The sequence below is a fragment of the Okeania sp. genome, from assembly GCF_035285525.1.
Lineage (GTDB): Bacteria > Cyanobacteriota > Cyanobacteriia > Cyanobacteriales > Microcoleaceae > Trichodesmium.
In genome coordinates, this window is sequence record NZ_JAYKGW010000210.1 from 57,672 (window position 1) to 115,342 (window position 57,671).

Genomic DNA, 57,671 nt, shown 5'->3' on the forward strand with positions numbered 1-57,671 from the left:
TCAACAATTACTCATAATTCTTGATTCTAAAGAAGTAAAACTAACCCGGATAAAATATTATACAACTAATCTTTTACCTGATTGTATTCCCAGTTGAGTATATTCTCTAAAGGTTGTAAATAAAGCGACAATAATTCCATAATTAACTGTCTATCTTCTGGCTCTAGACTTTAATTTACTTTCAACATTTTTAGCAAGTTATAGACTAATTATAACACATTAAAATGTAATAGATTGTCAACAGATAGATTCCTTAATTCTTTAATAGCTTCTTTAATAGAGGTAAATCTATTCCATAATTTTTCTGATTTTGTCGATTAGTTTCTCTTTCTAAACCTGCACAAATATCAAATAATGTTCTTAAACAACTACAAATTTCTCTAGGAGTAACTGGATTATTAAATTGTTAGATGTTCCAGTTGGTTCAAATGTAGTTGTAAATTTTTTCACCTATTCTCATGCATTCATGCTATACTTTCGTAATACTTTAGTAAGCCTTAATCAACACAAGTCGAATTACTTTTTTGCTAATTTTAGCTAAGTTAATATTAATTATTTTTATCTTTAACTTCTCCCTTACTCCCCTGCTCAATCAAATTAGGAAACAGGGGGGGGAAGACGCACCGGACGGGTCGATCAGGTCAACAGACAACAGTTTCAACCATTTTATATGAATAAATTTTCTGGAATTTCAGCATAAAACCTCACTATTTTGAGGAAAATAAGAGCCAATAACTAGGAGAATTACTGAATATCAAAAGCTTCTAAACTTTAGGTATCCTGACTTTTAGCTTTCCATAAGCAAGCCCTACTTAGAGATAGTTTTCATTATCAATTATTAATTATTAATTATCAATTTCCTTATAAATTTTTAAGTTGTGCATCTTGATTAAAAAATTGCCGACATAAACCATAAGTAACTAATAAACTTGTCACCAAATTAGCAAAAGCCAAAAGAAACATAATTAACATTTGATATGCTACAGCATCCAGAGGGTTAACACCACTTAATAACTGACCAGTAACAATTCCTGGAAGAGTCACTATTCCAATTACCATCATTGAATTTAAAGTAGGTATTAATGCAGCCCGAATAGCATCTTTTCTATACTTAATAACAGCTTGTTCTGGTGTTGCTCCTAAACTTAAATAAGTTTCAATTTCTACCGAACTAGAATTAACGCTACTAACAAGTCTTTCGCCAGCGATCGCCGCTGCATTCATGGCATTTCCTAATACAATTCCCACTAAAGGAATTAAATATTGAGGTTCATACCAACTTTCAGGTTTAATTACTAATAAATTTGTATAACTAATGCTTAATGTTGTACTGGTTAAAATTGAACCCCAAACTAAAGGTAATAACCGAGGAATTTTTTGACTAATTCTATTTTTAGCAACCACAGAAGCAACTGTTAACATAACAGCTAAAATAGTAATAACCAACCAAGGTTGTTTACTTGTAAAAACTATTGCTAATATATAGCCAACAAATATCAGTTGGACAATAGTACGAAATGTCGCTATTAATAGTTGCCATTCTAATCCTAATCTTTGCCAAAATGAGAGACCAATAGCAATAGCAATAAGTCCTAAAGCCATAGCTATATCAGTAATTGTTAATGGAATCATATTTATTGTTAAAAATTCAATTTTTACATGAGCAATAATACTAATAAACCTCACCAGAAATATTGGTTTTCAGTGAGGAATTACTAAGCTATATTAAATAAGTAAGCGTTATACCATTTCTCTGTAACAATGTGCTTAATAATTTTTACCCAGACCTGAATTTTTCAACAACTGTTACCTTTTATTAAGCGCCACTTCATAAAGAAATGGTATTAGTAAATAGACTTTATAAATACTAAATATTACTAGTTAATCAGGTGCCATATCTTGAATATTTATGCTCAAAAAACCTTCTGCCTTCTAACTATTTCTACCCTTATACCTTATCTTAATCTGAGGATTTATTCATGCTCCGTTAGCTCTGAATTTTTAGACTGTTCTCGTTCTTGCTTAATATGCTCCACAACCTTTTTAGACAAACTCCGGTGTCGGCGATACCAAGTTGCTCCACCTACTAATAAACCTATTAAACTCAAAGCACCAATAAGTGGTAAAATATCACCTGTTTTTAATGCTTTTAATCCATAACTTCCAAGCATCACAAATGGCAAGACACCAGGAACTGTTCCTATGATTGTCCCCAGTAAATAATCTTTAAAAGTTACGGAAGTTAAACCAGCAACAAAATTAACCAAACCATAGGGAATAATTGGCAATAGACGAATAGCAGCCATATAAAACATTCCACCCTGGCGAATTTCAGCATCCATTGCTTCCCATTTTCCTGCCAGTCTTTTTTTAATAGCTTCCCTTCCCACAGTCCGAGTAAAGATAAATGCAATAATAGCAGCAATAATAGCAGCAATACTTGTCCATATTGTCCCGATCCAAGGACCAAAAATTGCACCTCCGGTTAAGTTTAGAGCTGTAGAAGGAAGTAATAAAATTGTGGAAATACTATAGATAATAATATAGATTATTGGAGCCCAAATTCCTGCTTTTCTTAACCAGGTTTGGATTGATTCTGGAGCTATTCCACCTAAAAAATATACAGCAATACCTGTTGCTACAATACAGATAACAGTAAGTAATAATATTCCCCGCTTGAAATTCATAGAATTAACTGATTAAATTTGAGAATTAAAACCATTAATTATTTATCGTAATTATTCAGCTATTAACAGTCAACAAGAGCGCCAACAATGAATAATTCTTTTGTTAGTTTACAGGAGTATACTTTAGTAATAACTTTTAATTCTCCTTGCCAACTAATTTTTTATTCCCAAATAATTATATAAGTTGATAAATTAGCTGATAGCTAATAACTGACGGCTGAATGCTTAATATTTATCTTTAAATCCATAAGATTCCCGAACTAAATATAAAGGTCTTTTTTTAACTTCATCATGAACTCGACCTAAATATTCTCCCATAACACCCAAAGTGATAAGTTGTACTCCTCCCAAAAATAGAGTCACAACCATTAATGAAGCATATCCTGGAACATCAATTCCCAAAATCAAAGTCTTAACTATTAAATATGCAGCGTAAACAAATCCAATACAAGATATAAATAATCCAATATAACTCCAGATTTTGAGGGGAACTGCACTAAAAGATGTGATACCCTCAAGAGCAAAGTTCCATAATTTCCAGTAATTCCATTTTGTTACCCCCTTGTATCGAGCTGGACGATCATATTCTAGGGAAATTTGTTTAAATCCAACCCAAGCAAATAAACCTTTCATAAACCTATGAGTTTCTGGGAGTTGTTTGATAGCTTCAATCACCTGACGATCCATTAGTCGAAAATCTCCCGTATCTTGGGGAATTTTAATGGGAGTCATCTTTTGAATAACACGATAGAAACTATTAGCAGTCATTTGCTTCAGCCAACTTTCTCCAGATCGGGATTTTCTAGTACCATAAACCACATCATATCCTTCTTGCCATTTAGCCACCATATCCCCAATTAACTCTGGTGGGTCTTGTAGATCGGCATCAATAGGAATTACTGCCTTTCCCATAGCATAGTCCAAACCAGCAGTCATAGCTACTTCTTTACCAAAATTACGGGAAAGGTTAATTACCTTAATTAAAGAATTATGCTGATGGTGTTCAATTAAACAATTGAGAGTATTGTCCCGACTTCCATCATTTACACAGATAATTTCATAAGTCATATTAAGCGGTTTCAGGACTGAGATTAACCGCTCGAATAGGTAATCAAGATTAGGTTCCTCATTATAACAAGGAATAATAATTGATAAATCTATAGTTTTTCCAGGTTGTATATTTTTTAATTCATTACTATAAGTATTCATTTTTTCCGGTTTGAGAAGAGTGACTATGAAAAAATTAAGATTGATTTACTACTTCTGATTAGCAAGATGGAGCTATATTTTATAGTAATCTTATTATAGCATTGCTATAAAATATAACAATCTTAACTGTGACTTTGAGAGATTGTAAATTGTTCAGAAATAATGAATACGCAAAAAAACTGTAAAGGAACAAATTTTATTTAACTTCAGATTCAGGAGCTTTGGAGATAGTATTCATCAAGTATTGTTGTTTTTGGCAGTAAAATGTGAAAATAACTAAGAAAAAAATGCTGATAATACTGATTATTATTCCTAGCAAAAAACTATTAGTTATTTGGTAAATCAACTTGAATTGATATGAACCTGGATTTACTGTTAATAAGATTGTTCCATCCTCAGCCATTTCAATAGGATATAATTTATCATTGAAATATAAATGCCAAGCTGGATAAAAATAAGTCCTCAGTTTAATAGTTGAAGATGTATTTGCTTCAATATCAAATTTTCTTTCATAGCTTGACCATTGTTTAACGTCTATTAAAGCGTCACCATTCACAACAGAAATTTTAGGCTGTCCTATTTTTGGTACAGGGAAGAAAGGTTTTCCTCCTTCAATATAAGGAATTGGAGCATCATGTTTATATTTTTCTCTAATATCAAGCACAAACTCTGCATCCTTGAGTAGAGGACGATACTCTGGTACATCAATCAATTTGTCTGAATAAGGATCAAAAAGAGCTATTTCCATCCATTCTTTGATAGTAACTATTCCTTTAGTCGGCATATTTAAACCCGGATATTTGCGAGTAATTTTCACACCATAATGAAAATTTGTTAGATAAATACTAGCAATAATAACTACAGGGAAAAACCTCCATTTCCATTTCAATTCTAATATACCTTTAATTGCTATAGCAGCTAAAGCAGCTTGTCCAAAATAGAATAAAGGCAATATCCTTGTACTGCGTTGAATCCTTAAAAGTGTTTTACTTTGCAACCAAATAAATTCGGAAAAATTACTAATAAAGAAAAATACTACTAACAGAAAAATTGACCAACCAATAATATTTTTGATCTGAATTTTATTCTTTCGCCAACACCAGCAAGAAATTCCACAAAAAACTAAAACAGCTCCTAAATTTTTGAGAGCTATATCATTAAAATCACTTTTACCTTTAATTAGGTCACTAAGTTGCAACATTAAAAATCCACCTTTAGAACCTAATTGATAATCAATATTAACAAATTGTTTTTCCCAAAGTGCTGGTAGTAAATAAAGAGAAGCCATTCCTAAACCTAAGCTAGCAAAAATAATTACTACTACAATATTTTGCCAGCGCTTATTTAATAATTGATAGCCGATAAAAATTGACCAAGCAATTGTATAAATTAATAGACTAGGAGTATGGGTTAAGGCAACAATAAAGACAAAGAAAGATAAAAATAAGCCATATTTCCATTTTTCTATAGTTTTTTCAGTTAAGTATAAACCAAGGGGAATCCAAGGAATAGCCCATACAGTTGATAGTCCTCCTGAGTTAATACTACCTATTAAAAAGGGAGATAACATATAACATAATGCACCACCAAAACTTGCAAATTTTCCCCATTTTTGATATCCATACAGATAAAATGTTAAACCAGATAAAAATATTGGCAAAGAAAATAGAATATTCATAGTCTGTTGACTACTTAAGCCAATAAATTTAAAAAAAGAACCTACATAATATGGGAAGGGAGGATAAAAAACAAAAGTTGGGCTTCCATAGCCAAAATTTGTTCCAGCTAACCATCGTGGATACCAAATTCCTTCTGCTAAATGTTGATAAAAATGTTGTACCCATGTAATATGCCACCTAACATCTCCTAAGCCAATCAAACCATAGCGGATTTTTTGTAAGTTAATTACTATTGCTACCAATATAAAAATCAAAATAACTAAAGTTTCAAAAAGATAATTCTTGGATTTAAAATAATTATGTATTCTTAATAAATTTATGTTCACTATATCAATCTCTCCTTTACTCAATTTTTAGTCTTTTGAGATAAATACTTCCCTGACATTTTGGTATAGCACTGAGCAAATATCTAAGAACATTTCTCTGTAACAATGAACTTAATAATTCTTACCCACACTAGAATTTTACTGATAGTTTTTATCTTTTATAGGAATTACGCAGTAACGCTATATATAGCTCTTAAAACTATTGCAACCTAGCTTTAAGAGCTATATATATAGTACCTTTGGGTAAGTCCTGTTTTATGACAATGCTTTTTAGTTAGATTGATCAACTACATCGTCACAATCAAAACCCTGTAAGTTTCATGTTGCGGAGCGCAAATGCCATTTGCGCTCCGCAAAGCTCCGTTTTTTGTCGCCCAGCGTTTGATTTCGGCGATAGCCGAAAACTCCCTTACTATGATCTACTGAAATGAAAATCCCTCTCAGCGCAACTTAATGGAAAAATGATATTACCAGCAAAGTTTATTTTTCTAACCAAAAGATATAGTGCTAGATTAGAGTTTGGATAAAAAATAACTCTGTATTCTTCCTACTTAGTTTTTTTTATATATAGGACTAAAGCCATGAACACTAATTGTAATTGTTTCATCTAAAATGGTGCATTAGGAAGACACCGTAGGGACTGGTTTTGCAAGTAGGGACGTTGCATAAGGGCGTCCGTACAACGAGTTTTCGGTTTACTAGATCAACCCACCCCCAGCGATACAAGCCACCGTTTCAGGGGCGGGTTTGTATAAATCCTAGAATAAGTATGAAAATTTCCTGAGAAACGCGCCCCTACCTATTGCACCATTTTAGATGAAACGGCCTATTAGGGTGCGTTTCGCTACGCGACATGTAAAGCGTATTTCGTAACGCACCAATACCCCATATATATATATATATAGCGCCTTTGCTTAAGTCCTGATATATTTATCCTGTGATACTAAATCTGGTTTACATAGAAGGTTTATTAGAAGGGTAAGGCAGAAGGCATAAGGCATAAGGGTTAGAAAGATTTAGAAAACATAGCTTTTCATAACCGGATTTGGTATGATTACCATAATTTTAACTATCTTTCTATTCTCTAATTCATTATTACCATATGACTAATGTTCCCTCCTTAGATCTAACACAACAATATAAAATAATCAGTGAACAATTAAACACTAAAATTCAAGAGGTACTTGCTTCCGGTCGTTACATTGGTGGTTCCATTGTTGATGAATTTGAACAACAATTTGCTAGCTATATAAATGTATCTCATTGCGTATCTTGCAACTCTGGGACTGATGCTTTATTTTTAGCTTTACGAGCTGTAAATATTAGACCTGGTGATGAAGTAATTACCACCCCTTTTACTTTTTTCTCTACTGCTGAAGTCATTAGTGCAGTGGGGGCAACTCCAGTTTTTATTGATATTGACCCCCAGACTTTTAACCTAGATATTCAACAACTTGAATCCGCTATAACTGAAAAAACTAAGGCTATTTTGCCAGTACATCTATTTGGTCAACCAGTCAATATGACCCATTTAATGGCGATCGCTCGTCAGTATAATTTAATAGTCATCGAAGACTGTGCCCAAGCAACTGGAGCAGAATGGTATAACCAAAAAGTCGGAAGTTTTGGCGATATTGGTTGTTTTAGTTTTTTTCCCACTAAAAATTTAGGAGCTTTTGGAGATGGGGGTGCTGTAACCACAAATAACCCAGCGATCGCTGCTCAAGTGCGGATGCTCAAAAATCATGGACAGTCTGCCAAATATTACTATGAACAAATCGGTATTAATAGTCGTCTAGATACCATACAAGCTGCAATTTTGCAAATTAAATTAGGTTATCTAGATAGTTGGAACGAACAACGTCGTAACTTAGCAAATACTTACCATAAACTTCTTGAGGATATAACTGCTATAGTTCCTCCTCAAGAGTTGTCCGGAAGTAGATGTGTTTGGAATCAATACACAATTAAGCTCAAAAGTCAAGAGTTAGAAGCTACAATAAAGTCTCGTTTTTCAAGTTCTCTCCGTGACTGGGTTCGGACTCAATTACAAAATAAAAGAATAGGTTCCGCAATCTATTATCCTATACCTTTACATTTACAGCCTGTTTACAAATCCTTAGCATACCCTCAGTTGCCAACTGTAGAACAAGTTTGTCATCAAGTTTTGTCCTTACCTATGTTTCCTGAACTGTCCACTCCACAACAAGAACAAGTTATATTTGCTTTAAAAGATTGTTTGTCAGAATCTTAAATAAACAGGACTGAAGCCATAGAAACCCAGAAACCCCGTTTCTCCTAGAAGTATTTTGTTAACAGCAATGATTTACCCTAGAAACTCGGTTTCTTTGCGTGAAAGATTATTTGTCAGAATCTTACAGCGGTTTTCATTTTAGTGAACCACAGTAGGGACGTTGCATGCAACGTCCCTACAAGGGTTTGGCTATGCCGATGTGGTTTATCCATTTGAAAATTGCTGTCATAGAGCTAGAAGTTTTTTTTGTCAACCTTTTAATAAAAATTTTGACTTTTTTTAATATTTCTTTAAAGATTGATTGAGAAAACTTGTAGTTTTGTATACTATACTTAACGAAAATAAAGAAAGCTAACATTTTAAGATAGCAGGGATCTAGCTCTATTCAGTTATCAGTCATCAGTACCAAACTCAAAAAAAATAATATTGCTGAAAGCTGACTGCTGAAAGCTGACCGCTTCTTTAAAAAGATAAATAAAAAATATAAAATTTAAGAGGAAATTAAAAGTGGGTCAAAATCACTTTAATTCAACCAGACGGTACGATGCAGAAGCGATCGCCAACTATTACCAACGCCGTCTTTGGTTAGTAATCGGTCGATTGATAATTATAGTCTTTTCTTTTGCCAGCTTTCTCCTGGGAATTTTGTGGGACAAATGGCGATATCACAAAATTGAAGATACCCCCGAAAGAGCAACACAACTACGAAAAATCCTAACTAGCTTAGGACCAACATATATCAAAGTAGGTCAAGCACTATCGACAAGACCAGATTTAATTCGGAAAGACTTCTTAGAAGAACTAATAAAACTACAAGACCAATTACCACCTTTTGATAATAAAACAGCCATCTCAATTATAGAGACAGAGTTAGGCAAAAATATCAACCAAATATATAGCGAAATTTCTCCCAACCCAGTTGCAGCAGCTAGTCTAGGCCAAGTTTATCAGGCACGTCTTCAGACTGGCGAAAATGTCGCAGTAAAAGTTCAACGACCTAATTTACTACCGATCATAACTCTCGACTTATTCTTAATGCGGTGGACAGCAACTTGGTTAGCTCCCTGGTTGCCTCTCAATCTTGGCCATGATTTATCTCTCATTGTAGATGAATTTGGCACAAAACTATTTGAAGAAATCGACTATATAAACGAAGGACGTAATGCCGAAAGATTTGGCACCTATTTCGCAGATGACCCAAGTGTAAAAGTACCATCAATATATTGGCGTTATACTACTACCAATGTTTTGACCCTAGAATGGATTGATGGTCTGAAATTATTAGATACAAAAGAAATTCAAGCAGTAGGTCTTGATACAGATACTCTAATTACAGTGGGTGTAACTAGCGGTTTACGTCAGTTACTAGAATTTGGCTTTTTTCATGCAGACCCTCATCCTGGCAACTTATTTGCCTTAACAGATGGTCGAATGGCCTACATTGACTTTGGTATGATGGATCAACTTGAGCAAGAGACTAAAGAAACCTTGGTTGACTCAGTAATTCATTTGATTAATCAAGATTATCAGGATTTGGCTCAAGATTTTATTAAGTTAGGATTTTTAGCACCAGATGCTGATATTCAACCAATCATACCAGCTCTAGAAATAGTCCTGGGAGATATTATGGGTGAGAAAGTCAAGGATTTTAACTTTAAGACAATTACAGATAAATTCTCGGAATTAATGTATGAGTATCCTTTCCGAGTACCTGCTAAGTTTGCTCTAATTATTCGTTCTTTAGTTACTCAAGAAGGTTTAGCTCTTTCCCTAAATCCAGATTTTAGAATTGTAGATATAGCTTATCCTTATGTAGCAAGAAGATTATTAAAAGGTGAATCCCCTGCATTACGTCGTCGTTTGATTGAGGTATTGTTTAAAGATGGAAAGTTCCAGTGGCAAAGACTAGAAAATTTAATTGGTATAGCTCGAACAGACCAAAATTTTGATATACTGCCTACTGCCCAATTAGGTTTACAATACCTTTTGAGTGAAGAGGGTGAATTTCTGCGAAAACAATTAATACTAGCAATGGTAGAAGATGATCGGATTCACACAGAAGAAGTTAGTCGTCTGTGGGGTTTGATTCAAGATGATTTACAACCAAGTCGATTGTTTAATATGGCTCTGGGTGCCATAACAGAGTTTTCTACAGAAAAAGCTGCTACAATTATACCTTCTGTAATGGCAATGACAAATTCTCAACCAAGAAGTTAGGAGTCATTTCAGTTATCAAAAACAGTCTAGTAGGGTGCGTTTCCCTGCACGACATGAATGCTACCCATTCCTCACCGAAAGCGTAACGCACTTGTGGTTGGGTTTCGTCCCTCAACCCAACCTACATCTACTCGAAATAGGCGATGGCTTACATTTCATTAATGCACCCTACTGCATTGTTTTACCTAAAACTGTGCATGATTATTTGTCATTGGCTTTCGCTACGGGACATGAAAAGCGTAGCTTGGTGAAGCGCAAACGAATGTGTTTCTCTCCGCGACATGAATGCGGAGCATGGCCTCAGGAAAGCAATTTCATGCTAACTTCCTATTGCATCATTTAATATGATACTGGAGTTTTTCATCTAAAATAGTAGGGGAAAAAGATTGTGGTTGGGTTTCGTCCGTCAAGCCAAGCTACATCTACTCAAAATAGGCGATGGGTTACATTTCATTAATGCACCCTACTTGACTAAATAAATAATTGTTATAAATTTAAGGAAGTATTTTTTTGTGTACAATCTACCTCAACCTCCATATCTTTTAATCCTAGTTGGTTTGTTGATCAGTTCATCTTCAGGAGCAGTATTTGCTAAATTAATTAAGCAACTGGTTAAAGATTGGTCAAAAAATCCTGCTACTTGTAACATAACGCATAAGAGAGGACTAACATTACAAATTCCTTATTTAGGTGTTGCTAGTGGTGCATTAATTTTTTTATCATCAAGCTTGCAGTTATTTGGATTTACTAATTTAGTTGCCTATTCTATCTGTTTGCCTTTAACTATAGGAACTGGGTTAGTTGTTTGGATTCAACTTAGTAAAATTTTAGATAAGATGGAACAGGGTGCAAAGGAAGAGAATTAAAATAGATATTACTTCCTAGTTTCAAGAAATAGTAAAGATAATAACATAGCCAAAAATGACTAATACTATAGTTACAGGAGTAGGTGGATTTATTGGGTCTCATTTAGCAGAAACTCTCTTAAATCAAGGTAATCAGGTAATAGGAATAGACCAGTTTAATGATTACTATGACCCTGCTTTGAAGCGTCAGAATATTTCTCAATTTCAAGACCACCCTGATTTTCAACTAATAGAAAGTGATATTCAATCTTTAAATTGGTCAGAGTTACTCCAAGATGTAGATGTAGTTTACCATCAAGCTGCTCAAGCTGGAGTTCGTGCTAGTTGGGGTGAAGGTTTTCGTGCTTATACAGAACGTAATATCAATGCTACTCAAATAATTTTAGAAGCTGCTAAAGATGCTCCTAATTTAAAAAGATTGGTTTATGCTTCTACTTCTTCTGTATATGGTAATGCTGAAACTTTCCCCACTCCAGAAACTATTTGTCCTCAACCAGTATCTCCTTATGGAATTACTAAGTTAGCAGCAGAAAGATTGGGTAAGTTGTATCATCAAAATTTTGGTGTACCATGTGTATATTTACGCTACTTTACAGTCTATGGTCCCCGACAAAGACCTGATATGGCTTTTCATAAATTTTTTAAATGGATTTTGCAAGATGAACCAATTTCTATTTATGGAGATGGTCAGCAAACTAGAGACTTTACCTTTATTAGTGATGCAGTAGCAGCTAACTTAGCAGCAGGTAGAGTACCAGAAGCAGTCGGTGAGGTATTTAATGTAGGTGGAGGTAGTCGGGTAGTATTAGCAGAAGTTATTAATATGATGGAGGAAATAGTAGGCCATCCAATTAAGAGAAATTTTGTGGAAAAAGCTAGGGGAGATGCTCGTCATACCAGTGCTGATGTTTCTAAAGCTAAAGAAATTTTAGGTTATCAACCTCAGGTTTCTTTGAGAGAAGGGTTGCAAAAAGAGTGGGAATGGATTAAGTCTTTATATACCTAAACTTCCCCTTTGACAAAACGCCATAATATCGGCTTTAGAAAAGATAGGTCGAGTTGTTAACCTGAATTTACAGGGTGCAATCTCAATAAATTATTTAATTATCTCATAAATTTAATATTTTTTGATGTGATTCAGTGAGTTTAGATATATGTATGGGTTTAATGAATTTAGAATTCATGATTCAGTATCTCTTCTTTTTTATGAAAGCTTGCATAATGTAAAATGATGATTATTTTTTCTTCTTTCTTCTAAAACTTTTTAGCTTTATTTCCTTGGAATACTCATTCATTTACCAACTCTTCATAAAACCATATTAAGTTTTGCTAACTAATTCCAAGCTCTTACCTACAGTTGATTTTAGTAGAGTTTACATTTCCTTATATAGGGACAATATCTAATGCCAACCTACAGATATTCCTGTTTCTATTACATGTCTTTGAATACTTAACAGCGATCGGAAAATAGATATAGCTTTTATTGATGCGATACATACCAGTGAATTTGTTTTTTCCCAGTTTGAAATTGTTGTTTCTAAACTAGCTCCTAATGGAATTATTATACTAGATGATATCTATTTTTCTGAAGATATGAAGTATGCTTGGAAAACTATTGCACTTAGCGATCGCGTTAAAGCTAGTGCTGTTATTTATAATAGAATTGGTATTGTTGAACATAAGTAGTAAACTAACACATCTCCACTATTTTAAGTCTGTCACACCAGTAATAGACTGAGACACCTTAAATGGTTCTATAGTCGTAGGTTGGGTTGAGGGACGAAACCCAACATTAGTAAGGTGCGTGTTGGGTTTCACTATCGTTCTACAAAGACCTACATTTTAAGGTGTGTCAGTCCACGAAAAAAAAATATTTCCTTATATTCAATCCTCTCGGTTTTAACCAGAGATAATTATCAATTATCCATTAATAAATAAGCTTTGCTGAACCAAAAGTAACATTAAATTTCTCACACCAAACCACAACATTTGGGAAATTTTGCCAATTTATTCCCTCTGGAATGTCATAAAATTGTTCCCCTGTAAAACTTTTTAAATCTCCCAAACGAACATAATTTTCTGCTGTATAACTTTCGGGAACATTTTGTTTATGTAAAAGTAATCTTACTGCTGGACCTTCAATAGCAGAAAAATTTTCCGCTAACCGCACTTGAGTTTTACTTCCTACTTGAATAATTTGTGCTGTACCTTCTGTATCTTCTCCTGGAGTAATAGTTATAAATTCTCCCGAAGCTAAGACCTTATTTGTCTGTGCTAAAGTCGGATAATTGGAGATAGAAGCAACTAAAATTTCTGAGGATAAAGTTTGAGATTTTGAATCTGGGCAAACTTGTTTTTCCCAATCACATTTATATAAATGTTGTTGTTGCCAACTCAAAGGAATTTCAAGTAAATCTCGACTTCCGGTTATTCCTTGTCCTAAAAATATTATAACTGCCAAACAATTTAAAATCGTATGAACTTTCCGCCATTTGTGAGTTCTATCTCTATATATTTCCGGTACAATAGCTAAAGAAAAAATCATCAACATTGAAGCAATTATCCCATAATAAAAATGAGAAACTGCCCATTCATAATCCCTTCGAAAAACACCATCTTGAAAACCTAAAACTACAAGGCCAGTTCCAGTTAAAGTCGCAAATATGCCTCGCCATAATTTAGTCTTAGCTTTATAGAGAAATACGAGAGAAGCGAGGGTAGCAATAAAGATAATTACTATTAATATTGCTAAGATCGTATTTTCAGTTTTAAAATCTTTAAAAATACCTTTAAAATAAATTGAATAAGCAATAGCAACTAAACTTATTCCCACAACAGAACCAGTTAACCAATTACCTATTTTTCGATGTTCTGGTCCGACTACCGGAGGAATTTTACTTTTACCTTCCTCGGCAGTTTGTAACCTGCGTTGGCGAGTTTGCCAAGCGAGGTTTAGTACCATACCAATAATTGGGAATACTACCGCAACAGCTAAAGTTGGATGTATTAATCCTGCAATATCTTTTGGATTCATATTTGACCTTTTAGATATAACTTGACAACTATATTATTTAAGCAGATTAATTGAGAAGTTAAATTATTTTTTGCTGAGAATTGGCTAAAAATTAGATGTTGGGGGATTTTGGCAAGGTTAAAAATAGTTTAAAGGTATGAAATCATATATTTCGGTATTAAAACCAAAGTATTCTTCTAATTGAAAATTAGAGATGATAACTTCCAGAAAAAGAGTAAAGTATGTGAAAAATAAGAATGCAAAATCTGGCTTTAGATTCATTAAGAATTAAACAAATAATGTATCCACTCAATATTATGGGGTACTATTATAGCTGCCAAGACCAACCAAAGGGATTAAGAGAAGAGCGATCATAAATAATAGTTGCAAGAGAAAGAATTATTTCCTATTTGAGCAATGCGATGGCGTACATATTCAAAAAAACTTAATCCCAACTTACGGGTAGTAGAAACCAGGGACATAAAAGTATCCCAAGATGCATTCCCTTCAGTCGTCTGAGTTCCATAACTGATATCGCGTCTCCTGACCATAGTCCTAGCAGATAACTCCGCTGGGTTATTATGTAATGGTAATTCCGGATGCTCTAATACTAACAGCAACTCGGAAACTTTACTGGCAGTTAATCGTTTTTGTTCATCCAACTGCCGATCACCAGTCTGAGTCTCAAAAAGTCGAGAAAATTCAGAGCCTAATCTCTTAGCAGTTGAAGCAGTAATGTGACCACTAATTTTTCTGATTATCGTTTTTGTTTCATACCTCATATTCTACAACACTGTCTTTACTTTTTCTCTTCTTACCCCTATTTATTGAGCGGATACCAAATAATTCTTTTAATAACGTCTGAAAATGAGGGTGATGAAAGTGCTATTCAGTTTGAAGTAGCTATTAATCAAGGAATAGTTGAAATTATAGATTTTGACTCAGAAGCAGAAGCAGAAACATTTATCAACTATACTGCTAGAATTGATGATGGTGAGGCTGCAACTTGCGCGATCGCTGTTTGTCGAGAATGAGCGATCGCTACTGATGATAAAAGAGCAATACCATTTATTCAGCAGGAAGGACTCAATCTTCATATTTTTTCAACCCCAGAAATAATTATAGCAATGCATGAGGATGGTGAGGTACACTTAAGACCTACTGCAGTTCAGCCTTCGTTTGCTGTCACAACCACCGAAGGTTGTGTTACTAAAATTACTAAATAAAATTTTGTACCTCACGCGCGGGGTTGAAATTGCTGTAAACACTGGTCTGAGGAAAGAACAATTCACTTTTCACAACTATCTGAAGCTCTAAATGGAGTTGAAAAAAAAGGAAGATATTCACCTCCGAAAAGCGATCATTTCAGAAGTTGGTGGAAAAATCATTTAGCCATATAGAAATTATGAAACCAAGAATTTTATCCCTCTATTTTCTCATTTATTATTGACTTCCGAGTGATATAAGAAACGGAGTTTGTCATATAGAATCCGGTTAGTAGTGATTGCAACAATAGGAAGTAATCTCAGAGGTCTCGCGAGATTCCTTCCACGAGGGTTTGGAGACCAAACCCCTACCGGATTTGATATCAGTCCAGTACCTAGTCTGGTACTCTGCAAATAGACCTTTTTCAAAGTATTAACATCCCTAGATGAAATAGGAGGAGGTGCTGCCACCTGAGAATAATACATAACATCAGTTTTCTCGGGACTATGACCCCATATCCCCAAAGCATGACCAAACTCGTGACGAGCAGCAGCAGGCAAATATTTACCTACTTGCATCGGGCTCAACCAGATCACAAATTTATGAAATAAAACACCGTTTTCATCTTGATATAACTGATAGCGGGTTTCTGCGGAACGCGCTCTTAAATTTTCTAGTCTTAAGGGAGGTCGCTTGTTAAAAAAATTGATATCAGCAACTTCTGGGTTGTTTACCACTTCCAGAGGTAAATAAACATTCCATTCCCAAATCGCATCTATTACCGTCTTCACCCATTCACGAGATTTAGATTCATTATTATCATCAGATTCAATATAAACTTTAATCGGAAAGTGCGACCAAATTAGATAACCCACATCTTTAACTTCAATTTGATCAAAATAATCACCACTATTATTGGGGTCTTGCCATTGTGTCAAAGTTTCTGGTAGAGGATAATTTTTCAGAGGTGGTAAATCTTGAGGAGTAACTGCGGTAGTTGAAGTTGAAAACAAAAAATAGAAAGCTACCATCCAAATAGCAAAACCGAAAAAAAAGAACCGCCAAGAAACCGATACTATTTTGTTAGTAAACATTATATTTATATTGAGCTTACAGCAATTTCGGAGCCGCGTGAGGTACAAAATTTTATTTAGTAATTTTAGTAACACAACCTTCGGTGGTTATTACAGCAAACGAAGGCTGAACTGTAGTAGGTGTTAAGTGTACCTCACCATCCTCATACATTGCTATAATAAGTTGTTGACTTATTCCAATTCAAGTCCAGTAGGGTATGTTTTTGCGTTTCGCAAAGCTTCGCTCTATATGTCGCGCAGCGAAACGGCTAAGAACCGACATGAAACGCTGCGGGACATGAAAAGGGGCACTTCCGTAACGCATCACTATCAATTCAAAAATCACATAATAATTATCAAGCAATCATGGGGTGGGTTAAGTATTCCTATAAAGGTGGTGCGTTACGCTTCGCTAATGCGCCCTACTGGACTGTAAGCTTTTGTGCTGTATTATTAGTATTAACAGCCGTAGCACAAAAATAAATATGTTAAGGCTAAATGCAATTGATATGCTAAAGCTAAGGCTAGGTCTAATTAAGTCTTGTGGTTGAATCACCCCTATTTTAAAACTGGCATATCCCGACTCAAATTATTCAGTAAATTCAGGATCGATTTGCTGACATTTCTCTATATATTTATTAACATCACTAATCATTTTGCTTCCTACTTCAATAATTTTGTTTTTGTCTTTCGACTACCTAAATAGGACTAAAGCCATGAGGTACCAAAAACAGGGGTTTGAGATTGCTTCCCGACCGTCGTATCGGACGAACATACGTTGCAGTTGCATAAGTCCTGATTGAAATATATCATCTAAGTTTTTAGAGATACCAAATAGTTTCTATAAGCAAAGGTTGGCAGTATTAATTAAAAAATTCAACTACCAACCTTTTAAATCAGGACTTACGCATAATCGAGGAGTTTTGGTCATTTGAGATTGCTATCCTAACGGACTGCTTCGCAAACGCTCCTCGCGAGCAATGACAGAAATACGTTGGGCGTGCCTAAGTCCTATAAATTTTGCTTTGGTTTTAATTAAGGGATTAGTTTACCCTTCAGATGCAGTCTCAGTTTCCACCGCTTCCACATCTTCAGATTCTTCTGTCATTGCCAGAGTTTTTTCCTTCTCTAACTTCAACACCAAAATACCCAAAGGAGGCAAACATAAATCTAAGGAGTTGTGATAATTATGGAAGTACCAATCATCAGTCCACTTACCACCATAATTACCCATATTGCTACCACCATATTTACCAGCATCGCTATTAAATATTTCAGCATAGAATCCTGGTTCAGGTACACCAATGCGATAATGACTATGAGGTTGAGGAGTAAAATTACAAACCGTTACCACAAAATCGTCCCCATCTTTAGCGCGACGAATAAATGACACCACACTATGATTGTTATCACTACAATCTATCCATTGGAATCCTTCTTCGGTGCAATCTTGTTCATACAAAGCAGGATGAGAACGATACAAGTTATTCAAATCCCGGAAAAATCGCTTCATTCCTTGGTGAGCATCATGTTGAAGTAAATGCCATTCTAAATCACCCCAAACATCCCATTCACCCCATTGAGGAAACTCCATTCCCATAAACATTGTTTTCTTACCAGGGTGAGTAAACATATAAGCAAATAACGCCCGAACATTAGCAAACTTCTGCCAATCATCTCCAGGCATTTTACCCAACATATTGCTCTTACAATGTACCACCTCATCGTGAGAGAGAGCCAACATATAGTTCTCACTGTGGTGATACCAAATACTGAAAGTAACATTATTCTGGTGGAACTGACGGAACCAAGGATCCATTTCAAAATAGTCGAGCATATCGTGCATCCAACCCATGTTCCACTTGAGGTTGAAACCTAAACCACCAACATAGGTCGGCCAAGTAACCATTGGCCAAGCAGTCGATTCTTCAGCAATAGAAAGAACTCCTGGATAGTAACTAAAGAGTAAATGATTGAATTGACGGATGAAATCAGCGGCTTCAATGTATTCTACTCCTCCGTACTGATTAGCCATCCATTCACCATCTTCTCTCATATAGTTAAGGTAAACCATCGAAGCAACTGCATCTACCCTAACACCATCAATGTGATATTTGTCAAACCAGAAAAGAGCATTGGAAACTAAGAAGTTACGAACTTCATTACGACCATAGTCAAATACTAAAGTACCCCACTGTTTGTGTTCGCCTTTACGGACGTCTGGATGTTCATAGAGGTGAGTACCATCAAAGAAAGCTAAACCATGTCCATCTTTAGGAAAATGTCCGGGTACCCAGTCTACAATTACCCCTATACCATTTTCATGGCATTTATCGACAAAATACATGAAATCTTGAGCATTACCGTAGCGAGAGGTAGGGGCAAAAAATCCTGTAACTTGATAACCCCAGGAACCATCAAAAGGATGTTCTGCTATGGGCAACATTTCAATGTGGGTATAACCCAAATCTTTAACATAGGAAACTAGACGGTCTGCTAATTCTCGGTAGGTAAGAAAACGAGCATCTTGTTTAAGTTCCGAGACTTGAACTACACGTTCAGTTTCTCCACTAGGTAGTTTAGCTGGTTCGTCAGGACAAGCATGAATCCAAGAACCAAGGTGGCATTCATAGACAGAAATAGGTTGAGTAAGAGGGTCGGTATGACGACGTTTTTCCATCCATTCTTGGTCGTTCCAAGTATAGGAGTCTAGGTCAACTACAATGGAAGCTGTTTTGGGCCTTACTTCCTGTTGGTATCCATAAGGGTCACTTTTTTCGTAGATGTGTCCTTCCCAGTTTTTGACCTCATATTTGTAATGTTCTCCAGGGCCAATATCAGGAATAAATAATTCCCAAACTCCTGAGTGTCCTTTACGCATTTGGTGTTTACGACCGTCCCAATGGTTAAAATCGCCTAAAATTGAGACATTACGAGCATTAGGTGCCCAAAGAGCAAAATAAACTCCTTTTACTCCATCAATTTCAGCGATATGTGCCCCTAATTTTTCATAGATGCGGTGATGGTTTCCTTCCCCAAATAATTGTAGGTCAAAGTCTGTGAGTTTGGGAGAGCGAAAAGCGTAGGGGTCATAGATGACTCGTTCGTGTTCTCCTTCTTTAATTTTAAGTTGATAGTTGGCCAGTTCCGGAGTATCAATGACACATTCAAAGAAATGAGGGTGATGGACTGACTGCATTGAATGTTCTTGGCGGTCTATCGGGGAGATAACTGATACAGCTTCGGCATTGGGTTGGTAAGCTCGGATTACTGTCATGGTTTTACCATCTTGTTCTATTTGATGGGCACCCAGAACTTCAAAGGGGTCGTGATGATGGTTCCAAACTATTTGGTTAACTTGATCGGCAGAAATTGTCATTTTTGATGTTTGTTAAGAGTTAGTTAATAATCCCATAAAATGGGAAGGCTATGATAGTCGATGATGTTCGACTAGATAATTTTTCCAGATATTGGATCTACAGAGTTGATAGTTAAGAGGTAAAACAAAAATTCAACTTTTCTTTTTTACCATCAAAAGTGCTTCTGAAACAATTAATAGTTTTTTCAGAAGTTTTTCGTTTCATTAGATTAACATTATCTTTAGGTTCCAGACAGTGTAAAGTTCTAGGAATAGCTATTGCTCCAAGGCTTTCAGCGATCTAAAGGTTAGAAACTTTCTCTTGAGGAACTGTAGTGCTGTAAGCTTTTTCCCATAATGCTTTTCGTCAGATAAGCACATCATTCTTGAGAAGAAGTTTGTATTTTTCAGTTTAGGTTATTTAATCATTAACAGAACTTACGCAAAGGTACTATATGTAGAGTTAAAAACAATTTCACCAGGGCTTTAAGCGCTATATATAGGGTCGTCCCGTAAGCCCTGATTAAGATAATTTCAGTTAAATGTAAATGGAGGAGTATTTTAACTAGGACTAAAGCCATGAACGCTATTGGTAGGGTGCGTTACCCTACTTCGTCAGGGACGAATACTCCATATCTATTGCCTTTGCGTAAGTCCTGTTAACTTAAGCAATACAGTTTTTTTCACAAAACTGTAAATAAAATTTGGCAAGCTATCTAGGATTGGTATTGTCAAATGATAATTAAAATCAAGTAGAAGTATTTTTGTAAGCATTAGATATTTCCAGAAAAGAGGGAACGCTTAACTGGGAACAGAGAATAGGGAAGAATAATTGATAATTTCGTATGGGAGAATTGATTTGAATTTTTATTTTTGGAGATGTCTATTGAGCTATTAGCTGTCAGCTCTTCCTACGGAATGCGCTCGCATTCAGCAATAAGATTTTCTGCTTAAGAACGGTGTTTAAGTGAATGTAAATTTTAAAGTTGATTTTCTAGTCATGCTTTTCATTTCTCAATTAAATATTGCTTTTAGTGAGTGGTAAAAGCACTCTTTTGATAGCTGATCGCTGATGGCTGAATGCTTAGATAAAAACTATTATTTTTTTGATATAGGGGTTATTATTAAAATAAGTTAGTATAGTTTTTAAAAGTTTTGAATCTGAAATTTTTCCATAAAAATAGAAATAAAAATTATGCTCAAATATTCAATGTTTTCGAGGTAGATAAATATCAAAAATTAAAATTTGCATCTTAGTCAGAATTTACAACATATAATCAATTCAGAAATACTATAGCTATAAAAAATGATTTGTGAGAAAAAACTGTAGGGGTTGGAATAACAAACCCCTACTATAAAATCTTACAACTTATTTAGGATTACTATATTGTATTTTGTAATAATATAGATATTAGTATAGGTAAACTATAATGGTCGCAGTTAAAAATACATTTCCAACCCCAAACAGTAAGTCCACAAAACCTAATATTTCTGTTATATTAAAAAAATCAGTTCGTTCACAAACACAAAGAAAAAAAAATTTATCTGATGATAAATATGCTTCTCAAAAGAATAAAGACTTACAAACAACTCAAGCGCAAAATCCAACTCAAGTCATATCTTTACCTCAGTCTAAACCTCTCTGGTTAAAGTATCTGATGATGACACAATTTACTTCATCCATTGTCACGGTGCTATTAACAGGTACGAGTGTGGCCTTTTATGGCTTAACAATTTATGGCCAGTCTAAATGGACGACAGAATATCAAGAATTACAAGAACTTAGGGAAAAAGAACAGCAGCTAAATGTGGCGAATGAACTATTAAAAAATCAAATAGCTGAACAAGCATCAACCTTAGAGAGTGATTTACCTTCAGGAGATTCTGCCAAGAGAATATTCTTAGAGTCAGCACCTCCACGACCTGCTCCTAACCCCCCTCAACCTTATTTGGAGTCTGGTTCAAGTCATAAGTATATTTTTAAGACACCTGTGGGGTATTGAGTTTGAGGAGTGTGGGGATTGTGGGGTAATGGGGTAATGGGGTGATGGGGTGATGGGGTGATGGGGTGATGGGGTGATGGGGTGATGGGGTGATGGGGTGATGGGGTGATGGGGTGAAGTAAATATGAATAGGACTTAGGCAAAGAAACCCGGTTTCTACAGCAAATGTCTAGGAGAAACCGGGTTTCTAGGTTGGCATGGCTTTAGTCCTAATGAAAATAATTAACACCGTTCCGACTAATACTGAATCCCTTTGCGCTTGGGTAAGGTTCCCGATAAATTAGATACCAAACCCCGTTAGATAAAATCTTACAACCTATTCAGGATTGCTATAGCTGATAACGTAAGCATTTCTTGCGGAATGCGCTCGCAGTCAGCTCAAGGGCAATAAAAAAGAATACTTGCCATTCTTTTAACTTCTACTTTTTAACCATCAGGACTTACGCAGAAACTGGGTTTATCAAGAAAATCTCGTGATTTGAACTGAACCCAGAAACCCGGTACGAGCCTAGAAACCGGGTTTCTTTGCGTAAGTCCTAACCATACTTAGATTGTCAAACGATGTATATAGCAATGTGCGCACTTAATATTTACAAATTGCCGGAGTTGTCCAATAGATAAAAGCCTTATATTATCGGCGATTGATTCTTTCTGTTCCCTCCATACCTGTTCCCTGTTCCCTGGGCGCAGCGCTATATTTCTGGAAATTATAGAAAGCTGATAGCTAATAGCTAAATGCTTACCTGATAACTGATAACTAATAACTGATAACTAAAATGGATTCCCAACTTCGTCGTAGGTCTTTAAACAGAAAAAAAAGAAGAAATTTTAGTTCTTCTTTGAAAAATCAAAACCCAACAGATTCTATTAAAAACAATAGTCAAAAATCATTCTCAAAAATTTCTCAGGAACACCGGAAAAAATGTCGAGAATCTAGACTTTATAAAGTCTGGATAATTCTCATGTTAAGTTTAATAGGATTAATTATTAACCTATTTAGGTTACAAGTTTTGCAAGCCCAAAAATTACAAAAAATAGCTGAAAGTCAACAGACTACCAAATCAAATCCTTTCATTCCTAGACGGCCAATAGTTGATAGAAATGGCAATATTTTAGCAATTGATAAAATAGCATATACCCTCTATGTTCACCCCGTAATGTTTAACAAATCAAAACAAGAAGTTGCTGATAAATTATCAACTATTCTAGAAGGAACAAACTTGGAAAATACTCTAAATTCCAGTGACTTATTGCAAACATTCAATCAAAGAGAAACAGGCATAAAAATTGCCGACTTAATACCTCAAGAAACTGCCAATAAAATTACTAATTTATATATAGATGGTTTAGAATTAATTCAACACCCACAACGTCTCTATCCTCAGAAAGAATTAGTATCTGAAGTAGTTGGATATGTAGATGGAGAAAACAAAGGTCAAGCTGGTATTGAATATAGTCAACAAAATCTTTTAGAACGCTCCACAGATACAATCGAATTTCGGCGTTTAATTAAAGGTGTTTTAGTACCGGATAAATTAGCAACAGGTTTTTTACAATTAGATGACCTTTCCCTACATTTAACTATAGATTCTCGGTTACAACGAGCTGTACGAAAAATACTCAAAAAACAATTAGAAGAATATGAGGCTAAACGAGGCACTGTTATAGTAATGGATGCTGCTGATGGTTCCATATTGTCTATGGCATCAGAACCATCTTACGATCCCAATCAATACTATAACTATGATGTGAAATTGTTCAAAAATTGGGCTGTAACAGATGTTTATGAACCAGGTTCTACTTTTAAACCAATTAATGTTGCCCTCGCTTTGGAGGTAGGAGCGATTGAAGCAGATAGTATATTTTATGATACAGGTAGAATGAGAATCGGTACTTGGTCTATTTTTAATTCTGGTGGTGGGGGTGGTACGCGGACTGTAACTGAGATTATTCAACATTCTAGTAATATCGGTATGGTGAAAATTATTCAACAAATGCCACGAGAAGTTTTTTATGATGGTCTCAAACGTTTAGGATTAGAGGATATTACTGACACTGATTTACCTTTTGAAACTGCGAGCGTTTTGAAGGAGAGAAACCAGTTTTTAATGGTACCGGTAGAAGCAGCGACTACTGCTTTTGGTCAGGGGTTTTCTCTGACACCTCTGAAACTAGCACAACTTAATGCTGCTTTAGCAAATGGGGGAAAATTGGTGACTCCCCATGTTGTGCGTGGGTTGTTTGATAGCAAGGAACAACCATATTGGCAATTACCTTTGCCAAAACCGAAGCAGGTTTTTTCTGCTGATACCACGACAAAAGTTTTGGCAATGATGGAAAAGGTGGTGGAGAAGGGTACAGGTAAAAGAGCAAAACTTAGTGGATATCGCATTGGTGGCAAAACTGGTACGGCGCAAAAAGCTGCGGAAACTGGTGGTTATTCTGAGAATGCTAAAATTACAAGTTTTGTGGGGATTTTGCCTTTGGAGTCTCCTCGTTATGTGGTTTTGGCGGTTATTGATGAACCTGTGAGGGGTGATGGTGGCAGAGTAGCTGCTCCGGTTGTAAAATCAGTGATTAAGTCTTTGATTGATATTGAACAGATTCCTCCTTCATCAGTTAGGGAGTAGGATAATTAATTGATAATTAATAATTGATAATGGATAATTGATAATTACCTCTGGTTAAAACCGTGCTTGATTGAATATCAGGTGTAGGTTGGGTTGAGGCACGAAACCCAACAATAGTAGCAGTATAGTTTAGTAGTGAATTGTTTCATCTAAAACTGTGCAGAGCGATTTTCTCTCTATGTCTTCCTTGTCTAGAAACAATCAAAAAGTAATGCACCATTTTAGGTGTGTCATATCATGTCCGGTAGCATCGGAGCGTGTCTAGAATTAAGGTGAAAATAGCATAAAAGCTTCTGCCCTCAGCATAGCTGCCTTCTGCCTTCTTTCCACTAAAGTCTAATTATTCAACCGGACATTATATCAGTCCAGTAGGGTGCGTTACATTTCATGAACGGACTACCCATCCCTGGCGATGTAATATTTAGTGCTTTATGCTACCTAAGACCTCTCCCCCAACCCCTCTCCTGCGAGGAAAGGGGAGAAATACTCCCCCTTCCCGGCAAGGGAAGGGGGTTGGGGGGGTTAGGTTTGTTCACTTGCATTTTCAAGCTTGACGCACCCTACTGGATTGTTTCTATCGCGGGTAAGATGCTCCCACTACAAAATTTTCAATTTCTCCGAAATCTGCTGTACAATTTATGTTATAAATCAAGTAGATTTTAAACAATTAAAAGAATACTGAACTATGAAATAAATTACTTTAACTACCCCACAAGAAAAGTTGTTAGAAAAACTATTAAATACTGGCAAATATCATACAGGTCAATAAGCGATCGCTAAAGAATTTCAATTATTAGAAGAAGAGGAGGATGATATTGAATTACCCTCTTATTTTCAAGGTACTGAAAATACTAAAAAGTTATTAAAGGAAAAGATTAAAAAGTATGGAAAGGAATGAGAACAAAATAAGAATAAACCTATCGCTCCGGAAAGAGCAAGGTTATCAGCAGAATTTAAGCGATTCTGTGAAGAAACCCAAGCATTACAAGCAGATAATCCTTTAAATGATGAAGAAATTGCTGCTGAAGTTGAAGCTTATCGCAGAGGAAAATGAAGATTATTATTGACACCAATATCTTAATTTCTGCTGCTTTAGCTGATGGTAAACAGGAAACAATAATTAATTTTATTATTAGTAATTATGATTATGAGTTGATTTTATCATAGGAAATTTTAGCAGAATATAATGAAGTTTGACATGGAGAAAACCTGAAGCTTAGTGATACTAAAAAAACAGAATGGTTAAATTTAATTAGAGATAGTACCAAATTAATTGAAGTTAATCTTGCAACTTTAAAAGAGACCCTAAAGATGCTAAATTTATCGCTTTGGCAATGGTAAGTGAGGCGGTTTTTTTGATTACAGGAGATAAAGATTTTAGTGAAATGACAGAATTACCAAAAACAGTTATTATTTCAGTGTCTTTATTCTATGATTTATTTATAAATTAGGAATAGAATTAGGCAGAGGGAAAGATTCCAACCCAGAAACCCCGTTTCTCTGAGAAACCGGGTTCCTTTGCGTTTAGTCCGTTTCACTGCGTGACATGAAAATAAAATGTAACGCACCACCTATCTCTAGAGGTGTAATATTTCGGTGCGTTACGCTGCGCTTTTCATGTTGCGCAGCGTTATCGTATAGGGACTGCTACGCTTTCCATGTCCGCTCAAGCGCGGAAAACTCACCCTACTGGAGTGAGATACATCAATGAAATGTAATGCACTACAACAAATCAACGCTCAAACGGTAGGAGGTACGAGCGCTACCTTGAGGATACACCCGCACAAAATAAGTTCCTTTGTCTAACCGCGTGACTATGCTTTCGGGGTCAGCTCCATCATTTTTGGATTGAAATATCAATACTTCCTCACTATCATACAAGTCAATGTTGGCATTTTTTAACAAGTCGTCTAAAACTAATACCAGAGTTCCTTCTCTGTCTGTGCGGAAACTGTAGAAGTCGTCGGTGTCGCGATCGCCTGCTTCGCTAAAACCAATTTTGTCACTTACAATTTCTTCTCCGGTAATTTTCCCTAGGTTAACTGCTGTCTCGAAACTATCTCCTGGTTTGTCGCTACCTGCATCGTTATCTTTGATGGTACCAATACCTCGTTTGTCTCCCAGTTTGGCATTTTTGGGTTTGCTGAGAGTAACTGTAAATTTCTCATCGTTTTCGTTGAGGGTGTCGCCTTTGATGGGAACGGTTATTGTCTTTTTCTTTTGGTTGGGTTTGAAGGTGAGTTTGCCTGATGTTTCTATGTAGTCAGAACCTTCTTTGGCGGTTCCGTCAGCGGTGCCATAGTTTACTTGAACTTTTTTGTTAACTTTGGTGTTGAGGGTAATGTCGAATTTTAGTTGTTTTCTGCCTTTGTCGTTTTCGGTGATTTGAGCGTCGCTAATAGAAAGTTCGGGTTGGGTGTCATCGTTATCACGGATGGTGGCAATACCTCGTTTGTCTGAGAGTTTGGCGTTTTTGGGTTTGCTGAGGTTGATGTTAAATTTCTCGTTGTTTTCGTCTAGGGTGTCGCCTAGGATAGGAATGTTAATTGTTTTTTTGGTTTGTCCTGGTTTAAAGGTGAGAATACCGTTGGTTTTCTTATAGTCTTTTCCTGCTTTGGCAGTACCGTTGGCAGTTGTATAGTTTACTTTGACTGTTTCGCTGCTGGCGTTATCAAGGTTAACGGTGAACTTGGCGTTTTTCTTGCCTCGGTTGCCTTCGGTGATGGTGGTGTCGGAAATGGTTATGTTGGGTTCGGTTGTTGCTATTTCGCTGGTGTTGGTTAAAATGGAGATGGTATCCTCATCTATGTTCGTTACAGCAATGTCTAGTTTGCCATCGTTATTAAAATCCTCTAGTACAACATCTATAGGTGCATCTCCCACCTGAAAATTAATTGCAGCACCAAAATTTCCTTTTCCTTGTCCTGGCAATACAGAAATATTATCTGAATCTTTGTTAACTGCAACAATATCTTGCTTACCGTCGTTATTCAAATCTCCAATGGCGACATCTTCTGGATTATCTCCTACTGAGAAGTTATTGGGAAAACCAAAACGCCCATCTCCAGTACCGAATATTACAGAAATATTGTCTGAGTTTTCTGTAGCCACCACAATATCGAGTTTCCTATCTCCATTCAAGTCTTTAGCCTCAATACCATTTGGTTCATCTCCTCCTGCTCCAAAGTTAGTAGGAAAACCAAAGCTACCATCTCCATTTCCCAATAGCACTGAAACATTGTCTGATAAATAATTAGTTACCACAATATCAAGAAAAGGATCGCCGTTAAAATTTCCTACTGCTGGAAAACCAGGAGTATCAGCTCCCACCTGATAAGTAAGGCTTTGAGCAAAACTGCCATCCCCATTTCCCAAAAGTATTGAGACATCATCACTCACCGTATTTGCTGTGATTATGTCCAACTTGCGGTCTCGGTTCACATCTGCTAGCACTAAACCAAATGGGCGATCGCCTACACCAAATTCTGTAGGAGTACTAAATGCACCCCTACCATCCCCCAACAACACTGCCACAGTGTCATTCTCTAAGTTTGTTGTCGCGATATCTGGGTTGCTATCTTGGTTAAAATCACCAACTCCAACGTAAACAGGTTTACCTCCTACTGTAAATGTAGGTGCAGTTAACGCTCCTCCTTTACCATCACCAAAAAATACTGATACGCTATTTGCTGACTCCCAATTGTTTGCTACTACAATATCCTGCTTCCCGTCTTTATCAAAATCTGCTGCTGCCATACCTAGAGGTTCATCACCTGTAGGGAAAGTCTTAGTCTCAAAAGTAAGTTCCGAACTTGCCTCTACTAAAACCGCACCATCAAAAATCCATACCTCATCATTCTCACTGCCCAACCGCTCAATTTCTGCATCGCTCAAACTGTACTCATTCACCAACGCTGTGAAATATTCGCCCTCATCTCCCGAAACATCCGAATCATTGATCTCGAAGTCAATATAATGTCCTATTTCTTCCGTAATTACATCCACCAGAAGAGATTCAGTTTGCTGGGTTTCACTCGCAACCACAGGAAGAGTTTCACTCCAAACCACAGGAGAACTTTCAGTACCAATAACAGGTAGAGTTTCACTCGCAATCACAGAATTGGTTTCACTCTCAACAACAGAATCATAATTAATCAAACTATCCGCCAAATAAATCTGACCATTCTGAGAATCAAAACCACCCACAGCACCATTCATCTGTTCTGCTGACACAACAATTATCTGGGGCAAATCCTCGCCATTTGCCAAAGCATCAATAATTGTTTCCCCCAAATCAACATTAGCAGACTCCCCAAAAACAGAAAACATATCCGTCTCAAAAATTGCAGAATCAGCAAAATCAGCCAAATTATTTTGAACTTCAATCAACGCCTCTTCAATTATTCCCACTGCTTCCAATGGTTCCACTCCTACTTCCCCCTGAAAAATTATTGGTGCGACTGTATTCGTTGGCTCTAGTCCGAGGGCGGACGTGATATTCAGGGATTCCGTATCATTAGTCATCGTTTTCTGGTGAACTTAGAATATGGCTTTATTAGGTTTTGATGCAAACTTTACACTAACCAAAATGTAATGTCAAGGGGTTTTGTGAAAATTTTTTATAGGGGTTAAAAGCCATTAATTTCTAAACGGTAGGGGCGGGTTTCTCAGTTAAGTTAATGACTCTCATCTATAAATTAAACAAACCCGCCCCCAATAGATTTATGGTAGGGGCGGGTTTATGTCAATCTGAGGGCGAGCCGGAAAATATCTGTTGAAACCCGCCCCTACAGTCTTTTCATCATTAGATAAACCCGCGCCCAAACCAATAGTTATGAGGGCGGGTTTATGTCAATCTGAGGGTGAGCCGGAAAATATCTGTTGAAACCCGCCCCTACAGTCTTTTCATCATTAGATAAACCACATCACCATAACCAAAATATTGTAGGGACCTTGCATGCAACGTCCCTACTGTGATTTACTAAAATGAAAACCGCTGTAATAGTTAGGAGGAATCAGAGTTATACAGGAGGTAGAAGTAAGAATTGTCTCTTAATTTTTCACCTCAAGTGTGAGCCTTGTCTGCTAACTTTTTTAACCTTTTGACCTAAAAAGAGACTTTTTCAGCAAGCCCTAATAAGTGCAGGAACGAAAATGTCAAGGAAAATCAAATATTTTTACAGACGACTAAAGTCGCACATTTGCTTTTCATCCATAGACTAAAACGACATATTTTTCAAGCTCTCGGACTCACCTGATAATTTTTATTATCCATTATCCATTATCCATTAATGAAAAATCCTCATATTTGGCTCCAAATATCTCTAGTCGGAGCATGGTTAGGAATAATTTTAATCCTGGCTGAAACACTCAACCGTTTTGCCAAAGTCAACCCAGAAGTATCGCGAAAAGTGGTTCATGTTGGCACAGGTAATGTAATACTATTAGCTTGGTGGTTAAAAATTCCAGCTTGGATAGGTATTACTGCCGGAATTATTTCCGGAGCGATCGCTCTCATTTCTTACAAACTGCCTATTCTTCCCAGCGTTAATAGTGTAGGGCGCAAAAGTTTAGGAACATTTTTCTACGCAGTTAGTATAGGTATTCTCATCGGTTGGTTTTGGTCTATCGAACAACCTGAATATGCTGCCCTGGGAATATTAATTATGTCATGGGGCGATGGTTTAGCAGCAGTCATTGGTCAAAATTTTGGCAAACATCCCTATCAAGTCTGGGGAATCAACAAAAGTTGGGAAGGTTCCCTAACAATGTGTTTAGTTAGTTATATTATTTGTTGTTTAATTTTGTTGGTAGTGCAAGGCAATATTTGGCAGACTTGGGTATTAGCTATTCCCGTAGCATTAGCTGCTACAGGTTTAGAAACATTATCAAAAATTGGTATAGATAATTTGACCGTACCATTAGGTAGTGCTGCTCTTTGTTTCCTACTAAATCAATTTTTTTAACTTGATAGAAATGAAATTAAATGTAGGGAGGTTAAAAATAACTTCCCTACAATAATTATTGGATTAATTGAGACTTTTTATTTCTGATTTAAAAGGGCGAAAAAAAATTCCAGAGAATCAATTAAAACTGCTGTTTTAGTTAACTGTTTTAGTGACTCAATATTGTCAATTTGATTAACAGCATCGACAATATTTGTAGGCACATTTTTAAACCTAGTTTCTAAAGCTTTTATGATTAATTATTTAGTAGATTTAATTTCTCCTTCTACTAAACCAATCTATTCCCCTTTTTCTATACCAATCTATTCCCCTTTTTCTATACCAATCTCTTCAATGGAAGCAACAAAAGGCATCTTTTTTTCCTCCTTATAATTATATACTTCTGTTTGAAATTGTCTTTTGAGTTCCTCTGGCAATATCATCATCAAGTCGATTAATCTGAACAACTGAATTACCATTTATTTACTATAACCTCTCTCATATAGTAACCGCACTAGAGTCAACTTACTTTCTAGTCTAATGAGATAATTTTTTCGAGTTTCCTTACTTTTTAAGTAAGACATAATCACCACGGCAAATGGATTATTATTTTCTGCTAATAATTCCCAATTTTGCTCATAGTCTAATAGTTTAACTACGGGAAATTTTAGAGTTAATTGACAACCTTGGTATTTTTCAAACGATATTTATCATAAATGCGGTAATGATAAACATACATTCTTTCGGCAAAATCACTTTCATATTGACCTTGAATTTTTGTATGAATCAAAATTACTGTTTCTTGGCTATTTTTGAGCAAAACTTTAACTAATTTATCAGCTAAACGTTTGCTCAAACTAGCATCTTGAAAATTTTTTTTAAACTCTTTATCCAAAGCTTCATAACCTTTTTTCCAATCAATTTCTTAGTAAGCACGAGGAAAAAAGAAAGCCATAAATTCGGGAAAGTAAACATAATCATGCTTCTTTCCCAGGGCTATCATATTCTTCTGTAGTTTGTTGTTTCATATATAAAATAAAAGTTGCATTTTTCAAGTTATAATTATTAATCATAAGTTGAAAAATTGTAAATTATCACCCCGTTATACTTATAGTTTATAGCCAGTTAAAATTGTTTATTTCTCAGATAATACTTGCTTGGGAAAAATTTTCTAGAGTTTAACCTTATCATAGACCTAAAAAGTAAGCATTTAGCAATAATATGTCGTAAGCATTCAGCTATTAGCACCTCAGCTATCAGCAATAAAAAACTCTGTTTGAAGGAGGATATTTAAACGAATAAAGAAAGTGAAAACTGAATTTTGTAGTCAGAAAAATTTCTGATTTATCGGCAACTGTATCATACATCTTTTTTCTGAAAATAAAATCAATAGCTGAGTTCTAAATGCTGACAATATGTCAACTTTAGAAGAGGATATTCAGTAATTATTAATTATTCATTATTCATTATTCATTATTCATTATTCATTATCCACATATCCACACCAAAAGTTGTAGGGACGAATAGCCATTCGCTCCTACAACTTGTTTAGCCAAATAAAAGTTACTCTTAGTATCTTGTCCGCAAGTAGTCTACCTGACTTAAATAAAATCTGTTGTAATTAATAGACATCTCCAGAAAAGAGGGAACACTTAACTGGGAACAGGGAACAGGGAAAAAGAATTGATGATTTATGGATAATAATTGATTCTATTTTTTATTTTTGGAGATGTCTAATAATTAAATAATATCAAATCCGCTTAATTCAGTAGAAAAAAATGTTTTATTTTCAACCATTATCAAAACTCCCCACAACTCCCACCCTTCCTAAACTCTTTTTACACCGATACTACCGGACATAATATAATATGGGTTTAGAACTCGATCTAGTCTGCATCTGCCCAACGGGAACCGTGATAAGGGTCTCCTTCAAAAGGATGCACACCAATCATTGGATACATATCATCACTAGGACTAAAAATGCGACCAATAGCTTCAGAAATATAAACTATAGCTTCTTCTATTGATTTGAAAATATCCATAAACTTTACCTCTTTTGTTAGCGATAAAACTTTTTTATTGACACTTTTACTCTAGCTTATTCTTACCTTACTTGCCTATAGTTGTAACATTTATTTGAAGCTCGTATTATTTAGTAATTATTTTTAGAGGGATCGAGATAAAATGTAAACTTTTTAGGTTATTTATTTACAATAATTTACTAGAAAGCTATATGTTAGCTAAAGTTACTTTAATATCGTTCTAGATAAAAATTCACGAAAATTCTCACCTTACCTTAAAATTGTAGCACAACACATTGACTTAAAAAAATCATCTTTAGATAATCAACTATAAACAAAATCAGGATTTACGCAAGTGAACCTAGAAACCGGGTTTCTGTGCGCAAGTCCTAAAAATATTTTTGTAGAGATGTTCAATGGAACACCCCTACAGCAGTCTACTCATCAAAAAAACACCATATTTACAGAAGTCGCAGCAAGAACTTAACCTCTAACCTCTAACCTCTAACTTCTGAGTTTTGACTTCTGACTTTTGAGTTCTAATAGGCGCACTTAAAGCTGTATTCAGTTCAGCACAACCTAATTTTTCCTCTAAAATAGCCATAACTTCACGACCAAAATCATTAGGGTTTCTTCCCCAAGCTTCCAGACAAACTTGACCAAAAAATGCACCTAAAGGTTCTGGGTTCCATAACAACTTTCTCGCAGTCCAAGGCATTAAACTCATCGGATCATATCCAGGTTTCAAGATGTCTTTTGAGAAAGCATAATCTTCTAAATGAGTGTGAGGTTGTAACCCAATAAAAAAGATAGCAGGTTCTACCTTATCAACTCCAAAAATTTTCTCTAGTTCTCGATGATAAGCAATAGTTTGCCTAATAGTTTCATAGGTCTCATCAATTACATTAAACGAGTAATTAACTGAAACTAAATCATTAAAACCAGCAGCTTTTAAATCCCGACAATTTTCCAATACTACCCGTAAGTTATAACCCATTCGCATTTTCCTGACCAACTCTTGAGAACCACTGGTAATACCAATCTCGAAATAATTCATCCCAGTCTTTACCATCAACTCGCACAACTGAGGAGTAAGGTTATCCGCACGAATATATGCTGCCCAATGAATATCATCCATCCCTGCATCCAGAATTTTTTGCAATAACTCCACGGCATCATTAATATACATCCTAGCAGGAATAAATTGAGCATCAGTAAACCAGAAATTACGAATACCGAGATCGTATAGTTGCTTCATTTCTGCAACTACTTCATCAGCAGGATTAATACGAACTTGTTTGCCCTCAATAACTGTATAGACACAATAACAACAATTATGAGGACAACCCCGTTTTGTTTGTACCCCAATGTAGAAATCTTGATCTTGCAGGTAATATACAAATTCCGGCCAGATAGTATTAATATATTTATAGTTGCAGGCAGTTTTTTCAATAGGAGCAGGTTTTTCGTGAACCAGGCGATCGCGCGGTGATGTTTCTCCTACCACATAGCATCGTTCATCACTAAAATTTTCCCCTCGAATTAGTCTTTCTAACAAGACTTCTCCTTCTCCGACAGATACAATAGTACCATTAGGCAAACTACGACCTAGTTGTTCATAAAAAACACTTACTGCTCCACCCCCAACTATTGCACGAGTTTCTGGTCGATAAATTTTAGCTCTCTTTAGACCATGTTTAATTAGTCCTATGTTACGCCAGAGTTCTGTGTAATAAGAAGTTGCTAACCGTAGACCTCCCACTGCACCCCTCAGTTTAATCAGAGGGTTGTTCCCATAATAAAACTCGAAAGCATTTTGCAGAGGGTTGCCTCCACGGCCTCCGACAGGTGCATATATCTGAATATCTCTCCAGGAAAAGACTAATAGGTTTGGTCTAAATTTATCAATACAGTTATCTAAAGCTGTTCTGTAGTCTAGAGGTGGTACTGCTCCCAAGTCAAATATCCTTTGCTCTACTTCCGGGAAGAGTTTATGGACATGATCTGCTAAATAAACTACTCCGATAGGGAAAATAGGGTTACATGGGAGACGAACATAAAGAACTTTGTTTTCCATAATTTTTTTGGATCAAATGTACAAGGTTTATAAATGATTTATTAAGAAAGATTGCTTTCATAATTTTAATATTAAATTTTCTGAAAATCTTGATATTCTAAGATAGGGTTTGCTGAAAAATTCTTTTTGTCAAGGCAGGGACTAGGGAATAGAGAATAGGGAGTAGTTAAGAGTAAGGAGAAGCGCGAAGTTGCAGAGGAAGTTGAAAAATAGTTTCTTAATTTTTCTTTCTGCTAGTGAATGTAAAATGCTCAGGTTTTGAACCCGATCCGCCTAAAAATTTCCACTTTTTCCGACCCTAAAAAGACTGAAATCTTTATCTATGAATACTTTTAGATTTAATCAGCCAGCCCTAAGTAATCATGGAAAATAAATTTCCTAGTTGCAAGAGCAAACCAGGTAACTTTGCTTTACCTGTTGGAAAAATGTCATAGCATTTCTCAAGCAATATAAAAACTCAGGTAAAGTTGTTTTTTTCTTTTCTATTCTTTACTCTCTACTCAAAAACTTGGTGTCTTAGCACAAATTCAAAGAAAAGTTAAAAATCCGCGACAATCTTAATTATTTATTAATAACTTATGATGTAGAAAGTAGCTAGGAAATATGTGGAAAAAATATCCCTTCATTTTTCTGCTATTGTTTATTCTCTCCAAAATACCAATTTTTTTAGCTTGACCAACCGAAAAGCTGGTAAGTTAATCAGCAAAATCAATTACACATCTGATTCTTCCCTGTTCCTTGATCCCTCTCTTGACTAGAAAATTTCAAAAGCACAACTACTTAATTTTTTGACTCTAAAAATGCTTTAGCCCTTATATTTCTGGGTTTTAATACTTAATTTAGTCAGCCTTAATTAAAAAATCTAAAAGTCGGTATTCAAGATTACAACCAATAGGGATCAATTAGTGTTAACTTGTTATTATAAATAAAAACTGTATAAATCGAAAACTTTTGCAAGACTCAAACTATGGCACAAATTCTTGATCCCTTACCATCCAATAGCTCAAATAAAATCTTCTGTTGCTACGTCAATACCACAAGTCAAATCCAGATAACCAAAATTAGTAATGTACCAAATTGGTATTTTGAAAGAGTTGTTTTTCCAGGACAACGTTTAGTCTTTGAAGCAGTTGTTGGTGCTTGTATGGAAATTCACACAGGTATGTTGGCCAGTTCTATCCTAGAGGATACAGTACCTTGCGATCGCCTGCAAATCAATGAAGGCCCATATTCTGCAATTCCTAAAACTGAACAATCTGTGGTCAAGTCTGCTAGTCTCTCTCAAAAACCAAAGTCTTCTTCAAAGTCAGAACCAGTTTTGAGTTTAGCAGATTAATTAATTTTGGCTTCCAGGGAGTGAAATTAAATTAGAGGTGTAAAAATAAATCTACTTAATCATTATCATCATTTATTTTTTTCATAGAAAAGAAAGTTGATGTTCTGGATAATAAATGCTCCCAACAAATGTAGTTATCTTTGTTTTTTGTATTCAAAAAGGTGTTGTGGCGGAAATGAGTAGTCGCTCATTTCCCCTACATCCTAATAGGTTCAAAATCTTAACGACATGAACAAGCTAGACTAAGACTTGCTAAATGTTTTCTAGGGAATGCTACGCAAATATGCTAAATTCAAAGATATCAAGAATAGATTTTATGCATCAATTATCTACTGAAATAATTGGTAAAAACTAAACAATTATTTTAAAAGTATGACAATGTTTTTGGTATGATTAATAGTTGATTTTAATACGAAAATTTGTCAAGAAACTGTAGCAATTATCAATAGGTTACAACAAATCAAAAAGTATATAAGAAAACTAAAACTCTTAAGGATTTGCAACTTAATAAAGTACCAATAATTATTAGTAAAAAAACTGTGCTTGTCCGCAGCTAGGCAGTAATACAGCAGCGGATTCCATCTTAAAGTGTGGTAAAGCTATGACAGTCTAGAAGGCTGAACTGCAAAAGTTTGGTCATTAATATTTGTACACCATAAACTGGGAATCCGCTCTATTAGGCTCAAGCTTAATTAGCAAAACAACTTAGTCATAGGCGAAGCCTTATCCCAGATTAGCAATCTCTACTCTGGATAGAGTGCTGGTAGTCTATTTTTTTTGTACTCCCTTACCAAACAATTAATAATTAATAATCAACAGTTTATAGTCAATAATTATTCATTCAACGATTCAGGCTTAAAGCCTCCCCGTTGAAGGGGATAAATAAAAGAAATCATGATTAGTAAATCCCCTTGTTTCTTTTAAGAATGGGTAATTATTAATTTTTCATTGTTAATTGTTGAACTGTTGCCTGTTCCCTAAAAGTAGTAAGATTTTTATACACAAATAAAACAGGATAGCTATATTTATTGAGATCAAAGAAATGTCAAAATTTTAATTTAATACAATAATTTTAAAACTAAATAATTATTCATTATATAGCAATTTTAATATGCTTAATTAACTAGACAAAGTATGATTGAAAATAAAAATTCAGAAACCTCTATATTTAGAATTTCTCCTCTGATTAAATTAACTCTTTTAAGTTTATATATCGCATTGACTGTACCTTTGCCTTTTTTATCTCAAGCTACAAATGCACCAGTACCTCCTATTATTTTAGAAGTAGGACTAATACTAGGAGCAATAGCATTATATGCAGCTTTAACAGAACGAGTAATAACTAACGAGAAAGGTATTCAAGTATCCTATCCAGTTTGGGTTCCAGATTTATTTCGCAAAGGTTGGTACTTACCTTGGACAGAAATAAGAGCGCTTAAACCTAGAACTACAGGTCAAGGTGGTTTAGTATACTACTTTCTTAGTAATTCTGGAGATGGTTATTTATTACCAATGCGAGTAGTAGGTTTTGCCAAACTGGTTCGGATAGTAGAAGCAAAGACAGGTATAGATACAACTGATGTACGTCCTTTATCACAACCTTGGATGTATTTGATTTTATTCGGTTGTACCATACTTTTACTCTTAGTAGATGCTTGGACGATTTCTAATGCGATGGCTATTTCTTAGCTGAAAAATGAAACAGGAACAGTATCAACTATATTTAGACCAAGTAAGTTTAACTACCCCAGTTACCTCTCACTACTTACTAAAAGATATTTCTTTTGGTGTAGAAAAAGGTACTAGGGTTGCTATCGTAGGTACTTCTGGTTCTGGTAAGACCTCTTTGTTAAGACTTTTAAATAAATTAAGTTCTCCCACTTCTGGTTATATTTATTTAAATAATCAGAAGTACGAAAAAATTCCTGTTATTCAACTCCGAAAAGAAGTAACAATGGTATTACAGGATTCAAAACTTTTGGGAATGTCTGTAGCAGAAGCGATCGCTTACCCTTTAAAAGTTAGAGGACTAAGGCAACCGGAAATTCAGGAAAGGTGCGAATATTGGATACAGCAGTTAAATATTCCCGAATCTTGGTTATCTAGGTCAGAATTACAACTTTCTATGGGGCAAAAACAGCTAGTGGCGATCGCTCGTGGTGCTGTAGTTCAACCTAAAATTATTTTATTGGATGAACCTACTTCAGCTCTAGATATTGGTATTGCTAATCGAGTTATACAGGTATTAGAAACTTTAGCAAAAACTGGAGTCACAGTAATTATGGTGACTCATCAAATAGATTTAGCTGAAAAGTTTTGTACAAAGTTACTACATTTAGAGCAAGGAGAATTAATTGAAGATTCTCCTAATAGTAAAGTTGATTGGGTGAAGTTACGTCATAATATTATTCAGGCACAAACTCAAGAAACTGAAGAATGGAATTAATTTCACAAAAATAATGTCAGTCTAATTTTAGTTAGGTCTTCCTAATTAAATCAGAAAAACCAAATTTGGTCCCTATAATTTACTTCTTACTTTTGAATTTTGAATTTTGAATTTTGACTTGATTCAAGCTGGTGCAACTTCTTGAGGTTGTTTGTAAGTTTGTTGATAATTATTTTGCCATTTACCCATAGTTAAAATTTCTTGATTAAATCTATAACCAACATTTCTAACTGTCTGGATTAGACTAGGTTGACGGGGGTCAATTTCAATTTTTTTCCGCAAAGATAATACATGAGTATCTATAGTACGAGGATTATCAATAGAATCTGGCCATCCTCTATGTAGTAATTCTGAACGAGTAAGCGGCATTCCTTCTGCTTGAGCTAAAACATAAAGAAGATTAAATTCTTGTGGAGTTAAATCAATGAGATTACCCTTGAAGATAACTCTACGGTGTACTAAATCTATAATTAAATCACCATAATTTAAACTAATAGGTGGGGTACAACTAATAGTTCTGCGACGACGTAGTAGTGCTTCGACTCTAGCCATAAATTCTTGCATACCAAAGGGTTTAGAAAGATAATCATCTGCTCCTGACTTTAACCCGGCAACAATATCTGCTTCATTTGTGCGTGAGGATAACATTAAAATTAAGCACTGTTGCTGTTGCTGAAGCCATTGACAAAATTCTAAACTATTTCCATCTGGTAGATCGTTTTCCAAAATTACCAGACTTGGGCAATGAGTGTATATTAATTTTTTGGCATGATCAACATTTGCTGACTGATATACCAAGTGTTTTGATTGCTGTAAATGCCAAGCAATCAGGGAACGCAGATGTTGATTCCCTTCTATAATTAAGATACAAGCATCTCCCACTTAAAGAACTTCCTATATAATAATTTAGACTTTTCTTTATAATTTCGTAGACTTAGGTTAACATAAGTTATTGTTGTGTGTTTGTAACATCTGTTACTACCCTGAAAAAAGACTTTTGAGGGTAATATCAAATCTGCTGGCTACGGTTCCCGAAAAATTGGAGAATAAAATTCTACCATCAGAAAAGAGGGAAAAGTATGGTTCTGTAGAGGGTACAGTTCCCGAAAAATTGGAGACCAAACCCCTACAGTTCTTTAATTATACCGATACTACCAGATTTGATATAAATCCTAACTATGGTTGGCTGAAAAAGTCTTTTGGTTAAGATAGGGAGTAGGGAGTAGTTAGGGCTTGCTGAAAAAGTCTTTTTTAAGGAGTAGGGGAGCAAAAAAATAATTTTTTTAGCCCAACGATGCGCCGAAAATTATAACTTTTTGACCGTTAAGAGCTGAAAACTATGTACTTTTTAGGTAGTGATTTTTCGGGAACCGTAAAAGTATCAGACTTTTGCTTGCTCAAGGTGAAAAAGTGAGTATTTGTGTAAGAGTTAGGCAGAGTTGGCAAGGGATAATTTTTACAACTACATCCTCTAAAACTTCTGATTCCTTTTGACTTCCCCTCCAGGGAGGGTTTAGGGGTGGGTTGACTCCCTACTTCACTACTCCCTACTCCCTACTTTCAAAAATTTATAGAAAATTTTTTGCCAATTGTTAATACACACAGATTAATCATTGTATCACATACTTTATATCTTTTCGACATCGAGATTTTGGTATTTTTCCCTAAAATTGATGAAAAATATAAGGAATATATTGTAGAGAGAACAGAAACTGGGAATGAATCCATTTTTAACTATACTAGAGATTTGAAAAGCCTCCGGAAATTGTTTTAAAATATAGGTAGTTAAACTTCAACGTGATATAAAATGCTGATGTACAACATTAAAATGTTTTTGTAATTGGTAAGACCAACACTCACTCAAGTTGTGTCAAACTAATCTTAAAAACAAATGGTACAAGTGGCATTGAAGGAAAAATGGTAGTTCTGTAGATGTAGTGATATTGATAACTAAACTCCTTTAACTGTTAGGAGCGTAACTTCAAAGATGACTACTTGTAGACTACTACCCAGAAAATAACATTAACCTAGAACTTAGGTTCTAATAAATAAAAAAAGATAACCATCAATCCATATAAAACAAAAGCTAATGTTAACTGACGCTCTCACAATTCGCCACTATCAAAAACTAACCGACGCCCTCGTCGAAATGTGGAACCGTGGTTATCGCTACGAGGAAATGCGTATATATTTAGATGGATATCTAACATCCTTGAGAATCTCTAAAGCGATCGAACCATTTCTAATCAATAGATTGGAAGAAGAAACGACTCGCTATATATATGATCCTTCAAATTTTGAAATGCAATTACAAACTCAGGCAACAGTAGATTACTATTAGACTGTAAGCATTCAGCTATTAGCACCTCAGCTATAAGTAATAAAGTCGGAGTTAGTGTAGTAAGCTCTTGGCATCAATAATAATAGTAATACTGTTATTTAAAACTAGGAACAATAGCTGTCTTCGGCTCCTAGATAGGATACTAGCTGAGGGCTGAATGCTTACATGAAACTACAAGTCTGAATCATAAAAATATAAACAGGACTAAAGCCACGGGAACCCAGAAACCCGGTACGAGCGTGGATATTTCTTGTCAAAAACAATGATTTACCGTAGAAACCGGGTTTCTTTGCATAAGTCCTGATCAAAATAAAAGATGTGAAAATGAAGGGTATTTGACAGTACACTTCATTTTTTTTGTTTAAGCTAAATTGCGAATTTATTTTACATCAAATATGTTGATTTTAGATAATCAGATTTTACCTTAAAATATAAAAATAAAAGATGTGAAAATGAAGGGTATTTGACAGTACACTTCATTTTTTTTGTTTAAGCTAAATTGCGAATTTATTTTACATCAAATATGTTGATTTTAGATAATCAGATTTTACCTTTAGTATTGGTAATAACTCCAAGTTTAGGGGTTTGCTTTTCAAACCCCTACAATATTAAATTGTACTGCTCCTCACAGATTTGATATTTTTAATAATACCAATATTTCTAGGAAGCTGAAGCAATAACTAACTTTTGTTGTAGCTCTTCTTTCTTGTTATTGAACATTTCAATCATTACATCTGAGCCTCCAAGAAATTCTCCATCGACGTAAACCTGGGGAATAGTCGGCCAATTAGAATATTCCTTAATTCCTTGCCTAATTTCTGGATCTTCTAATACATCATAAGTTTCATAAGTTGCCCCTAAAATATTCAATATTTGAACTACGTTATTAGAGAAACCACACTGAGGCATCAACTTATTACCCTTCATAAAAACCATAATTTTATTCTCAGTAACTAAGTCATCAATTTTTGCTTTTAATTCTGGAGTTAGAGTCATGTTTATTTCCTCAATTTTATAGATGTTTATTTCAGTTTTGGTTGGTATTTAAAAAGTAGAAATTAAGCAGTTTGTCCTGCTGCTTTCCACTCTTCAGGAGTATAAGTTTTCAAAGCTAAAGCATGGATAGCTTCGGAAGCCATAGGTTCTTTTACCGCAGCGTAAACCATTTGATGTTGTTTGACCAGAGTTTTCCCTTCAAACTCAGAGGAAACAACAATAGCTTGTAGGTGGTCTCCACCTCCAGTTAAGTCTTGGACTTGTACTTGAGCATCTGGCAACTTAGCTTTAATCATTAACTCAACTTGCTCTAGATTCATAATTTTTCCCCTGTCATTTCAGTTATGAGTTATCAGTACAGTACCTCGCAGCTATTGCCGGAGGCTAAAATACTGATCAGCCGTTTGAGAGGCTTTTTCTTCAGAAAAGTATATTGAAAAATACGTTTTTTTGAAGATTCTTACTCCCCATACCCCCCAGATTCTCGACTTTCCCCAGAAGGTTTTCAGGAGTTACTTATAAAGGATAGCCTTGAAAGGGGGGAGGCTTTAGACCCAATATTTCTGTAAAAGTTACTGTTATTTTACATTTTAATTAAGAGATTAGGATATAGTAGGGAATTAGTTATTTCCAGAAGACCGAGGATAGGGAACATCTACAAACCCCAACTCTAGTAACTGTTGGTAAGCTTTTTTTCCTAAATCACGAGTAGGTTGCTGAGAAGTAATGATTTGAACTAATAATGGTACTGCTAGTTCAGGTTGGTTTTGTGCCCGGTGGACGAGAGCTAACTGATAAGTAGCTTGGTCTCTCATCTGAGCAGTTTCTAGAGCTTTGCCCCGTTGGCCACTCGATACGCGATTATCAATACCCGAAAAACTACCAGCTAATTGACTATAGAAATTTGAAAGTTGATTAAATATTTGACGAGCTTCTTGCAACTTCTGGCTGGCTAAATCATAATTCTCTTCAGCAATAGCATTTTCAGCTTCGGTCATTAAGTTTTGGCCTCCCTGAATACTTAGCAGACTATTCTGTGGCTCTAAGGGACGAATATTTTCAGGTTGGGTGAGTTCTGCTGGTTGGACTGGAATAGGGGTAGAGTTTTCTGACTCTATTTCAGGTTGGGTGGGTTGTACTTCAACGGGAATAGGAATAGAATTTTCTGGCTCTACAGTTTCTTCAGATTGAGCATTAAGTGGTTGTTGTACAAGTGTTAAACTTAACACAATTAAAAGAGTCAAGTTGAATGTGGAGTAAACAAAACGAATAGGTTTGGCAAATACCATAATTCTTTTGGTAGATTTGTATAAATCAGAAACTATTTTTAACATATATTTAGTGATTATGCAGAAACCAGATTTATCAAGGAATTTCGTAATTTAAAAAACAATAATCAGGTTGATTACCTAATTTTTTGTTTTGATGCTTTATTTGGCAAGTTCTGATATTATCACTATTTTCAAAATATATATTTTAGGGTTGGCGCTCAAAGTCTGATGGTTAGGGTAGGAGTAGGGAGTAGGGAGTAGGGAGTATGTAGAGACCTTCTATGGAAGGTCTTTATATAGTTGAGCATTTAGCTATCAGCTTGCCTCCTTGGTCGTAGCTGTCATGTCCCGCAGCGTTTGATGTCAGCTCAAAGGCCGAAAACAGCTATTAACTTTAGAGAATAAATTTAATAAATAATATCAAATCGAGTAGTATTGGTACAATCTAATTTTGTATAGGTTTGGTCTTCAAGAATTAGAAAGATTGGAGTTTTTGCTAATATTAGTTTTATCCTCCAAAGGTGTATTTGATATTAATAGCTAATAGCTGAATGCTTACTTACAGAGTTAGGATTTAGGGGTGTTGTAAAAGAGATAGTCATTCATAATTATCCTTTAGTTTTTCTATCATAATTACCCCGTTTAGGTTCAATTTTTCTGCTCCATCAATCAATCGAAAATTTGGTACTTTTACGGTTCCCGATACATCAGTATCTAAAATTTTTCAAACCTTTATATCTAAATGCTGTGATATTTAATTAAGAAGCCCTACTTTAGGTAGGCATTCAGCTATTAGCAATAATACCTTATTTTTCATGAATATGAAGCCGACTTTTCGACTTTTGTAGTCAGGTTGAATTCTAGTTTAATAATATGGTTTTTATCACAAATCAAAATCATAGCTGATAGCTGAATGCTTACTACTTTAGAGCTTTGGCAAAAGTAAAAGTCAAAAATTTTTTCGTACATTTTTCTGAAAAATATTTTGTACGTTTTTAGCTTTGAGCTATTTACCGAATAATTAATAATTAGGGCTTGGTGATTTATTGGGAACCGTAACAGTCTTTTAGTAGCAGGGAGAAGCGAAAATCGGTGAATCCAGAATCCAGAAGGAACAAGGAATTACAGAAGAGGTAGGAGGAAGAATTATCCCTTGATTTTCTATCACAATTAGCCGATTTTTAGGGAACCGTAAATCCTAGAATTTTTAGCTTTCAAGACTTAAAAGCTGGTACTTTTTCACAACCTAAAAAAGCGCAAATATTTATCTATAAAGACTTTTCTATTTAATCAGCAAGACCTAATTAAATAATTAAATAATTCGCGCCTTGAAGCCTCCCCTTTAAAGAGGAAAAAGCAGTCATCAGCGGAGCTTCCCGTAGGGTGAGATTGATAAGTTCCCTAACCATTTATAATCTCCCCTTGAGAAATAAATTTTTTCCTTTTATTTAATCCTCTTCCTTCTAGGGAGAGGTAATTATCAATTATCCATTATTGAATTTAGCTTGAGATAAAAGCTTTATTAATTGAAGTAAATAGACAGCTACCTCTTTGCTATTCATGACTTCTGGAATAGTTATTTAATAAACTATTTTTTTGATAAAAATGGTGGTAATTTCCATAAATGGGGTTCAAATTCTGTGAGAGAATTAAGAATTTGATGAGCAGAATCAAATTCTTTTTTATCCATATCAGGATCGGGAACAATAACTACGGACATTCCGGCTGCTAAAGCAGCTTCCATTCCTGCTAAAGAGTCTTCAAATACTAAACATTTTTCTGGGGAAACATTTAATCTTTCAGCAGCTATTAAAAAAATATCTGGCGCTGGTTTTCCTTGTTTAATACTTGGATCGTCTCCTCTAACAATATAATCAAATAATTGGAACCATTCTTGATGATTTTTGGTTTTTAAATTGAATGGTTCATGGGAGGAACTGGTGGCTACTGCTTGAGGAATTTTATGTTGATATAAATGTTGAGTAAGACGAACTGCACCTGGCATTGGTTTAGCATTAGGAAAGCGTTGATATGTGAGATTATTTCTTTGTTGAAGATAATTTTCGGGAGTAACAGGTAGTTCTAATAGTTCTACAATTTTTCTGGCAGAATCTATAGATTTTCTACCAGTAATTTGACATTTTATATGTTTGTCGAAAATTTTGCCGTAACGGCTAGTTAATTCTTGGTTTACTTCAGCATGAATTGATTCTGTATCTAAAAGTAAACCATCTAAATCATAGATAATATGGCTAATGTTTGGAAAATTATTCATTTTTTTTAGTGAATAGGGAATAGGGAGTAGGGAGTAGGGAGTAGGGAGCATAAGTTATAGTTCTGAAAATAGAAAATAAGAAAAATAACTGTACATCTATCATAATAATAATTCAGCTATTAGCCGTCAACTAGCCTCCTGGGTCTGAACTTCGTTAACAGCAATAATATCCAAACCTTAAGGAGAGGTTTTAAATAAAAATAACCTTTAAAGTAACCTTTGATAATAATATTTAATTCGCCTCAATTAAATATTGCTTTTATCTAAAACTAAAATAAATAGAGTTTGCTGAAAAAGTCTTTTTGCCAATATCTAGAGTAGGGAGATTGTATACAACTTCCTTACATAGTGAAGCTTTATGGGTTTATTTTTCAGGAAGATTTTTATACACAAATCAAATAGGAAATAGGATTACTATATTTGCAGAGGATAACCTAGAAAAACCTGACAAATAAAACCTAATATCTAATAGTTATCTAGTAAGTATTCAGTCGTGAACAAACAGCATTCAGCTATTTATTTTAGTTTTAAATAAAAGCTTTATTAGTTGAGGCAAATAGAATCTTAATATCAAAGTCAACTTTAAAGGCTATATTCATTTAAAGCTATTTTAAGGTTTAGATAGGATTTGCTGAATGCGAACCCATTCCGCAGGAAGAGCTGACGGCTAATAGCTGAATACTTACTCTAGTTAACTAACAATAATAGTTTCATAGATTATTTTAGTAAAGTGTTTTAAATCAGGAGTTTTCATACCAACAATTTTAGCTTGGTCATCCCAAATTATTAATTTTACAGCATCTTCTACATAAGGTTGCTGAATAAATTCGGTTGCAGTTTCATTAGAAAATATTCCACTTTGTAATTATAAACTTATTTTAGAAGCTGGAGATAAGGTTGCAAAATAATCAGGTTTTGTTGCACAAAGATAATGTTTAGCATCAACATGAAGTCTAATTGCTTCTGTTACAGTTTCTCCAAATAAATGTTTTAATATTTTATACTATGATATTCGTGATGGTTATTAATTACTTTATTTTCTGCATCTTCTCCTAAGTCGAGAATTAGATGTCCGAGGTCGTGAAATAAGCAAGATATTATTAGTTCATTATTTGCTTTTGTTTGTTCTGCTAAAGTTGCATATTGGAGGGCGTGTTCTAGTTGAGTAACTCCTTCTTGACTATATTGGGAATGATCTTTAGAAGAGAGAGTTGTCAGCATTGTTTCAATATCTCGTTTCATGTTGATTTTGTGTTAGGGAATTACTAAAAAATTAATTCTTAGGAGTTGGTTCAATAGATTGATTACTCATTTAATTTGTGTCAGAGCCAATCAAAATTATACTGTGATTTTTAGATTATTTTTAGTAGTTCATAAAGATAAAGTAGAGGGAAAGAATTGAGCAGTTCTTTGGGATGATTAATTTTATTTTTTATTATTGGAGATGCCTAATGATTGACTAAAACTATTGTGCAGTAGTTAATTTTTTAGATTTTAGATAAAGTTAGTAGGTTAGCGATCGCTTCATTTCGACTTAATTGATAATTAATTTAATAGGAATTAGGCAAAGCTACTATATATAGAGTTAAAAAACTATTGCACCATAGTTTTAAGCACCATATATATGGTTGCTGCTTAAGTCCTAATTAATTGATAGTTAATTTAATAATAATTAGGCAAAGGTACTATATATAGAGTTAAAAAACGATTGTACAATAGTTTTAAGCACCATATATATGGTTACTGCTTAAGTCCTATGATAATTATTTCAACTGTTGTACAATAGTTAATTTTTTAGATTTTACAGGACTTACGCAACGACCCTGGATATGGTGCTTAAAACCCCATGCGCAATAGTTTTTTTTAACTCTATATTAGTACCTTTTCGTAAGTTCTGTTTTAGATAAAATCAAGTGGGGTATTGAACCTCTCTCTACCTCTAACTTCTAACTTCTACTGTAAAAGTTCAAGCAACACGAAAACCATTAACAACTACCGAAGTTAAATGAGGAACAATTCCATCATCATAAACTGTAATTAAATCAGCACATTTACCAACTTCCAAACTTCCTCTATCCTCAAACAAATTAATAGTTTTAGCCGGATTAGTTGTCACTAACTTCATAGTTTCATAAACAGGTTTATTAGTTTTATGACTAATCAAAAAAACAGACTGTAATAAACTCCGAGGCACATAATCTGAAGAAATTACATCAACTAAATTTTGCTCTACTAATTCTATAGCTGATACATTACCAGAATGGGAACCACCTAAAACTAAAGTAGGCGCACCCATCAAAACTTTTAATCCATAATTATGAGCCGCTTTTGCAGCAGTTAAAGTTGTGGGAAATTCCGATAATACTGCACCATTTTCGACAGCTTCTTCCACATGATTTATTGTCGCATCATCGTGAGAAGCTAAAGATATTTTGTGTTCTTTTGCTATATCAACTAAACCTTGACGATTTTTAGCAGCATATTGTTTTTGAATATCCTGACGATAACCAATAAAATTCTTCATTTCTGCCTCACTAATTCCATATTTCCCCATATAATATTCTTTATATTTTTCTATACTCACAAATTGTCTTTGACCAGGAGTATGATCCATTAAAGACATGAGAGAAAGAAGAGGATTAGCTGCATATTGTTCGGCAAAATTACAGATACCTTCAAAAGAAATTTCACAACGTAAATGTAGACGATGATTTGTCAAAAGTTTGCCAGATTTTTGCCTCTCAAAAATAGTTTCAATCATACTACCAAAATCTTTAAGTCTAACAGAATTTGGTTTAATATCTCCAATAGCAATTGCATCACAAACTGTAGTAATTCCAGAACTAATTAAGTCACGGTCGTGATAGGATACTGCTGCGGTTAAAGGCCATTTAATTCCAGGGCGAGGAGAAACACATCTTTCTAAATTGTCTGTATGAAGTTCTATCAATCCAGGCATTAAATATTCTCCTCCACCATTTTGACCAGTATTAACAATTCCTGGTTGAATTTCGGCAATTTTACCATCACGAACTAATTTCTTGGTCTGGTAATTGTAGTCGGTAGTTTGTGTAAATTTGTTCGTTCATGGTTATTTAATTAATAGTTAATTTTGAGTTAACAGATTAGAACTTTCAGTTTTTCTATAGTATATCTCTGAGGATTAGAATATCAACTTTTTGCCAGAGAAGAAATAGTCATAGAAATAATAAATAATCAAATGAATAAATCGTAGGTGGTTTGGTTTCCCAACCCAAGTTAAAATTAGTAGAAAATATCTCATCCCTAAAATTTTTTCAGAAGTTATTTACGATTATCATAGCCATCCTAAATAGGTAACAATATTTGAGATAACGGTTTCTAAATAAAACCCATTTATTCTTTTGGTTTAGAGATTAGAGTTTGGTTTCCCAACCCAAGTTAAAATTAGTAGAAAATATCTCATCCCTAAAATTTTTTCAGAAGTTATTTACGATTATCATAGCCATCCTAAATAGGTAGCAATATTTCCTCTAACAGTTTCCAAATAAAACCCATTTATTCCTTTGGTTTAGAGATTAGAGTTTGGAGACCAAACCCCTACAGTTTTATATCACAAATCACTGACGATTATTATAGCTAAATGCTTACCCGATAGATTTCATAACTTACTAACAAATTAATAACTTGAATTTTCAATATTTGTACCTCAATATATGTTAAAATTTAGCAGATGTTTTGATGTATTTATTTAGATGATAGTACATATTGTTTTATTCAAGTGGCAACCAGATACTTCACCAGAAACTATTGCTTCAGTTATGTCAGCGATAAGAGGAATGAAAGGAAAAGTTCCAGAAATAATTGATTTATCTTGTGGGGATAATTTTTCCGAACTTTCTCAAGGATTTCAAAATGGTTTAGTAGTTCAAGTTAAGGATAAAGCTGCTCTTGATGGTTATGCTAAAAATCCTGTTCATCAAGCAATTATTAAGACTTTAATTAAGCCAATTTTGGCAGATAAAATTACTGTTGATTATGAAATTTAAGAAATAAGACATAAACTCAATAAATTCTTAGAGGGTACCTTTTCTGGCGGATACCATTTCTCAAAAGTAATGCTATACTTGGAAGGTGGTAAAAATAACTAAAAAAACCACAAAAGCTAGTTAACAATACAATTACGTCAATAAATAGTATTTAGAGATAGAAAACCCAAGCATAGCAAAGTTTTTGAGAATAGGTATTACAGGGGTATGTTTTTGGGAATTAAGGGATAATAGGGATCGGAGAAAGTAGACAAGGAGGCATTAAATTAGAAACATTAAAACTTAATATCTGCCTTTTTTTTCTCTGGTCTCGTTGATTTTTTTTAGAAAAAAGGTTTGCGGAAAAGCTTACTCCTCAATAAGGTTTTTATGTAACTTGTCACCCCTTCAGGTTCCAAAAGTAAACCTATTTCAATAATGTATAATTGATCATGTATAACTGATAATTACCTTTCCCTAAAAGATTGAATAAAAGGAAAAAATTTATTTCTCAAGGGGAGATTAGATATGTGGTTTTCGGCGCTTTTTCCCCTTGAAAGGGAAGGCTTAAAGGGGGTAATTATTTAATTATTTAATGTATTAATTCTTTTGAAAAAAATAGAGATTTCATATAGTTATAAAAAATAAAAATTTTACGCAGTATATATATATTTATATACTATCTATAGTAACAAGCTTATCCATAGTTGCTTTATTCAATTTAATTGTCGATCCACTATACATATTTAGATTAGTAGAAATTGAAGGGTTTAATGCTTATAAACCCAAGATAGATACTTCCGGAATGCGGGTGACAAAATCCATTGATGTTGCTAAAAAAGATTATAATACATTAATATTAGGAACTTCTAGAGCTTTTAATGGATTAGATCCTTTAGCCGATATCTTAACTGAAAAATCTGCATACAATGCTAGTTTTAATTCTTCTAATATATATGAAATGCACAAAGTTTTTCAGCTATCTTTGCATAATAAAAATCTGAAAACAATTATTATTTCTCTGGATTTTTTTGCTTTTTCAGATCATAAACAAGTGTCTGGAGATTTTAGAATTTCTAGATTTGCTACAAAATACTTTTTGCTACTCAATTTACATCAACTAATATCTCTTCAAAATTTCCAATATTCCCTAGAAACAATTAAATTTAACTTGAAAGGTATTTATACAAGACAATTTTATACAAAACAAGGATTTAGACAAGTTAAAGATGAGTATATTCCTCATCGAGAGCTTTTTATCAAACAAAGTAATGAGTATTTTAATACCTATTCAATTTTTTCCTATAGTCAAGAAAGATTTATTTTATTTAAAGAAATACTTGAAAAATGTCATCAAAATAATATTCAAGTTTATCTATTTATCTCTCCTATTCATGCTCGTCAGTTAGAAATTCTAAGAGTTATGAATAAATATGTTCTTTTTGAACAATGGAAAAGAGATTTAGTAGATATTGTTGAGGAGGCAAATCAAGAATATTCTAATCAAGCTCCATTCTTGCTTTTTGATTTTACAGGTTATAACAGTATCACAACTGAATCAATTCCTGTTAAAGATAGTCAAGAACAAATGAAATGGTACACAGAGTCATCTCATTATAAAAAAGAACTTGGTAATTTAGTATTAGATATTATTTTAAATTATCCATCAATAAATAATGATATTTATGATAATTTTGGAATAGTAATAAACAATAATAATATTGAATCTCATTTAGCTAATATTCGTATTCAGCAAAGAAAATATCACAAAAATTTTCCTAATGAATTGATAGAAATTGAGAACTTATCAAATCAAAAAAAAAAGATTAGTAAATAAATAAATAGTCGTCATGCAAAGCTTCCCTTTATTCTGAGGTATATAGCTAGTAGGGAAGATGCTCACAATACAATGATGAAGCAGCTTTATAGGAAAACTGTATGGGATAAATTTCCTCAATGTTGTGATTTGTAAGACAGCAATATTACTACTCTAAAAATTTAGCAATTAATTTTTGCTTAGCCTCTAACTTTTTGCTATTAACTTCTTCTCATTCCTTTTAAATATCAGACTTCAAATAATTTTTGATTTCTAGCAATATACTTGTATCACTATCATCACCACTTTCTAAGTCCCCTAATATAACTCAATCTTCCTAGTCTAAAAATTACAGATTTATGGTATTCATAATTCATTTTTAGACTGCCAAAGAATAATGGTATTAAAATTAAAAAAATTAGTAAAGGTAAAATAGCTAACATTGTGATATTTTGAGTTAGTTTTATTGTTAAGTATTCAGCTATTAGCTATCAGCAATAATATCATGTCCGTTTAAATAGTTATCATTAGGAACAAAAAATATTTATTCCATCCCAGGCAAACCCAGAAACCCGTTACGAGCGTAGATGTTTATTGTTAAAAAAAATGATTTTAGAAACCGGGTTTCTTTGCGTAAATCCTAATAATATTAAGACCATGTTTTTTGAAGAAGATTTAACTTTTGCTTGACGAAACAAAAGCTGATTGCTAACACTTGAATGCTGAATGCTTACGAAAAGACTTTTGACTTTTAAATATTGACTAACGTGATTATCTAAAGTTCATATTAAAGTTAAGCACCCTCTACCTAAAGTCTCAATAAAATAAAAGTTAGGCATATTCAGAATAAAAGTAAAGTTACCTTTGCAACTTAGCCTATTGAGGAATTAAATATGGTAAACGCCCAAACTGGGGAAGACCTCCACATTCGTCTGGAGGAAACACAGTTATTAGACCGTGATTGTACAACCCTATCACGTCATGTCCTTCAGCAACTTCACAGTTTCTCAGGAGACGCTCAAGATATTAGCGCTTTGATGAATCGAATTGCTTTAGCAGGCAAATTAATCGCTCGTCGCTTAACTCGCGCTGGATTAGTCGAAGATGCTTTAGGATTTACTGGCACAGTTAATGTCCAGGGAGAATCCGTCAAAAAGATGGATATCTATGCCAATGATGTATTTATCTCCGTATTTAAGGAAAGTGGCCTTGTTTGTCGCTTGGCATCCGAGGAGATGCAAAAACCCTATTATATTCCCGAAAATTGTCCAATTGGTCGCTATACCCTACTTTACGATCCCTTAGATGGTTCTTCCAATCTTGACATAAATCTCAATGTAGGGTCTATTTTTTCAATTCGCCAACAAGAAGGCAATGATGAAGATGGTACTGCCCAAGATTTACTCCAAAGTGGACGTAAACAGATTGCTGCTGGTTATATTTTGTATGGCCCTAGCACAATGTTGGTATATTCAATCGGCCAAGGAGTCCACGCATTTACTCTAGACCCTAGTTTGGGTGAGTTTATTCTGACTAATGAGAATATTAAAATTCCCGACCACGGTCCAGTCTATAGTGTGAATGAAGGTAACTTTTGGCAGTGGGATGATTCTATCCGGGAGTATATTCGCTATGTTCATCGCCATGAAGGTTATACTGCTCGTTATGGTGGAGCCTTGGTTGGGGATTTCCATCGAATTTTATACCAAGGTGGGGTGTTTTTATATCCAGGTACGGTGAAAAAGCCTAGTGGAAAATTACGTTTACTATATGAATCAGCACCGATGGCTTTTTTAATCGAACAAGCAGGTGGGAGAGCTAGTACAGGAAAAGAAGAAATATTGGATGTAGTGGCAGGAGAACTGCATCAACGCACACCTTTGATTATTGGTAGTAAGGAAGATGTGGCACTTGTTCAGTCTTTTATTAAAGAACAAGAACGCATTTCTCAAGAAAAGAGGGAGTAAGTAGGGAGTAGGGGAGTAGGGAAGAGTAAATGATAATTTCGTATGGGAGAATTGATTTCCTGTTAAAATTTTTGGAGATGTCTATTGAAATTAGGTTATGGGCAAGATTTATGTACGCGAATCCAGAAACCAGGTTTTTCCTGGGTGTTGATTCTCAAAAACAATGACTTACTGTAGAAACTGGGTTTCTTTGCCTAAACCCCGATAAAATTTAAAGTTGTTGTAAGCAACATAAAGATTTCATAAAGATCTACATATCTAGATGAGAAACTGTGTTTATTGCTCTGTTGTGATTGAAACTACAAAACTTTTCTCATAAACTCGGTTTCTGCCTAAGTCTACTGAAGACAATACTAAAGAAATTTTGAATACTTGCAGTAGTACGCAACAGCTTAGTTATCCTTGAAGAGGTAACGTTATATGTAACTTTTCCTAAGTTGCGAAATTTAGGGAATTCTGAAAATCATCTGTTCAGCTTTATGGTTATGAGCCATTATATTTTCGTAGAAAGTTGCACATCCCTTGAGGTAGTTAACAAGCAACAGAAAAGATTTTAAGTTCTCGGTTTCAAAGGAATGCTCTTTGCTTTTCTTGTTGATTTTTTCTCGAAATATCCCTATTTGTATAGCACTACTGCATTGTTTCATCTTAAATGGTGCATTACTTTTTGGCTGTGTCTAGACAAGGAAAACAAGGAAGACAAGGAGGCAAGGAAGACAAGGAGGCAAGAGAGAAAATCACTCTGCACAGTTTTAGATGCAACGGTCTACTACCATTCTTTAGAACTATCTAAAGGTACAAAAAACTCTAACAGAAAATACTAGAAATTAAGGTAAAATAACTATGACAACTAATCATTTGCTAGAAATAGAAGACTTAGGTCAAAGTATTTGGATGGATAATCTAAGTCGCAATATTATTGAGTCGGGAGAACTCAAAAGCATGATTACTGACAAAGGTATTCGTGGTATTACTTCTAACCCCGCAATCTTTGAAAAGGCGATCGCTGGTAATGCTATTTATGATGCGGATATTGAAGCTGGTATTAGTGCTGGTAAGTCAGTGATGGAAATATATGAGTCTCTTGTGTTTAAGGATATTCGTGATGCTTGTGATATTTTCATGCCAGTTTATGAAAAGACTGAAGGTTTAGATGGTTATATTAGTATAGAAGTTCCACCAACTATTGCTAAAGATACAGAAAGTACCATTAGTGAAGCACTTCGTTATTATACTGCTATTGGTCGTGAAAACCTAATGATTAAAATTCCTGGTACACCAGAAGGTTTACCAGCAGTAACGCGAGTTATTAGTGAGGGTATCAATGTCAACGTTACTTTGTTGTTCTCCGTAGAAAGTTATATAAATACAGCTTGGGCATATATTGAAGGTTTAGAAGCTAGAGCTGCTAAAGGAGAAGATATTAGTAAAATAGCTTCTGTGGCAAGTTTCTTCCTAAGTCGAATTGATAGTAATATTGATGGTACTATTACTAGCAAACTTAAGGATGTCACAGATGAAACTGTTAAGGCAAAACTAGAAGCAGTAAAAGGAAAAGTAGCGATCGCTAATGCTAAAATTGCTTATCAAGAATACAAAAACATTATTCAAAGCGAGCGTTGGAAAGCTTTATCAGCAAAAGGGGCAAAAGTACAACGACTATTATGGGCAAGCACTAGCACTAAAGACCCAAGCTATAGTGATGTCATGTATGTTGATGAATTAATAGGACTTAATACAGTTAATACTTTGCCTCCCCAAACTATTGATGCTTGTTTCGATCATTGTGATGTTGACAACCGAGTTGAGACAAACATTGAAGCAGCAAGGGAAGTTATAGAAAGTCTCAAAGACCCAGATATTGATATCAATATTGACCAGGTGATGGAGCAACTTCTAGGAGAAGGAATTGATAAATTTGTCAAACCTTTCACTTCTTTAATTAATTCTCTAGAAGAGAAAGTTAAAAAATTAGCACCTGTTTCCAACTAATTAAATTTAGAAATTTGTAGTAGGAAATTTGTAGGGTGCGTTTCTGCGCTTGAGCGGACATAAAAAGACGGCTTAACTATAAACTATGAAAAAGATTTAGGAATCCGTCGTTACGCACCATCTTAAGTTTTTCAATATATATTAAGATGGTGCGTTAAACTTAGTTTTTTCCTTTCCTCCGGAATGCTTAGCAAACGGAATGCTGCCTCTTGTAGAGGAGCTGCGCTAACGCAAACATTTCCCGCAGCGTTTTCCTGACGGAATGCTACGCAAATATGTCGGCTCTTAGCGGAAAATACACTCTACTGGACTGTTTCATCTTAAGATGTAGGTTGGGTTGTAGCTTGCTTCCACGCAGCGGTTCAGAGTGAAACAAAAAAAACCTTACTAATGTTGGGTCTCGTACCATGCTACGCAACCCTAACAAGAACAACCCAACCTACGGCTAAATCTTGAAACTCATCCAGAAATTATCAACTCTTTCTTCCTGTTCCCTGTTCCCTGTTCCCTGTTCCCTGTTCCCTCTTTATAACTGAATAAATGGTAGCATTATTAGAAAATCCTTTACGGGTTGGATTACAACAAGACCGGGTTCCCGAACCACAAATTCTGATTATTTTTGGTGCATCCGGTGACTTAACCCAAAGAAAACTGGTTCCTGCATTATATCAAATGAAGCTCGAACGGAGACTCCCCCCCGAACTAACAATAGTCGGAGTCGCCCGCAGAGAATGGAGCCATGATTATTTCCGCGAACAAATGCGGACTGGTATACAAGACTTTGGGGGTGGTTTACAATCTGAAGATATCTGGAATGATTTTGCCAAAGGACTTTTTTACTGCTCTGGAAACATAGACAAACCAGAAGATTATCAGAAACTCAAAGAATTTTTAGCTGAACTGGATGAAGAGAGGGGTACGCGAGGTAATCGTGTATTTTACTTATCGGTAGCACCCCGCTTTTTTGGGGAAGCTACTCAACAGTTAGGGGCAGCCGGAATGTTAGCTGACCCCAAAAAGCAAAGATTAGTTATTGAAAAACCTTTTGGTAGAGACCTTAGTTCTGCTCAGGTACTGAATAAAGTTGTCCGTCAAGTTTGCCCGGAAGAGCAAATATATCGCATTGACCATTATCTGGGTAAAGAAACTGTGCAAAACTTAATGGTATTTAGATTTGCTAATGCCATTTTTGAACCTTTGTGGAATCGTCAATTTGTCGATAACGTGCAAATTACTGTGGCAGAAACAGTAGGATTAGAAGGACGTGCTGGATATTATGAAACATCTGGCGCTCTGCGGGATATGGTACAAAACCACCTGATGCAGTTATTTTCTTTGACAGCAATGGAACCTCCTAACTCCCTAGATGCTGACAGTATTCGCAACGAAAAAGTGAAAGTAGTTCAGGCAACTCACTTGGCAGATTTAGAACGGTTAGAATATTCAGCAACTCGTGGTCAGTATACAGAGGGTTGGATGAAAGGTAAAAATGTTCCAGCTTATCGGGAAGAGGGTGGAGCAGATTCTAATTCAACAACACCTACTTATGCAGCACTGAAACTGAATATTGATAACTGGCGTTGGAAAGGAGTACCATTCTATTTGCGGACTGGGAAGCGAATGCCAAAAAAAGTCTCGGAAATTGCGATTCAGTTTAAAGAAGTTCCATATTTGATGTTCCAGTCCGCAGCTAAACAAGCAAACCCCAATGTTTTGGCTTTGCGCATCCAACCTAATGAGGGGATATCTATGCGTTTTGAAGTGAAAACACCAGGTAGTTCTTTGCGGACTCGCTCGGTAGATATGGATTTCCGTTACGATACTGCTTTTGGTAAACCAAGTACAGATGCTTATAGTCGTTTATTGATTGATTGTATGTTAGCAGATCAAACTTTGTTTACTCGTGGTGATGAAGTGGAAGCATCTTGGCGAGCATTAACACCAATACTTAGTATTTGGGATGCTCCGGCTCCACCAGATGCAATACCTCTTTATGAAGCAGGTAGTTGGGGACCAGTTGAGGCAGAACTTTTGTTGAATCGAGATGGTCGTCGTTGGCGCAGACTTTAAAGCAGTTATTCAGTGAACAGTTATCAGTTATCCGCTAAAACCTGTAGCACAGGTATCTTGCCTCTAATAACCGTAACTGTAGCACAGGTGTCTTGCCTGTAATCAAGGTAAATATAGCACAGGGTCTTGACCTGTAAAAACGTAAATGTAGTACAGGCATCTTGCCTGTAATCAAGGTAAATGTAACACAGGCATCTTGCCTGTAATCAAGGTAAATATAGCACAGGCATCTTGCCTGTAATTAAGGTAAATGTAATACAGGCATCTTGCCTGTAATTAAGGTAAATGTAACACAGGCATCTTGCCTGTAATTAAGGTAAATATAGCACAGGGTCTTGACCTGTAAAAACGTAAATGTAACACAGGCATCTTGCCTGTAATCAAGGTAAATACAACACAGGGTCTTGACCTGTAAAAACGTAAATGTAGCACAGGCATCTTGCTGGTTACAGCCGAGAAGGCTGTGTTACAATAAATTGGTGACACGGGTATCTTGCTGGTTACAGCCTAGAAGGCTTACAATAAATTGGTGACACGGGTATCTTCCTGGTTACAGCCTAGAAGGCTTACAATAAATTGGTGACACGGGT

The 57,671-nt window shown here is 35.0% G+C and carries 39 protein-coding genes and 2 pseudogenes; 20 read left to right on the forward strand and 21 right to left on the reverse strand.

Annotation, left to right across the window (positions count from 1 at the left end; genetic code table 11):
- Positions 1 to 861: 861 nt before the first annotated feature.
- The 4 genes from VKJ25_RS19915 to VKJ25_RS19930 all read right to left on the reverse strand — a co-directional run bounded on the left by VKJ25_RS19915 (position 862) and on the right by VKJ25_RS19930 (position 5,901).
- Entirely contained in the window at positions 862 to 1,632 is a 771-nt protein-coding gene (locus VKJ25_RS19915) for an ABC transporter permease (RefSeq protein ID WP_324238382.1), read from the reverse strand.
- A 341-nt stretch (positions 1,633 to 1,973) separates the two neighbouring features.
- Positions 1,974 to 2,687: a TVP38/TMEM64 family protein gene (locus tag VKJ25_RS19920; protein ID WP_324238383.1), complete on the reverse strand. Its 714-nt coding sequence runs from the start codon at positions 2,685 to 2,687 to the stop codon at positions 1,974 to 1,976.
- 225 nt (positions 2,688 to 2,912) lie between these two features.
- A complete protein-coding gene (locus tag VKJ25_RS19925; RefSeq protein WP_324238384.1) occupies positions 2,913 to 3,896 on the reverse strand; it encodes a glycosyltransferase family 2 protein in 984 nt (327 codons plus the stop codon).
- A 196-nt stretch (positions 3,897 to 4,092) separates the two neighbouring features.
- Positions 4,093 to 5,901 (reverse strand): 6-pyruvoyl-tetrahydropterin synthase-related protein, encoded by a 1,809-nt coding sequence (locus tag VKJ25_RS19930; RefSeq protein WP_324238385.1) that lies wholly within the window; start codon positions 5,899 to 5,901, stop codon positions 4,093 to 4,095.
- Between the two features lie 1,102 nt (positions 5,902 to 7,003).
- Here VKJ25_RS19930 and VKJ25_RS19935 point away from each other — a divergent pair.
- The 5 genes and pseudogenes from VKJ25_RS19935 to VKJ25_RS19955 all read left to right on the forward strand — a co-directional run.
- Positions 7,004 to 8,155: a DegT/DnrJ/EryC1/StrS family aminotransferase gene (locus VKJ25_RS19935; RefSeq protein WP_324238386.1), complete on the forward strand. Its 1,152-nt coding sequence runs from the start codon at positions 7,004 to 7,006 to the stop codon at positions 8,153 to 8,155.
- A gap of 507 nt (positions 8,156 to 8,662) precedes the next feature.
- A complete protein-coding gene (locus tag VKJ25_RS19940; RefSeq protein ID WP_324238387.1) occupies positions 8,663 to 10,372 on the forward strand; it encodes an ABC1 kinase family protein in 1,710 nt (569 codons plus the stop codon).
- Positions 10,373 to 10,884: 512 nt separating this feature from the next.
- Positions 10,885 to 11,238 carry a hypothetical protein gene (locus VKJ25_RS19945; protein WP_324238388.1) on the forward strand — a complete coding sequence of 118 codons (354 nt, stop codon included), beginning with the start codon at positions 10,885 to 10,887 and terminating at the stop codon, positions 11,236 to 11,238.
- Positions 11,239 to 11,293: 55 nt separating this feature from the next.
- Positions 11,294 to 12,244 (forward strand): NAD-dependent epimerase/dehydratase family protein, encoded by a 951-nt coding sequence (locus VKJ25_RS19950; protein ID WP_324238389.1) that lies wholly within the window; start codon positions 11,294 to 11,296, stop codon positions 12,242 to 12,244.
- Between the two features lie 461 nt (positions 12,245 to 12,705).
- Positions 12,706 to 12,804: pseudogene (locus VKJ25_RS19955) on the forward strand (class I SAM-dependent methyltransferase); the annotation flags it as partial.
- 361 nt (positions 12,805 to 13,165) lie between these two features.
- Here the strand turns inward: VKJ25_RS19955 and VKJ25_RS19960 are convergent.
- Positions 13,166 to 14,272, reverse strand: a complete 1,107-nt coding sequence (locus VKJ25_RS19960; protein WP_324238390.1) for a DM13 domain-containing protein — start codon at positions 14,270 to 14,272, stop codon at positions 13,166 to 13,168.
- 350 nt (positions 14,273 to 14,622) lie between these two features.
- Positions 14,623 to 15,033 (reverse strand): hypothetical protein, encoded by a 411-nt coding sequence (locus VKJ25_RS19965; protein ID WP_324238391.1) that lies wholly within the window; start codon positions 15,031 to 15,033, stop codon positions 14,623 to 14,625.
- A gap of 45 nt (positions 15,034 to 15,078) precedes the next feature.
- On the opposite strand from VKJ25_RS19965, the gene VKJ25_RS19970 reads away from it, so the two are divergent.
- Complete coding sequence (locus VKJ25_RS19970; protein WP_324238392.1) at positions 15,079 to 15,285, forward strand: hypothetical protein; 207 nt, start codon at positions 15,079 to 15,081, stop codon at positions 15,283 to 15,285.
- 402 nt (positions 15,286 to 15,687) lie between these two features.
- On the opposite strand, the gene VKJ25_RS19975 is transcribed toward VKJ25_RS19970, so the two are convergent.
- Together VKJ25_RS19975 and glgB are read right to left on the reverse strand one after the other, a co-directional pair.
- Positions 15,688 to 16,551 (reverse strand): peptidase, encoded by an 864-nt coding sequence (locus VKJ25_RS19975; protein ID WP_324238393.1) that lies wholly within the window; start codon positions 16,549 to 16,551, stop codon positions 15,688 to 15,690.
- Between the two features lie 1,027 nt (positions 16,552 to 17,578).
- Entirely contained in the window at positions 17,579 to 19,909 is a 2,331-nt protein-coding gene (gene glgB / locus VKJ25_RS19980) for a 1,4-alpha-glucan branching enzyme (RefSeq protein WP_324238394.1), read from the reverse strand.
- A 1,409-nt stretch (positions 19,910 to 21,318) separates the two neighbouring features.
- On the opposite strand from glgB, the gene VKJ25_RS19985 reads away from it, so the two are divergent.
- From VKJ25_RS19985 to VKJ25_RS24735, 3 genes and pseudogenes are all read left to right on the forward strand, one after another.
- A complete protein-coding gene (locus VKJ25_RS19985) occupies positions 21,319 to 21,891 on the forward strand; it encodes a hypothetical protein (protein ID WP_324238395.1) in 573 nt (190 codons plus the stop codon).
- Positions 21,892 to 22,667: 776 nt separating this feature from the next.
- Entirely contained in the window at positions 22,668 to 24,521 is a 1,854-nt protein-coding gene (locus tag VKJ25_RS19990; RefSeq protein ID WP_324238396.1) for a peptidoglycan D,D-transpeptidase FtsI family protein, read from the forward strand.
- A 1,301-nt stretch (positions 24,522 to 25,822) separates the two neighbouring features.
- Positions 25,823 to 25,972, forward strand: a pseudogene (locus tag VKJ25_RS24735) (hypothetical protein); the annotation flags it as partial.
- Between the two features lie 271 nt (positions 25,973 to 26,243).
- On the opposite strand, the gene VKJ25_RS19995 reads toward VKJ25_RS24735, so the two are convergent.
- Positions 26,244 to 29,045 carry an FG-GAP-like repeat-containing protein gene (locus VKJ25_RS19995; RefSeq protein ID WP_324238397.1) on the reverse strand — a complete coding sequence of 934 codons (2,802 nt, stop codon included), beginning with the start codon at positions 29,043 to 29,045 and terminating at the stop codon, positions 26,244 to 26,246.
- A 767-nt stretch (positions 29,046 to 29,812) separates the two neighbouring features.
- Here VKJ25_RS19995 and VKJ25_RS20000 point away from each other — a divergent pair.
- Positions 29,813 to 30,487, forward strand: a complete 675-nt coding sequence (locus tag VKJ25_RS20000) for a diacylglycerol/polyprenol kinase family protein (protein WP_324238398.1) — start codon at positions 29,813 to 29,815, stop codon at positions 30,485 to 30,487.
- Positions 30,488 to 30,564: 77 nt separating this feature from the next.
- Here the strand turns inward: VKJ25_RS20000 and VKJ25_RS20005 are convergent, their stop codons facing one another.
- The 5 genes from VKJ25_RS20005 to VKJ25_RS20025 form a co-directional block, all read right to left on the reverse strand.
- Positions 30,565 to 30,690 carry a hypothetical protein gene (locus VKJ25_RS20005; RefSeq protein ID WP_324238399.1) on the reverse strand — a complete coding sequence of 42 codons (126 nt, stop codon included), beginning with the start codon at positions 30,688 to 30,690 and terminating at the stop codon, positions 30,565 to 30,567.
- A gap of 99 nt (positions 30,691 to 30,789) precedes the next feature.
- Complete coding sequence (locus VKJ25_RS20010) at positions 30,790 to 30,945, reverse strand: hypothetical protein (RefSeq protein WP_324238400.1); 156 nt, start codon at positions 30,943 to 30,945, stop codon at positions 30,790 to 30,792.
- A 194-nt stretch (positions 30,946 to 31,139) separates the two neighbouring features.
- Positions 31,140 to 31,361, reverse strand: coding sequence for a hypothetical protein (locus VKJ25_RS20015; RefSeq protein ID WP_324238401.1), 222 nt, complete (start codon positions 31,359 to 31,361; stop codon positions 31,140 to 31,142).
- A gap of 991 nt (positions 31,362 to 32,352) precedes the next feature.
- Positions 32,353 to 32,508 carry a hypothetical protein gene (locus VKJ25_RS20020; protein WP_324238402.1) on the reverse strand — a complete coding sequence of 52 codons (156 nt, stop codon included), beginning with the start codon at positions 32,506 to 32,508 and terminating at the stop codon, positions 32,353 to 32,355.
- Between the two features lie 469 nt (positions 32,509 to 32,977).
- Positions 32,978 to 34,564, reverse strand: a complete 1,587-nt coding sequence (locus VKJ25_RS20025; protein WP_324238403.1) for a photosystem II high light acclimation radical SAM protein — start codon at positions 34,562 to 34,564, stop codon at positions 32,978 to 32,980.
- Positions 34,565 to 35,531: 967 nt separating this feature from the next.
- On the opposite strand from VKJ25_RS20025, the gene VKJ25_RS20030 reads away from it, so the two are divergent.
- From VKJ25_RS20030 to VKJ25_RS20040, 3 genes are all read left to right on the forward strand, one after another.
- A complete protein-coding gene (locus VKJ25_RS20030) occupies positions 35,532 to 35,900 on the forward strand; it encodes a DUF1830 domain-containing protein (RefSeq protein WP_324238404.1) in 369 nt (122 codons plus the stop codon).
- Positions 35,901 to 37,034: 1,134 nt separating this feature from the next.
- Complete coding sequence (locus tag VKJ25_RS20035; protein WP_324238405.1) at positions 37,035 to 37,589, forward strand: hypothetical protein; 555 nt, start codon at positions 37,035 to 37,037, stop codon at positions 37,587 to 37,589.
- A 7-nt stretch (positions 37,590 to 37,596) separates the two neighbouring features.
- Entirely contained in the window at positions 37,597 to 38,346 is a 750-nt protein-coding gene (locus VKJ25_RS20040; RefSeq protein ID WP_324238406.1) for an energy-coupling factor ABC transporter ATP-binding protein, read from the forward strand.
- Between the two features lie 123 nt (positions 38,347 to 38,469).
- On the opposite strand, the gene VKJ25_RS20045 is transcribed toward VKJ25_RS20040, so the two are convergent.
- The gene (locus tag VKJ25_RS20045; RefSeq protein ID WP_324238407.1) at positions 38,470 to 39,228 is read right to left on the reverse strand and encodes a response regulator transcription factor; all 759 of its coding nucleotides are present in this window, start codon (positions 39,226 to 39,228) and stop codon (positions 38,470 to 38,472) included.
- Between the two features lie 115 nt (positions 39,229 to 39,343).
- Between VKJ25_RS20045 and VKJ25_RS20050 the strand changes: the two genes are divergently transcribed.
- Positions 39,344 to 39,553, forward strand: a complete 210-nt coding sequence (locus VKJ25_RS20050; protein ID WP_324238408.1) for a hypothetical protein — start codon at positions 39,344 to 39,346, stop codon at positions 39,551 to 39,553.
- 882 nt (positions 39,554 to 40,435) lie between these two features.
- Positions 40,436 to 40,687 carry a DUF6761 family protein gene (locus VKJ25_RS20055; RefSeq protein ID WP_324238409.1) on the forward strand — a complete coding sequence of 84 codons (252 nt, stop codon included), beginning with the start codon at positions 40,436 to 40,438 and terminating at the stop codon, positions 40,685 to 40,687.
- Between the two features lie 660 nt (positions 40,688 to 41,347).
- Here VKJ25_RS20055 and grxD read toward each other — a convergent pair.
- The 6 genes from grxD to phnM form a co-directional block, all read right to left on the reverse strand.
- Positions 41,348 to 41,683 (reverse strand): Grx4 family monothiol glutaredoxin, encoded by a 336-nt coding sequence (grxD, locus tag VKJ25_RS20060; RefSeq protein ID WP_324238410.1) that lies wholly within the window; start codon positions 41,681 to 41,683, stop codon positions 41,348 to 41,350.
- 62 nt (positions 41,684 to 41,745) lie between these two features.
- The gene (locus tag VKJ25_RS20065) at positions 41,746 to 42,006 is read right to left on the reverse strand and encodes a BolA family protein (RefSeq protein ID WP_324238423.1); all 261 of its coding nucleotides are present in this window, start codon (positions 42,004 to 42,006) and stop codon (positions 41,746 to 41,748) included.
- A 297-nt stretch (positions 42,007 to 42,303) separates the two neighbouring features.
- Entirely contained in the window at positions 42,304 to 42,972 is a 669-nt protein-coding gene (locus VKJ25_RS20070; RefSeq protein WP_324238424.1) for a tetratricopeptide repeat protein, read from the reverse strand.
- 1,570 nt (positions 42,973 to 44,542) lie between these two features.
- On the reverse strand, positions 44,543 to 45,229 hold the full coding sequence (locus VKJ25_RS20075) for an HAD-IA family hydrolase (RefSeq protein WP_324238411.1): 687 nt from the start codon (positions 45,227 to 45,229) through the stop codon (positions 44,543 to 44,545).
- A 990-nt stretch (positions 45,230 to 46,219) separates the two neighbouring features.
- The gene (locus VKJ25_RS20080) at positions 46,220 to 46,471 is read right to left on the reverse strand and encodes an HD domain-containing protein (RefSeq protein ID WP_324238412.1); all 252 of its coding nucleotides are present in this window, start codon (positions 46,469 to 46,471) and stop codon (positions 46,220 to 46,222) included.
- Positions 46,472 to 47,195: 724 nt separating this feature from the next.
- Positions 47,196 to 48,248 carry a phosphonate metabolism protein PhnM gene (gene phnM / locus VKJ25_RS20085; RefSeq protein WP_324238425.1) on the reverse strand — a complete coding sequence of 351 codons (1,053 nt, stop codon included), beginning with the start codon at positions 48,246 to 48,248 and terminating at the stop codon, positions 47,196 to 47,198.
- 715 nt (positions 48,249 to 48,963) lie between these two features.
- Between phnM and VKJ25_RS20090 the strand changes: the two genes are divergently transcribed.
- From VKJ25_RS20090 to zwf, 5 genes are all read left to right on the forward strand, one after another.
- Positions 48,964 to 49,257, forward strand: a complete 294-nt coding sequence (locus VKJ25_RS20090) for a Dabb family protein (RefSeq protein ID WP_324238413.1) — start codon at positions 48,964 to 48,966, stop codon at positions 49,255 to 49,257.
- Positions 49,258 to 50,047: 790 nt separating this feature from the next.
- The gene (locus tag VKJ25_RS20095; RefSeq protein WP_324238414.1) at positions 50,048 to 51,073 is read left to right on the forward strand and encodes a hypothetical protein; all 1,026 of its coding nucleotides are present in this window, start codon (positions 50,048 to 50,050) and stop codon (positions 51,071 to 51,073) included.
- A gap of 872 nt (positions 51,074 to 51,945) precedes the next feature.
- Positions 51,946 to 53,019, forward strand: a complete 1,074-nt coding sequence (gene fbp / locus VKJ25_RS20100; RefSeq protein WP_324238415.1) for a class 1 fructose-bisphosphatase — start codon at positions 51,946 to 51,948, stop codon at positions 53,017 to 53,019.
- A gap of 843 nt (positions 53,020 to 53,862) precedes the next feature.
- Positions 53,863 to 55,011: a transaldolase gene (tal, locus tag VKJ25_RS20105; protein ID WP_324238416.1), complete on the forward strand. Its 1,149-nt coding sequence runs from the start codon at positions 53,863 to 53,865 to the stop codon at positions 55,009 to 55,011.
- A gap of 540 nt (positions 55,012 to 55,551) precedes the next feature.
- Entirely contained in the window at positions 55,552 to 57,081 is a 1,530-nt protein-coding gene (gene zwf, locus VKJ25_RS20110; RefSeq protein WP_324238417.1) for a glucose-6-phosphate dehydrogenase, read from the forward strand.
- The last annotated feature ends 590 nt before the right edge of the window (positions 57,082 to 57,671 follow it).

Bases quoted from the DNA above. Each gene is read 5' to 3' on its own strand.
- VKJ25_RS19915 (WP_324238382.1), bottom strand. From the start codon at position 1,632: ATGATTCCATTAACAATTACTGATATAGCTATGGCTTTAGGACTTATT.
- VKJ25_RS19920 (WP_324238383.1), bottom strand. From the start codon at position 2,687: ATGAATTTCAAGCGGGGAATATTATTACTTACTGTTATCTGTATTGTA.
- VKJ25_RS19925 (WP_324238384.1), bottom strand. From the start codon at position 3,896: ATGAATACTTATAGTAATGAATTAAAAAATATACAACCTGGAAAAACT.
- VKJ25_RS19935 (WP_324238386.1), top strand. From the start codon at position 7,004: ATGACTAATGTTCCCTCCTTAGATCTAACACAACAATATAAAATAATC.
- VKJ25_RS19950 (WP_324238389.1), top strand. From the start codon at position 11,294: ATGACTAATACTATAGTTACAGGAGTAGGTGGATTTATTGGGTCTCAT.
- VKJ25_RS19960 (WP_324238390.1), bottom strand. From the start codon at position 14,272: ATGAATCCAAAAGATATTGCAGGATTAATACATCCAACTTTAGCTGTT.
- VKJ25_RS19965 (WP_324238391.1), bottom strand. From the start codon at position 15,033: ATGAGGTATGAAACAAAAACGATAATCAGAAAAATTAGTGGTCACATT.
- VKJ25_RS19975 (WP_324238393.1), bottom strand. From the start codon at position 16,551: ATGTTTACTAACAAAATAGTATCGGTTTCTTGGCGGTTCTTTTTTTTC.
- glgB (WP_324238394.1), bottom strand. From the start codon at position 19,909: ATGACAATTTCTGCCGATCAAGTTAACCAAATAGTTTGGAACCATCAT.
- VKJ25_RS19985 (WP_324238395.1), top strand. From the start codon at position 21,319: ATGGTCGCAGTTAAAAATACATTTCCAACCCCAAACAGTAAGTCCACA.
- VKJ25_RS19990 (WP_324238396.1), top strand. From the start codon at position 22,668: ATGGATTCCCAACTTCGTCGTAGGTCTTTAAACAGAAAAAAAAGAAGA.
- VKJ25_RS19995 (WP_324238397.1), bottom strand. From the start codon at position 29,045: ATGACTAATGATACGGAATCCCTGAATATCACGTCCGCCCTCGGACTA.
- VKJ25_RS20000 (WP_324238398.1), top strand. From the start codon at position 29,813: ATGAAAAATCCTCATATTTGGCTCCAAATATCTCTAGTCGGAGCATGG.
- VKJ25_RS20010 (WP_324238400.1), bottom strand. From the start codon at position 30,945: ATGGTAATTCAGTTGTTCAGATTAATCGACTTGATGATGATATTGCCA.
- VKJ25_RS20020 (WP_324238402.1), bottom strand. From the start codon at position 32,508: ATGGATATTTTCAAATCAATAGAAGAAGCTATAGTTTATATTTCTGAA.
- VKJ25_RS20025 (WP_324238403.1), bottom strand. From the start codon at position 34,564: ATGGAAAACAAAGTTCTTTATGTTCGTCTCCCATGTAACCCTATTTTC.
- VKJ25_RS20030 (WP_324238404.1), top strand. From the start codon at position 35,532: ATGGCACAAATTCTTGATCCCTTACCATCCAATAGCTCAAATAAAATC.
- VKJ25_RS20035 (WP_324238405.1), top strand. From the start codon at position 37,035: ATGATTGAAAATAAAAATTCAGAAACCTCTATATTTAGAATTTCTCCT.
- VKJ25_RS20040 (WP_324238406.1), top strand. From the start codon at position 37,597: ATGAAACAGGAACAGTATCAACTATATTTAGACCAAGTAAGTTTAACT.
- VKJ25_RS20055 (WP_324238409.1), top strand. From the start codon at position 40,436: ATGTTAACTGACGCTCTCACAATTCGCCACTATCAAAAACTAACCGAC.
- grxD (WP_324238410.1), bottom strand. From the start codon at position 41,683: ATGACTCTAACTCCAGAATTAAAAGCAAAAATTGATGACTTAGTTACT.
- VKJ25_RS20070 (WP_324238424.1), bottom strand. From the start codon at position 42,972: ATGGTATTTGCCAAACCTATTCGTTTTGTTTACTCCACATTCAACTTG.
- VKJ25_RS20075 (WP_324238411.1), bottom strand. From the start codon at position 45,229: ATGAATAATTTTCCAAACATTAGCCATATTATCTATGATTTAGATGGT.
- VKJ25_RS20080 (WP_324238412.1), bottom strand. From the start codon at position 46,471: ATGAAACGAGATATTGAAACAATGCTGACAACTCTCTCTTCTAAAGAT.
- VKJ25_RS20090 (WP_324238413.1), top strand. From the start codon at position 48,964: ATGATAGTACATATTGTTTTATTCAAGTGGCAACCAGATACTTCACCA.
- fbp (WP_324238415.1), top strand. From the start codon at position 51,946: ATGGTAAACGCCCAAACTGGGGAAGACCTCCACATTCGTCTGGAGGAA.
- tal (WP_324238416.1), top strand. From the start codon at position 53,863: ATGACAACTAATCATTTGCTAGAAATAGAAGACTTAGGTCAAAGTATT.
- zwf (WP_324238417.1), top strand. From the start codon at position 55,552: ATGGTAGCATTATTAGAAAATCCTTTACGGGTTGGATTACAACAAGAC.